This window comes from Empedobacter sp. UBA7620, from assembly GCF_002484185.1.
Classification (GTDB): Bacteria; Bacteroidota; Bacteroidia; order Flavobacteriales; family Weeksellaceae; genus Empedobacter; species Empedobacter falsenii_C.
This window is the reverse complement of the sequence record NZ_DLJI01000049.1, coordinates 57,672-115,208: the sequence shown is the minus strand read 5'-3', so window position 1 is coordinate 115,208 and position 57,537 is coordinate 57,672. Positions and strand designations below refer to the sequence as shown.

The 57,537-nt window shown below is 32.7% G+C and carries 53 protein-coding genes and 3 tRNA genes (1 of these 56 cut by a window edge); 26 read left to right on the top strand and 30 right to left on the bottom strand.

What is annotated here, in order from left to right; all coding sequences use genetic code 11:
- The coding region (locus tag B2217_RS12620; protein WP_291122737.1) for a DUF5686 family protein at nucleotides 1–1,617 on the top strand (1,617 nt) is incomplete at its 5' end.
- A 79-nt stretch (nucleotides 1,618–1,696) separates the two neighbouring features.
- Nucleotides 1,697–2,689 carry an LLM class flavin-dependent oxidoreductase gene (locus tag B2217_RS12615; protein ID WP_291122735.1) on the top strand — a complete coding sequence of 331 codons (993 nt, stop codon included), beginning with the start codon at nucleotides 1,697–1,699 and terminating at the stop codon, nucleotides 2,687–2,689.
- On the opposite strand, the gene B2217_RS12610 is transcribed toward B2217_RS12615, so the two are convergent.
- The 5 genes from B2217_RS12610 to rplU all read right to left on the bottom strand — a co-directional run bounded on the left by B2217_RS12610 (nucleotide 2,684) and on the right by rplU (nucleotide 5,868).
- A complete protein-coding gene (locus B2217_RS12610) occupies nucleotides 2,684–3,247 on the bottom strand; it encodes a threonine/serine exporter family protein (RefSeq protein ID WP_291122734.1) in 564 nt (187 codons plus the stop codon). The two genes, B2217_RS12615 and B2217_RS12610, sit on opposite strands and share 6 nt — an antisense overlap.
- Nucleotides 3,231–4,007, bottom strand: a complete 777-nt coding sequence (locus B2217_RS12605) for a threonine/serine ThrE exporter family protein (protein ID WP_291122731.1) — start codon at nucleotides 4,005–4,007, stop codon at nucleotides 3,231–3,233. Before B2217_RS12605 ends, B2217_RS12610 begins: the two co-directional genes overlap by 17 nt.
- A 108-nt stretch (nucleotides 4,008–4,115) precedes the next feature.
- Nucleotides 4,116–4,913, bottom strand: a complete 798-nt coding sequence (locus tag B2217_RS12600; RefSeq protein WP_291122729.1) for a T9SS-dependent choice-of-anchor J family protein — start codon at nucleotides 4,911–4,913, stop codon at nucleotides 4,116–4,118.
- A gap of 85 nt (nucleotides 4,914–4,998) precedes the next feature.
- Nucleotides 4,999–5,256, bottom strand: a complete 258-nt coding sequence (gene rpmA / locus B2217_RS12595) for a 50S ribosomal protein L27 (protein WP_291122727.1) — start codon at nucleotides 5,254–5,256, stop codon at nucleotides 4,999–5,001.
- Between the two features lie 18 nt (nucleotides 5,257–5,274).
- Nucleotides 5,275–5,868, bottom strand: a complete 594-nt coding sequence (gene rplU / locus B2217_RS12590) for a 50S ribosomal protein L21 (RefSeq protein ID WP_291122725.1) — start codon at nucleotides 5,866–5,868, stop codon at nucleotides 5,275–5,277.
- Between the two features lie 176 nt (nucleotides 5,869–6,044).
- On the opposite strand from rplU, the gene B2217_RS12585 reads away from it, so the two are divergent.
- The 4 genes from B2217_RS12585 to meaB all read left to right on the top strand — a co-directional run bounded on the left by B2217_RS12585 (nucleotide 6,045) and on the right by meaB (nucleotide 10,436).
- Nucleotides 6,045–6,284 carry a FeoA family protein gene (locus B2217_RS12585; RefSeq protein ID WP_038334874.1) on the top strand — a complete coding sequence of 80 codons (240 nt, stop codon included), beginning with the start codon at nucleotides 6,045–6,047 and terminating at the stop codon, nucleotides 6,282–6,284.
- Nucleotides 6,284–8,383, top strand: coding sequence for a ferrous iron transport protein B (gene feoB, locus B2217_RS12580; RefSeq protein ID WP_180905672.1), 2,100 nt, complete (start codon nucleotides 6,284–6,286; stop codon nucleotides 8,381–8,383). The genes B2217_RS12585 and feoB overlap by 1 nt, the downstream gene beginning before the upstream one ends.
- 300 nt (nucleotides 8,384–8,683) lie before the next feature.
- Nucleotides 8,684–9,298 carry a helix-turn-helix domain-containing protein gene (locus B2217_RS12575; RefSeq protein WP_180905670.1) on the top strand — a complete coding sequence of 205 codons (615 nt, stop codon included), beginning with the start codon at nucleotides 8,684–8,686 and terminating at the stop codon, nucleotides 9,296–9,298.
- Between the two features lie 169 nt (nucleotides 9,299–9,467).
- A complete protein-coding gene (gene meaB / locus B2217_RS12570) occupies nucleotides 9,468–10,436 on the top strand; it encodes a methylmalonyl Co-A mutase-associated GTPase MeaB (RefSeq protein ID WP_291122723.1) in 969 nt (322 codons plus the stop codon).
- A 31-nt stretch (nucleotides 10,437–10,467) separates the two neighbouring features.
- Here the strand turns inward: meaB and B2217_RS12565 are convergent.
- The 6 genes from B2217_RS12565 to mutY all read right to left on the bottom strand — a co-directional run bounded on the left by B2217_RS12565 (nucleotide 10,468) and on the right by mutY (nucleotide 14,259).
- A tRNA-Asn gene (locus tag B2217_RS12565) sits at nucleotides 10,468–10,541 on the bottom strand.
- Nucleotides 10,542–10,599: 58 nt separating this feature from the next.
- A tRNA-Asn gene (locus tag B2217_RS12560) sits at nucleotides 10,600–10,673 on the bottom strand.
- Between the two features lie 65 nt (nucleotides 10,674–10,738).
- Nucleotides 10,739–12,049, bottom strand: coding sequence for an RIP metalloprotease RseP (rseP, locus tag B2217_RS12555; RefSeq protein WP_280045411.1), 1,311 nt, complete (start codon nucleotides 12,047–12,049; stop codon nucleotides 10,739–10,741).
- A 75-nt stretch (nucleotides 12,050–12,124) separates the two neighbouring features.
- Nucleotides 12,125–12,733 carry a gliding motility lipoprotein GldD gene (locus tag B2217_RS12550; protein ID WP_244957998.1) on the bottom strand — a complete coding sequence of 203 codons (609 nt, stop codon included), beginning with the start codon at nucleotides 12,731–12,733 and terminating at the stop codon, nucleotides 12,125–12,127.
- Between the two features lie 15 nt (nucleotides 12,734–12,748).
- Nucleotides 12,749–13,201: a single-stranded DNA-binding protein gene (locus tag B2217_RS12545; RefSeq protein ID WP_038334855.1), complete on the bottom strand. Its 453-nt coding sequence runs from the start codon at nucleotides 13,199–13,201 to the stop codon at nucleotides 12,749–12,751.
- A 38-nt stretch (nucleotides 13,202–13,239) separates the two neighbouring features.
- The gene (mutY, locus tag B2217_RS12540) at nucleotides 13,240–14,259 is read right to left on the bottom strand and encodes an A/G-specific adenine glycosylase (protein ID WP_291093588.1); all 1,020 of its coding nucleotides are present in this window, start codon (nucleotides 14,257–14,259) and stop codon (nucleotides 13,240–13,242) included.
- Between the two features lie 104 nt (nucleotides 14,260–14,363).
- Between mutY and B2217_RS12535 the strand changes: the two genes are divergently transcribed.
- The 5 genes from B2217_RS12535 (at nucleotide 14,364) to B2217_RS12515 (ending at nucleotide 17,982) form a co-directional block, all read left to right on the top strand.
- Nucleotides 14,364–14,660, top strand: coding sequence for an HU family DNA-binding protein (locus tag B2217_RS12535; RefSeq protein WP_019975652.1), 297 nt, complete (start codon nucleotides 14,364–14,366; stop codon nucleotides 14,658–14,660).
- A gap of 213 nt (nucleotides 14,661–14,873) precedes the next feature.
- On the top strand, nucleotides 14,874–16,445 hold the full coding sequence (locus B2217_RS12530; protein WP_038334846.1) for an Rne/Rng family ribonuclease: 1,572 nt from the start codon (nucleotides 14,874–14,876) through the stop codon (nucleotides 16,443–16,445).
- A gap of 57 nt (nucleotides 16,446–16,502) precedes the next feature.
- Nucleotides 16,503–17,177: a TIGR02117 family protein gene (locus B2217_RS12525; protein ID WP_180905667.1), complete on the top strand. Its 675-nt coding sequence runs from the start codon at nucleotides 16,503–16,505 to the stop codon at nucleotides 17,175–17,177.
- Between the two features lie 135 nt (nucleotides 17,178–17,312).
- Nucleotides 17,313–17,386, top strand: a tRNA-Asn gene (locus B2217_RS12520).
- 125 nt (nucleotides 17,387–17,511) lie between these two features.
- Nucleotides 17,512–17,982, top strand: a complete 471-nt coding sequence (locus B2217_RS12515; protein WP_180905666.1) for an ecotin family protein — start codon at nucleotides 17,512–17,514, stop codon at nucleotides 17,980–17,982.
- A 52-nt stretch (nucleotides 17,983–18,034) separates the two neighbouring features.
- Here B2217_RS12515 and B2217_RS12510 read toward each other — a convergent pair whose 3' ends face one another.
- The 3 genes from B2217_RS12510 to era all read right to left on the bottom strand — a co-directional run bounded on the left by B2217_RS12510 (nucleotide 18,035) and on the right by era (nucleotide 21,150).
- Nucleotides 18,035–19,279, bottom strand: a complete 1,245-nt coding sequence (locus B2217_RS12510; protein ID WP_291093593.1) for a DUF445 domain-containing protein — start codon at nucleotides 19,277–19,279, stop codon at nucleotides 18,035–18,037.
- Nucleotides 19,280–19,363: 84 nt separating this feature from the next.
- A complete protein-coding gene (locus B2217_RS12505; protein ID WP_038334827.1) occupies nucleotides 19,364–20,152 on the bottom strand; it encodes a universal stress protein in 789 nt (262 codons plus the stop codon).
- Nucleotides 20,153–20,262: 110 nt separating this feature from the next.
- Nucleotides 20,263–21,150 carry a GTPase Era gene (gene era / locus B2217_RS12500; protein ID WP_291062348.1) on the bottom strand — a complete coding sequence of 296 codons (888 nt, stop codon included), beginning with the start codon at nucleotides 21,148–21,150 and terminating at the stop codon, nucleotides 20,263–20,265.
- Nucleotides 21,151–21,372: 222 nt separating this feature from the next.
- Here era and B2217_RS12495 point away from each other — a divergent pair, with 222 nt between their 5' ends.
- The gene (locus B2217_RS12495; protein ID WP_291062346.1) at nucleotides 21,373–21,642 is read left to right on the top strand and encodes a hypothetical protein; all 270 of its coding nucleotides are present in this window, start codon (nucleotides 21,373–21,375) and stop codon (nucleotides 21,640–21,642) included.
- A gap of 58 nt (nucleotides 21,643–21,700) precedes the next feature.
- Here the strand turns inward: B2217_RS12495 and B2217_RS12490 are convergent, their stop codons facing one another.
- Complete coding sequence (locus B2217_RS12490; protein ID WP_291093596.1) at nucleotides 21,701–22,744, bottom strand: hypothetical protein; 1,044 nt, start codon at nucleotides 22,742–22,744, stop codon at nucleotides 21,701–21,703.
- Nucleotides 22,745–22,918: 174 nt separating this feature from the next.
- Here B2217_RS12490 and scpA point away from each other — a divergent pair, with 174 nt between their 5' ends.
- The 3 genes from scpA (at nucleotide 22,919) to B2217_RS12475 (ending at nucleotide 28,447) form a co-directional block, all read left to right on the top strand.
- Nucleotides 22,919–25,051 (top strand): methylmalonyl-CoA mutase, encoded by a 2,133-nt coding sequence (scpA, locus tag B2217_RS12485; protein ID WP_291122721.1) that lies wholly within the window; start codon nucleotides 22,919–22,921, stop codon nucleotides 25,049–25,051.
- Between the two features lie 76 nt (nucleotides 25,052–25,127).
- Complete coding sequence (locus tag B2217_RS12480) at nucleotides 25,128–25,637, top strand: hypothetical protein (RefSeq protein WP_291067200.1); 510 nt, start codon at nucleotides 25,128–25,130, stop codon at nucleotides 25,635–25,637.
- A gap of 38 nt (nucleotides 25,638–25,675) precedes the next feature.
- Complete coding sequence (locus tag B2217_RS12475; RefSeq protein ID WP_291122719.1) at nucleotides 25,676–28,447, top strand: TonB-dependent receptor; 2,772 nt, start codon at nucleotides 25,676–25,678, stop codon at nucleotides 28,445–28,447.
- A gap of 113 nt (nucleotides 28,448–28,560) precedes the next feature.
- Here the strand turns inward: B2217_RS12475 and B2217_RS12470 are convergent, their stop codons facing one another.
- A complete protein-coding gene (locus tag B2217_RS12470; RefSeq protein WP_038334795.1) occupies nucleotides 28,561–29,403 on the bottom strand; it encodes a siderophore-interacting protein in 843 nt (280 codons plus the stop codon).
- A gap of 177 nt (nucleotides 29,404–29,580) precedes the next feature.
- On the opposite strand from B2217_RS12470, the gene B2217_RS12465 reads away from it, so the two are divergent.
- Nucleotides 29,581–30,336 carry a tyrosine-protein phosphatase gene (locus tag B2217_RS12465; RefSeq protein ID WP_114998358.1) on the top strand — a complete coding sequence of 252 codons (756 nt, stop codon included), beginning with the start codon at nucleotides 29,581–29,583 and terminating at the stop codon, nucleotides 30,334–30,336.
- A gap of 28 nt (nucleotides 30,337–30,364) precedes the next feature.
- Here B2217_RS12465 and B2217_RS12460 read toward each other — a convergent pair whose 3' ends face one another.
- The 3 genes from B2217_RS12460 to B2217_RS12450 all read right to left on the bottom strand — a co-directional run bounded on the left by B2217_RS12460 (nucleotide 30,365) and on the right by B2217_RS12450 (nucleotide 35,655).
- Nucleotides 30,365–32,299, bottom strand: coding sequence for a heavy metal translocating P-type ATPase (locus B2217_RS12460; RefSeq protein WP_291122717.1), 1,935 nt, complete (start codon nucleotides 32,297–32,299; stop codon nucleotides 30,365–30,367).
- 58 nt (nucleotides 32,300–32,357) lie between these two features.
- Nucleotides 32,358–32,774, bottom strand: a complete 417-nt coding sequence (locus B2217_RS12455) for a Fur family transcriptional regulator (protein ID WP_291122715.1) — start codon at nucleotides 32,772–32,774, stop codon at nucleotides 32,358–32,360.
- Nucleotides 32,775–32,856: 82 nt separating this feature from the next.
- Nucleotides 32,857–35,655: a GH92 family glycosyl hydrolase gene (locus B2217_RS12450; RefSeq protein WP_291122713.1), complete on the bottom strand. Its 2,799-nt coding sequence runs from the start codon at nucleotides 35,653–35,655 to the stop codon at nucleotides 32,857–32,859.
- An 89-nt stretch (nucleotides 35,656–35,744) separates the two neighbouring features.
- Between B2217_RS12450 and B2217_RS12445 the strand changes: the two genes are divergently transcribed.
- From B2217_RS12445 to serS, 5 genes are all read left to right on the top strand, one after another.
- The gene (locus tag B2217_RS12445) at nucleotides 35,745–36,746 is read left to right on the top strand and encodes an isoaspartyl peptidase/L-asparaginase family protein (RefSeq protein ID WP_280045861.1); all 1,002 of its coding nucleotides are present in this window, start codon (nucleotides 35,745–35,747) and stop codon (nucleotides 36,744–36,746) included.
- The gene (locus B2217_RS12440; RefSeq protein ID WP_280045862.1) at nucleotides 36,743–37,420 is read left to right on the top strand and encodes a copper homeostasis protein CutC; all 678 of its coding nucleotides are present in this window, start codon (nucleotides 36,743–36,745) and stop codon (nucleotides 37,418–37,420) included. Before B2217_RS12445 ends, B2217_RS12440 begins: the two co-directional genes overlap by 4 nt.
- A gap of 18 nt (nucleotides 37,421–37,438) precedes the next feature.
- Nucleotides 37,439–38,563: an ATP-binding protein gene (locus B2217_RS12435; RefSeq protein WP_280045863.1), complete on the top strand. Its 1,125-nt coding sequence runs from the start codon at nucleotides 37,439–37,441 to the stop codon at nucleotides 38,561–38,563.
- Between the two features lie 22 nt (nucleotides 38,564–38,585).
- Nucleotides 38,586–38,888, top strand: coding sequence for a hypothetical protein (locus tag B2217_RS12430; protein ID WP_180905654.1), 303 nt, complete (start codon nucleotides 38,586–38,588; stop codon nucleotides 38,886–38,888).
- Between the two features lie 315 nt (nucleotides 38,889–39,203).
- Entirely contained in the window at nucleotides 39,204–40,472 is a 1,269-nt protein-coding gene (serS, locus tag B2217_RS12425) for a serine--tRNA ligase (protein WP_114998371.1), read from the top strand.
- Nucleotides 40,473–40,541: 69 nt separating this feature from the next.
- Here serS and rfbD read toward each other — a convergent pair whose 3' ends face one another.
- The 8 genes from rfbD to B2217_RS12385 all read right to left on the bottom strand — a co-directional run bounded on the left by rfbD (nucleotide 40,542) and on the right by B2217_RS12385 (nucleotide 48,371).
- Nucleotides 40,542–41,396 carry a dTDP-4-dehydrorhamnose reductase gene (gene rfbD / locus B2217_RS12420; protein WP_280045864.1) on the bottom strand — a complete coding sequence of 285 codons (855 nt, stop codon included), beginning with the start codon at nucleotides 41,394–41,396 and terminating at the stop codon, nucleotides 40,542–40,544.
- Between the two features lie 53 nt (nucleotides 41,397–41,449).
- On the bottom strand, nucleotides 41,450–41,965 hold the full coding sequence (locus B2217_RS12415) for an OmpH family outer membrane protein (protein ID WP_180905651.1): 516 nt from the start codon (nucleotides 41,963–41,965) through the stop codon (nucleotides 41,450–41,452).
- A gap of 26 nt (nucleotides 41,966–41,991) precedes the next feature.
- On the bottom strand, nucleotides 41,992–42,579 hold the full coding sequence (locus B2217_RS12410; RefSeq protein ID WP_180905650.1) for an OmpH family outer membrane protein: 588 nt from the start codon (nucleotides 42,577–42,579) through the stop codon (nucleotides 41,992–41,994).
- A gap of 61 nt (nucleotides 42,580–42,640) precedes the next feature.
- Entirely contained in the window at nucleotides 42,641–45,163 is a 2,523-nt protein-coding gene (bamA, locus tag B2217_RS12405; protein WP_291122710.1) for an outer membrane protein assembly factor BamA, read from the bottom strand.
- 20 nt (nucleotides 45,164–45,183) lie between these two features.
- Nucleotides 45,184–45,927 (bottom strand): isoprenyl transferase, encoded by a 744-nt coding sequence (locus tag B2217_RS12400; protein ID WP_280045951.1) that lies wholly within the window; start codon nucleotides 45,925–45,927, stop codon nucleotides 45,184–45,186.
- An 11-nt stretch (nucleotides 45,928–45,938) separates the two neighbouring features.
- On the bottom strand, nucleotides 45,939–46,712 hold the full coding sequence (locus B2217_RS12395) for a DUF6089 family protein (RefSeq protein WP_280045866.1): 774 nt from the start codon (nucleotides 46,710–46,712) through the stop codon (nucleotides 45,939–45,941).
- Between the two features lie 118 nt (nucleotides 46,713–46,830).
- A complete protein-coding gene (locus tag B2217_RS12390) occupies nucleotides 46,831–47,715 on the bottom strand; it encodes an NAD kinase (protein ID WP_180905648.1) in 885 nt (294 codons plus the stop codon).
- Nucleotides 47,715–48,371, bottom strand: a complete 657-nt coding sequence (locus B2217_RS12385; protein ID WP_180905647.1) for an HPP family protein — start codon at nucleotides 48,369–48,371, stop codon at nucleotides 47,715–47,717. The genes B2217_RS12390 and B2217_RS12385 overlap by 1 nt, the downstream gene beginning before the upstream one ends.
- Nucleotides 48,372–48,614: 243 nt before the next feature.
- Between B2217_RS12385 and B2217_RS12380 the strand changes: the two genes are divergently transcribed.
- Genes B2217_RS12380 through B2217_RS12370 form a run of 3 tightly spaced genes read left to right on the top strand, consistent with a single transcriptional unit; the run spans nucleotide 48,615 to nucleotide 51,437 of the window.
- On the top strand, nucleotides 48,615–49,532 hold the full coding sequence (locus B2217_RS12380) for a mevalonate kinase family protein (RefSeq protein WP_180905646.1): 918 nt from the start codon (nucleotides 48,615–48,617) through the stop codon (nucleotides 49,530–49,532).
- A gap of 26 nt (nucleotides 49,533–49,558) precedes the next feature.
- The gene (locus B2217_RS12375) at nucleotides 49,559–50,482 is read left to right on the top strand and encodes a UbiA family prenyltransferase (RefSeq protein ID WP_180905645.1); all 924 of its coding nucleotides are present in this window, start codon (nucleotides 49,559–49,561) and stop codon (nucleotides 50,480–50,482) included.
- A gap of 10 nt (nucleotides 50,483–50,492) precedes the next feature.
- Nucleotides 50,493–51,437, top strand: coding sequence for a pseudouridine synthase (locus tag B2217_RS12370; RefSeq protein ID WP_180905644.1), 945 nt, complete (start codon nucleotides 50,493–50,495; stop codon nucleotides 51,435–51,437).
- Nucleotides 51,438–51,492: 55 nt separating this feature from the next.
- Here the strand turns inward: B2217_RS12370 and B2217_RS12365 are convergent, their stop codons facing one another.
- From B2217_RS12365 to rluF, 3 genes are all read right to left on the bottom strand, one after another.
- Nucleotides 51,493–52,215, bottom strand: coding sequence for a GLPGLI family protein (locus B2217_RS12365; RefSeq protein WP_180905643.1), 723 nt, complete (start codon nucleotides 52,213–52,215; stop codon nucleotides 51,493–51,495).
- Between the two features lie 84 nt (nucleotides 52,216–52,299).
- Entirely contained in the window at nucleotides 52,300–54,744 is a 2,445-nt protein-coding gene (locus B2217_RS12360; RefSeq protein ID WP_180905642.1) for an alpha/beta hydrolase family protein, read from the bottom strand.
- A 114-nt stretch (nucleotides 54,745–54,858) separates the two neighbouring features.
- Nucleotides 54,859–55,773 (bottom strand): 23S rRNA pseudouridine(2604) synthase RluF, encoded by a 915-nt coding sequence (rluF, locus tag B2217_RS12355; protein ID WP_180905641.1) that lies wholly within the window; start codon nucleotides 55,771–55,773, stop codon nucleotides 54,859–54,861.
- Between the two features lie 110 nt (nucleotides 55,774–55,883).
- Between rluF and B2217_RS12350 the strand changes: the two genes are divergently transcribed.
- Both B2217_RS12350 and B2217_RS12345 read left to right on the top strand, forming a co-directional pair.
- On the top strand, nucleotides 55,884–56,231 hold the full coding sequence (locus B2217_RS12350) for an arsenate reductase family protein (RefSeq protein ID WP_180905640.1): 348 nt from the start codon (nucleotides 55,884–55,886) through the stop codon (nucleotides 56,229–56,231).
- A 9-nt stretch (nucleotides 56,232–56,240) separates the two neighbouring features.
- Nucleotides 56,241–57,537: the 5' portion of a S9 family peptidase gene (locus tag B2217_RS12345; RefSeq protein WP_180905639.1), read on the top strand. It continues 842 nt past the right edge of the window; the window shows 1,297 of its 2,139 coding nt (coding positions 1–1,297); its start codon is at nucleotides 56,241–56,243; its stop codon lies off the right edge, out of view.

The following is a 57,537-nucleotide window of genomic DNA, read 5'->3' as shown; positions in this document are numbered from 1 at the left end:
TTATACATTACGACAGACAATTATGCCGTTTTGGAAGCAACGCTGAAGTCCACCAAAAAAATGAGCGTGAATTATGTCAACAGCATTTCTACCGAGTTGGAATATGACAATCCTGATGAAGAAACATTCTTGCCTGCGAAAATTGAAACCGAGCTCAATCTTTCTATTTTCAGCAAAAGCAAAAAAGCAAAAGGGGTTTTAGCAAAACGAAGCGTCACTTATTCTAAATACGAGTTTGATCAGCCTCTTGCCGATGATATTTTTGAAAGAAAAGAAGAAGATACCGATCAATCTTTACTGGATAAAGACGATAATTACTGGATGGCTGCACGTACAGATTCTCTTTCAGCGAGCGAACAGGGAATTTATGAAATGCTTGACAAACTTGAAAATACACCAAAATTTAACCGGATTGTAAAAGTTACGGAAATCATTGGTTCCGGCTATTGGAATGTAGGAAATGCCATTGATATCGGAAACATCTATTCTATTTACGGATTTAATGAAATTGAAGGCAACAGAATCCGTCTTGGTGCAAGAACCTATTTTTCAAGAAATGACGATTGGAGAATACAAGGTTACGGAGCTTACGGATTTAAAGATCATCAGTTCAAATACGGAATTGAGGGGAAATATATGTTCAACAAAACGAATCGTTTTACTTTAGGCTATGGTTCGCGGAGAGACATTCTTCAATTAGGCGTCCAGCTTACTACAGACGACGGAATTATGTCACGAACATTTGCCTCTTCTTCTGTTTTATCAAGAGGTGAAAATGCTTCCTTAAGCTCTGTTACACAAAATAATATCTTTGCTTCCATTGATCCGTGGAATAACTTCCAGGTTCGCCTTGACGCTTCGCTTCAAAGCATAAAATCCGCAGATTCTGACATTTTTAATCTGAATTATTACAGAAACGGAGTGTTAAGAAAAACGGTCAACGATTCTCATTTCACACTTAGCTTAATTGCAAGGCCGGGCGCAAAATTCTCTCAAACAGGTGTTGACCGTATTGAATTTTCTTCTCTTGCATCCACAATTATTTTAAAATATACAAGAGGTGTGGAAGGTCTTTTCAACGCAGATTTCACTTATGACAAGCTGCAGTTTTTGTATTATAAGCCGTTTCTTCTAGGAAGCTGGGGAAGAACAATTGTTAATTTTGAAGCTGGTAAAAATTTTGACACCGTTCCATTAGCTTTACAAAATGTTATTCCCGGAAACCAATCTTACGGTTTAGGAGGCAATTCGTTTTCCCAGCTTAATTACTATGAATTTGTAGCTGATACATACACAACGTTTCATTTGGAGCATCATTTTAACGGTAAAATATTATCCTATATCCCTTTAATAAAAAAACTTAAGCTGCGTGAAGTAGCCTTTTTCCGGGCTGCTTATGGAAGTTTAAGCGACAACTCCAAAAACATCAATGTGGAAGGCTGGAAATATTCTGCGCCGAGCGAACAGGTTTATTACGAATATGGCTGTGGAATAGAAAATATCGGCTTTGGAAATCTAAGAATTTTTCGTGTAGATTTTAACTGGAGAGGAAATTACCTTGACCGTCCTGAAGTTTCGAAGTTCGGGGTAAAAGCAGGATTCCAGTTTTCCTTTTAAAATAATATGGTAAAATTGTCTCTCTATCAAATATTGGTTTAATATTTGAGACTTTTCCTGAATATAAAAAAAGTAAAAAATGTCATTAAAATATTCAATTCTTGATTTAGCTACCATTGTTAAAGGTGACAACATCACTACTACATTTCAGAAATCTGTAAAATCTGCCCAACATGCAGAAAAACTCGGATACACAAGATATTGGTTTTCAGAACACCATAACTTTCCCAATGTTGCAAGTGCTGCTACTTCAATCCTGATAGGGCATATTGCTTCACAGACAAACACACTGCGTATTGGTTCTGGCGGAATTATGCTTCCGAACCATACAACGCTTTCCGTTGCCGAACAATTCGGAACTTTAGAAGGCTTATTTCCTGGAAGAATTGATCTCGGATTAGGAAGAGCACCAGGCACAGATTCTCTTACCGCAACTGTTTTACGCCGTGGAGATGCAAATCCCCACTATGATTTTGAAGCGCACATCAAAGAATTGATGAAATATATGAGTGAAGAAAATGCTTCTTCTAATGTACGTGCAATTCCCGGAGAAGATGCAGAAGTGCCAATTTATATTTTAGGAAGCTCTACAGATTCCGCATATTTGGCAGCAAAATTAGGGCTTCCTTATGCATTTGCGGCGCATTTCGCTCCTACTCATTTGGAAGTTGCCCTTGAAATTTACAGGAGTAATTTTCAGCCGTCAGAATTCTTAGCAGAACCATATGTCATGGTCTGCGTAAATATTATTGCTGCAGACAGCATTGATGAAGCGCATTATATTGCAACTTCTCATTTTCAGGCTTTTGTAAATATTCTTACGGATCGCCGTCAGCCTTTGCTGCCGCCGGAAGATACAAGATTAGACATTCTTCCTGATGAAGTTTTGCAGCATCTGAACAGGATGAGTTCAAAAACTTTTGTAGGAGACAAAGCAAGTCTGACAGAAAATTTAAATGATTTTGTAAAATATTATCGCCCGGATGAAATCATCATTGCAGGAAATGTATATGACTTTGATTCTAAAATGAAATCTTACGAAATCATCGCAGATATTATGAAAGAATTATAATCTTCTTTTGGCCCTTTTGTAGCGGGCAATTTGCGGTTTCCGGATCAGCTCATTCTTCATTATTTTATTAAGGTCTTTATTCTTGACTGATTTTGTATTTAAAAACAAAATGGGGAAAATGATGCCTGAAGTCAGTGCAAGTAATATAAAGCCTGCGCTCAGACCTGCATTCATCACCTGAAGAAAAAATTGAAAATCTACATCCTGATTTTTTCCGGCAGTAACCAGTTTTAGAATCCCAATTACAAACTCATAGCCTAGCTTCCCGGGAATCATATTGATAACCGCAGGAATCGTGAAAATAATAGGCGGTGTATGAACTCTGTGCGCAAAATAAACGCCAAGAATTCCTACTAAAGAAGCTCCGGCTAATGATGCAAGAACCAACTGTCCTTCTATTACGGTGTGAATCAGCAAGGTTTTAAGCCCGAAACCTAATGCTCCTAAAAGTGCAGCAACCCAAAGTGCTCTTTTAGGTGTATTAAAAAGAAGTGCAAAACCTAGCACGACTACTACTGCCCAAAAAATCTTTATAACGATTTCAAATGTGATATCCATATCCGAACATAAATAATGATATATAAAAGCCTAAAGCAATCACGAATATTAAAATTCCTCCAAGAATCAGCTTGGCGCTTCCGGAGACAATATGACCTTCCAGGACATCAAGAAAACCATTAATAAGCGGAACGCCGGGAATCATCCATAGAACGCATGCAGATAATGCTGCCTGAAAATCCTGCATTCCGAAATATCTGAAGATATTAACAACCGATGCAGAAACAAAAGACGCAATCAGAAAGCTCACAAAAGTATTGAACTTTTTATCCAAAAAAACTTTTCTCGACATTATTCCTAAAACGCCTGCCAGAAAAGCAACAAAAAACTCAGCAATAGTGCCTTCGAACACTTCACAAAGTGCAGCGGTAGCAAAGCCGATTCCAACAATCTTCAGCCATTCCGGATAGCTTTTTTCTTTGCGGATCCGCAAAAATTCTTTTTCAAGTTGATCAACGTTCATTTTCTGCTGGTGAGCATCCCAGCTCAGAATGCTGATTTCTGAAATAATTGAAAAATTGACGCCGTGATGCGGAATTTTTTTGACTACTGTCCGCTTTTCATGTGTTTTCAGATTTTCTACCGTAATGATGATTCCTGAATAGGAAAAAAAACTTTCCAGTCCCAGATTGAAAGATTCAGCAATACGATTAAGATTCCGGGATGTACGTGTTGAATTCGCCCCGTTGGAAATCATTACTGCTCCTATTTCTGCCAGCAGCCCTGTTAATTTGTCGAGTCTCAGATTTTCTGAATTCATGCCTCCAAATTTAAGACTAAAACACAACATATGACATGTTAGATATCATTTTACTAAAAAAAGAAAACCTCAGCAATGCTGAGGTTTTCTTTTTGAATTTATGAAAATTTATTTTTTGATAAATTTATGAGAAGTACTTCCATTATCAGAATTTACTTTGAGAATATAGGCTCCTTTTGCAAGATTTCTTACGTCTACAACTCCATTGTTTAGAATAACAATATTTGCTTTTTTACCTGTAAGATCAAAAATTTCTACAGATTTAACATTTTCTAATGATTTAATATTTAATACATCAGAAGTAGGGTTAGGATATACAGAAACTTTTGTTTTAGAAGCTTCTGAAACTGCTAAGGTTGCTGCTTCTACTGATACATTATCAATCCCTATTCTGAATTGGTCTGACACATCATAATGTCTGAAAGCAATATAAATAGTCTGTCCAGCAAAAGCAGACAAATCAAGGGTTCTTTCTGTAAGTGTACTTGGCAAATCAAATTCTGTAAATAACTCACCAGCAGTAGTTAGAGCTTCAACTGAATTTTCAGTAGCAACATAAACACCATAATTTTCCAAATTATACTCAGGGTCTGATGCAAAAACAGACCATTTTAGTGTAATTGCTCCTGAAGCATTTGTTAAATCTACAGCAGGAGAAACAACCCAATTATCTGGAGTCAATGGAGCCCCATTCCAAGAAACAGATGTTAAAATAGGAGTTCCGCTTGGTGCGCCACCACTTGTCAATTGTGCTACATCCCAATCATTTCCATCTCCATCTTGATCATATAGAGTCCAGTCAGAAATATCTAAGTCATTAAAATTGTCTTGCCAAACTTGTACTTGTGCTTTAGAAAATATAAAAGCTGTAAAGAATGCAGAAGTAAAAAGTAATTTTCTAATCATAATATAAAAATTTAATATCGTAAAGTTAGCGAATTAAAAAAACCTCACCAAAAAAGTGAGGTTTAAATTTTATAAACGCTTATAATTATGCGTTGGGTTCTACAGATACAAAAGATCTGTCATTTGCTTTCTTTCTGAAAACTACTTTTCCGTCAACAAGTGCGAACAAAGTGTGGTCTTTACCAATTCCCACGTTTTCACCTGGGTGATGTTTTGTACCTCTTTGTCTTACGATGATGTTACCAGCAATCGCTTCTTGTCCTCCGAAAATCTTCACACCTAATCTTTTAGAGTGAGATTCTCTACCGTTTTTGGAACTACCGACTCCTTTCTTGTGTGCCATTTTATTTTACGGTTTTTATTATTTGTTAAGTGCTTTAAATTGATCTGCATTCTTCTCGATAAGCGCATCCACTTCTTCGTGAGTAAGAATGTTTTTAGCTAATTCTTCTTTCAGAGCTTTTCCTAAAGCTACAAGAGTTTCTCTGTTTTCTTTAGACTGGGAAAGATTGTTTTTCTTCAGGTGATAGTTCAATTCGTGATCTTCGCTGAAGTTTACGGTATCTCTATCTGCGTTAGAAGTTTTAGCTTCTGCTTTTTCAGCTCTAGGAGCAGCTTCTTTTTTTGCAGTTTTTTTAGTTCCGTCGAATCCTGAAATTCCCGTAATCTGGATCTGAGTTAAAGATTGTCTGTGACCATTCTTTACTTTATATCCTTTTCTTCTTTTCTTTTTGAAAACGATTACTTTATCAGCTTTTACGTGATCTAGGATTTCAGCATCTACAGTGATACCGCTTACAGCCGGGGCGCCAACAGTGATGGTACCGTTTACGGTAAGAAGAACTTTGTCAAAAGAAACTTTGTCTCCTTTTTCTCCTTTCAAACGGTTCACAAACAACTTTTGGTCTTGCTCAACTTTGTATTGAAGCCCTGCTATCTCTACAATTGCGTACATAAATTAATGTTTATAAATGAAAATTGAGTGCAAAGATAATCAAATTTTTGAATTTAGACACTTGAATTCATTGAAATTTAATTAGAAAGATAAAAAAACTATGACATATCTTCTATTTGGATTAATTAAAAATAAATATCTTTGCATATAGTAAAATCATAGATAGATTGGTAGAAATGGTTGAAAATTATTCTTTAAAAGATTTAAAAATTGGTGAACAAGCAGTTGTAACTGGATTTAGTACAGAAGACATACCTGCTAAGTTTTACGAAATGGGCTTTATTCCGGGAACAAGTTTATTGGTAAAAAATAAGGCTCCGTTTGGTGGTCCTATTTGCATTAGTATCATCTCTAACAAGTCTGTTTTAGCTTTAAGAAGAAACGAAGCCGATAAAATTTTGATAACAAAAAAATAATGAATCATTATAAAATTGCCTTAATTGGTAACCCAAATGTTGGTAAAACTTCGTTATTTAATAAATTAACAAATCTTCGTCAAAAAGTTGGGAATTACCCTGGTGTGACGGTAGAAAAACGCGAAGGTAAAATAGAACGAAATGGAAATAAATTCCAAATTACAGATTTTCCCGGAACGTATACAATTTATCCAAGCTCTTTGGATGAAGAAATTGTTTTCAAAACTTTAGGAGACAAAACCAATAACCATTACCCAAATTTGGCGGTTGTTGTTGGTGAACCATCTAATCTAAAACGATCGATTTTGTTGTATCAACAAGTTAGAGATTTAGAAGTTCCTGCGATTTTTGTCATCAATATGAAAGATGAAATCAAAAGCAAGGGACTAAATATTGATTTGAAAAAGTTAGAAGATTTTCTTCAAACAAAAATATACTTAACAAACGCGCGTACAAGCGAAGGAATTGATGAATTGGTAGAAGCTTTTACAAAAGAAGCAACTCCATATAATCGTCATTACGAAATTCCGAAAGAGCATCTTTCTATTCTAGAAAAAATCAAGAATGAATTTAATCTTAAATCTGATTATTTAGCTTGGCAATATCTTTCTCAGAAAGAAGTTCCGTTCGAATCGAAAGAAAATCTAAGTAAATTAGATACAATTAAGAAAGAAAATTCTATTGTTTCGAAACGATTACAAGTTAAAGAAGCATTAGATCGAAATAAAATTTTAGAGGATAAATTAAACGATATTATTTCGTATAATTTTGACGGAAATGAAACCTTAACCGATAAAATTGATAAAACATTAATTCATCCGATTTTTGGATACATCATCTTTTTAGGAATTTTATTATTAATCTTTCAAGCTGTTTATACGTGGTCTGCACCATTAATGACAATGGTCGAAGATTTATTTGGTTGGATCGACGAAAAAGCAATTAGCTTAATTCCCGAAGGACCTATCAACGAAATTATTGGAGGTGCAATAATTCCAGGTATAGAAGGGATTGCCGTTTTCGTTCCGCAAATTGCCATTTTGTTTTTATTCATTTCAATAATGGAAGAAACGGGCTACATGAGTCGCGTGGTTTATTTAATGGACAGATGGTTAAAACCATTCGGTTTAAGTGGAAAAAGTGTCGTTCCATTAATTTCTGGTGTTGCCTGTGCCGTTCCTGCAATCATGTCTGCGCGTAATATCGAAAATGATAAAGAACGTCTATTAACGATACTTGTAACGCCTTTTATGACGTGTTCGGCTCGTTTACCAATTTACATCGTTTTAATTGCTTTGGTTATTCCCGACGAACATATTTTCGGATTAAGTTACCAAGCTTTGGCGTTATTTGTGATGTACATTTTAGGTGTTTTAGGCGCACTAGGAAGTGCTATTTTATTAAATTTAATCATTAAAGCGAAACATAAAAGTTACCTAATTTTAGAAATGCCAACATACAAACTTCCTGATTGGAAAAATGTTGGAATTAATGTTTGGGAAAAAACATTAGGATTTTTAGTTGATGCGGGTAAAATCATATTTGCAATTTCGATTATTCTTTGGGTTTTAGGAACTTTCGGACCTGGAGAACAATTCAAAAATGCAGAAGAAATTGTAACTGCTCATCATCCGAAAATGAATGAAGAAGATTTGGCAAATGAAATTGCTTCTTACAAATTAGAACATTCATATTTAGGGAGATTAGGATCAGTTATAGAACCAGTTGTAGAGCCTTTAGGATACGATTGGAAGATGGGAATTGGTTTAATTTCATCATTCGCAGCGCGTGAAGTTTTTGTCGGAACGATGTCAACAGTTTATAGTTTAGGAGAGGTTGATGTTGAGGACAATGGTCAAAAAGATCGTTTACTTCTTCGTATGAAAAATGAGATTAATCAAAACACAGGAGAACCAGCATACAACCTTGCTACAGGAGTTTCGTTGTTGTTATTTTATGCATTCGCAATGCAATGTATGAGTACAATTGCGATCGTAAAACGAGAAACAAATTCTTGGAAATGGACATTGATTCAGACAGGGTTTATGACAGGTTTAGCATATGTAGTTGCATTCATTGCATATCATTTTTTAAAATAATAGTATGGACAATATTTGGATACAATATATCTTTATCGCTTTCCTTTTTGGATTTGCAGTTTGGTATGTTGTAAAATTAATTAGAAGCTCATTTAGCTCAAAAGGAGGCGGATGCTCAAAAGGCTGTGGTTGTTCTCCAAGCAAAGATGAATTTCAAAAAAAGGCTAACTCTTAAAAGTTAGCCTTTTTTATTTCAAAATTTCGGAGTATTTTTACAATAGTATAATCAGAAAAAAACAAGTATTTTAATGATTATCAATTGGTTTTATTTTATTAATTCGGAATATAAATTTTACAAAAATGGAAACTTGGTTAATCATTTCATTAATAGTTTTAGCTATAATTATCTTAGGATTAATTATTTACTTTGTTTCCAAAAAAACTAAACAATCAACTGAAATTTCTACTGAAGAAATTAATTCTGTAAAAGAAATTAAAGAAATTCCTTCTGAACCAATCAAACAAGAGGTTACAAATAAAATAATTCCTCCAACTCCGCCAACAGAGGTTATCATTGAGGAAAAACCAATGAATAATCTTAGCATTTCATCTAAAACCGAAAATGATTTACTTCGAAAATTAGAATTATTTGAGAAGAATAAAGGCTTTACTAAGAAAGATATTAATCTTGCTTCATTATCAAAACAATTTGAAACGAATACAAAATACCTTTCCGAAATCATTAAAACTCATCGTCAAAAACAATTTAATTCTTATTTGAATGAGTTGAGAGTAAATTACATTGTAAATCGACTTCAAAATGAGCCGAAATACATTAATACGAAAGTAAGCTATTTAGCAAGCGATTGCGGATTTGCTTCTCACAGTACTTTTACGACAACTTTTACTCAAATAATGAACGAATCTCCTTCTGCTTTTATAAAAAGAATTAAAGCGGAACAAAAAAATTCATAATCACGAATTAATAAAGTTTATACAACTGAATTTTAAATAGATATTCATTTATATTCATTTTATTTTTTACACCAATTAATACAAGAGCTATATAAAATAATTTCACAAATCTCGATTGTATTTTTTTATTCTTAATTAAGACTTTATCTTTAATCTAAGATTGTGTCTTATGCGAAAAATTGACCCCGAAATACTTGCTCAAAAAATAAAAGAAGGTGATCGTTTTGCCTTATCAAGAGCTATTACACTTGCCGAAAGCAATCGTTTAGACGATTTAAAATTAGCGCAACATATCATTAGTTTATTACCTGTTTCCATAACGTCAAAAAGAATTGCCATTACTGGAATTCCTGGTGTTGGTAAAAGTACTTTTATCGAATCTCTGGGGAAATATATTCTGAGTAAAGATGAAAAAGTAGCAATTTTAGCTATTGACCCTAGTAGTTCACTTTCCAAAGGAAGTATTTTAGGCGACAAAACACGCATGGAAGACTTATCTCGAGAAGAGAATGCTTATATACGTCCAAGCGCCTCTAACGGCTCTTTAGGCGGTGTTACGTCACGTACATATGAAGCAATTTTATTATGTGAAGCAGCAGGATTTGAAAATATTTTGATTGAAACTGTTGGTGTTGGACAATCTGAGACCTTAGTAAATGAAATTTCAGATCTCTTCCTATTTCTTCAACTTCCGGGTTCTGGAGATGATTTACAAGGAATAAAACGCGGAATTATGGAAATGGCTGATTTGATTTTCGTTAATAAATCAGATTCATTTCAAGAAAAATTAGTGAAAGATGCAAAATTAGACATTGTTCGTTCATTGCAATTTTTACCAACCAAATCTTCTCAATGGAAAAGAAAATCAATTATCGGTTCTGGATTAATCGGAAAAGGAATTCCTGAACTTTGGGAATTGGTCAATGATTATTTCAATTTTATTAATAAAAATAATTATTACGCTTCAAACCGAGAAAAACAACAGCTAAATCAAGCAGAACGCTACACAATTGATTTAGTCAATCAACAATTTTTAAAATTACTTAAGGAGAAACCACTAGAATTGAGCAAAAATTTATCTACATTCGAAATGGCAAAAGACTGGTTGAATAACCATACTGAAATTGATATAAAATAAAAAAAGACAATCAAATTGATTGTCTTTTTTGCTCCTCCTCTTGGGCTCGAACCAAGGACCCTCTGATTAACAGTCAGATGCTCTAACCAACTGAGCTAAGGAGGAAAATCCGATATTTTAAAATTTTATTTTTAAGTCTTTGTTTGACGTTTCACTAAAAAAGCTCCTCCTCTTGGGCTCGAACCAAGGACCCTCTGATTAACAGTCAGATGCTCTAACCAACTGAGCTAAGGAGGAATGTTGCTTAATTGTGGGTGCAAATATAGAAGTATTTTTTACACCCACAAAAAATATTTTAAAATTTATTTAAAAATCATATTCACAATATCGTTCCCAAATATGAATACCATTAATCCTAAGATAATTACAACTCCAACCATTTGTGCTTTTTCTAAAACTTTTTCACTTGGTTTTTTACCTGTCACCATTTCATAGATAGCAAAAACAGCATGTCCACCATCCAAACCTGGGATTGGTAATAAGTTAATGAATGCTAACCAAGCAGAAATCATAGCCGTAAATGACCAGAAAAATAACCAGTTCCATTCTTTTGGCATTTGTTTTACCATTCCAATTGGCCCAGCAACTTGCTTACGACCGTCTTTTACTTGGAATAATGTTCCAATTCCACGAACTTGCGTTGCAATCGCTTCAAATGGCTCTACAATTCCTTTTGCGATTCCTTCACCAATTGTATAATCTTCCTTAGAAATCAATGAATCTAAATACGCTGTTGATCTTAGGAATCCAATGCTTCCATCTTTACCTACATTAACCATCAACTCTACAGGCTCACCTTTTCTTTCAACACTCAAAGAAACAGTTTTCCCTTTGTATTCTTTTAATTTATTTGTTAAATCTGAAAATAGAGGTGTTGTGAAACCATCAATAGCAATTACTTTATCATCTTTTAATAAACCTGCTTTTTGTGCTGCACTATTCTCAACAACCGAATCTACAACAGTTGGCATTTGAGGAATAAAGAAAGCGCCTTTAGCGTTTAAAATTTCAGTTCTGAAATCTTCTGTAATTGGTAAAGAAACTTCTTTTCCTTGACGTTTTACATCTAAAGTTTCACCACCTAATAAAGCTTCTTTTCCTATTTCGTTTAATGCTTGATATTTAACACCATTTACGCCTACAGGAATATCACCTTTTTGCAGGCCAAATTTAGTTTGCGTTGCATTCGCTTCGATTCCATATTGCATTTTGTTTACATCAACAAAGCTTTTTCCTTGAGAAATGAATAAAATAGTATAAATAATCATCGCTAAAATGATATTCACAATAATACCACCTAACATAATGATTAATCGTTGCCAAGCTGGTTTCACACGGAATTCCCATGGTTTTGGCTCTTGTTTCATTTGTTCCAAATCCATGCTTTCGTCAATCATTCCCGAAAGTTTTACGTATCCTCCAAGAGGCAACCAACCGATACCATAAACAGTATCTCCAATTTTCTTTTTCCAAATGGCAAATTTCACATCGAAAAAACAAAAGAAACGTTCGACACGAACGCCAAACCATCGCGCTGTAACATAATGTCCTAGCTCGTGCAACATTACTAAAAGCATCAAACTAAGCATTAAGGTAGCTATCTGTATTAACATATTGTTTTAAATTTATTTATGTTCTAATTTTATTAAACGATTACAAAATTAATAGAATTTATTTATCAAAGCTGTTTATTTTTTCCATTCTAAGGTTTCTAACAATTTTTTTACATCCTTTTTGATATAATCAACTGCTGGAGCTAAAGAATCAGGTTTTGGTTGAGTTTTGAAATAAACCGAACCTGCTAAAAAATTCTTTACACTATCCGTCGCATGAAATTGAATATTAATCGCTGATTCTCCTCCTAATTCATACATAGTACCAAAAACCTTTTTTTCTGGAAAAGAAAATTCTTGTGGCGAGATAAAACTGGCTTTAACCGTCTGTTCTTGTACAAAACTTTCACTTTCTTTTATTTGAACGATTAAATCTTGTGGTGACTGAACTGGAAAATACGTCAGGTAAATTGTTGCTTTCATTCGTGGATAAACAATATTGAAAGAGTTTGGTTTTTTCCCTGCAATCACCTTCCCAAAGTTTGAATACTGAAAAGTATAAGGCACATTTTCTTTGAATGATAGATAAGTTTGTTGCGGATATTCGAGACGAACTTGCCCTAAAGGTTTGGCAACTTCCTCGTTTTTATTGCACGACACAAAAAAAATAGCACTACTACATAATGCTATTATAGTTTTAAAATTCATTGTATAACGTAAAACGTTAAGTTTTGTAAAATTCATTTAATTTTTTAATTTCTAAAAAGGTAAATCGTCTTCTCCTTCATCTATAAAAGGCGGCTCGACAACTGTTGTGTTTTGTTGACTTTGCTGAACTTTGTTCTGATCATTTTGCATGGCTTGACGTTGTTCATTGTCAATTTTGGGTGTCAAAAACTCGATTGAATTTGCTACGATTTCTGTTGTATAACGCGTTTGTCCGTTATCGTCCCATTTGCGCGTTTTGATACGTCCTTCAACAAAAACTTTATCTCCTTTTTTTAGATAACGATCACATAATTCTGCCAATTTATTGCGTGTCACAATATTGTGCCATTCTGTTTCTGTAATTCGCTCTCCCGTTCTAGAGATATATGATTCTGTCGTTGCAATAGGAAATCGTCCAATACAATTTTGTTCGTCAAAATGATGCAATTTTACATCATCGCCCAAATTTCCGATCAAAAGTACTTTATTCGTTGTTCCATTCATAGTTGTAATAGGTTTTTAGTGGCTTGTTACTTACAAAGTTAATCCAAATAATGTTTATTTATAAATTTTTCTATTGGTTTTGGAAGCGGATAATGTTCGAGATCGTTTAAAGCAATCATTTCAAAATCATTTTCGGCTTGCAAATTTGTTATATCTTTTAAAGATACATTTAATTTCCAATATTTTATAAATAAATTTTGATGTGACAAAATGTGTTTCTCTTCTTCGATAAAAGTTAAATTATTTTCAAGATTTTTATCTAAAATCCAACCTTTATCCAACAAATCAGTTTCAGTTTCGATTTTTGGAAAAGTGAATAAATTTTTCCAAACATCATTTCCAATTCGTTTAGACAACGCAATTTTATCTTCATTTTCGATGAAAATAAAATGTAAAAAACGATTTGATACTTTTGTCTTTTTCAATTTGATAGGCAATTCGTTTACTTTATTTAATCGAAGCGCTTCACAAGACTCATTAAGTGGACAAATTTCACATTTTGGTTGTTTTGGTGTACAAATCGTTGCACCCAAATCCATCACCGCCTGATTAAAATCACCTGGACGTTTTTTATCAATGATTTCTAAGCCCAAATCCCAGAAAATCTTCTTTGTTTTTGGCGAACTTATATCATCTGTAATATTAAAATATCGCGCAAAAACTCGAAACATATTTCCGTCTACAGCAGGCACAGATTCATCATATACAATAGATGCAATTGCAGCAGCAGTGTAATCTCCTACGCCTTTTAGCTTTTTTAAATCTTTGAAATTATTCGGAAATTGTCCATTTAATTCATCAGCAATCGTCTTTGCCGTGAAGTGCAAATTTCTGGCACGGGAATAATAACCCAGTCCTTGCCAGAATTTTAGGACTTTTTGTTCGTCGGCATTTGCCAAATCGAAAATAGTCTCAAATTCTTGTATGAAATTATTGTAAAATTTCATACCTTGGTCAACCCTTGTTTGTTGGAGAATAATTTCCGACAACCAAATGTGAAATGGGTCTTTTGTATGACGCCAAGGTAAATCTCGTTTATTTTTGTCAAAATATGACAAAATCAGATAGTTGAAGTTCATAAAAACTGAAAAAATCTTTTTTTGTTGGGATACTATCGTTATATTTGCACCCGCTTTCAAATTTAAGAATAATAAGAGGAATTATGACAAAGGCAGAAATAGTAAATAACATTTCAGGTAAATTAGGACTTGAAAAGAGCGATACTCAAAGAGTGGTAGAATCGTTTATGGAGGAGGTGATTAAATCATTAGTAGAAGGAGAAAATGTATACTTAAGAGGATTTGGTTCTTTTACTATTAAAACTAGAGCTGAAAAAACAGGTAGAAACATTACAAAAGGTACTTCTATCATTATCCCAGCACACAACGTTCCTACATTTAAACCAGCGAAGACTTTCATCGAAGATGTAAAGACTAGCGAAGCAAACGTAATCAAATAACAATAAAATAATTGTATCATGCCAAGCGGAAAAAAACGTAAAAGACATAAGGTAGCGACGCACAAACGCAAAAAACGTCGTCGTCTTAACAGACACAAAAAGAAAAAATAATTAGTAGCTAAGCTATTAATAATTTAGTCTTTTTACAAGATAGCACTTTTCAATGGAAATTTTGGAAAGTGCTTTTATCATTTTTAAAAACATAATTTTTTGATGAGTAAAGAATTAGTGATTTCAGCCTTAGCTGATCAAGTACGCATCGCAGTTTTAGATGAAGGTCGCTTGATGGAATTTCATCAAGATACTGCAAATGATGGCTTTGCAGTTGGCGACATTTACTTGGGTAAAATCAAAAAATTAGCTCCCAGTTTAAATGCAACCTTTGTTGACATTGGTTATTCGAAAGATGCATTTTTACATTACCATGACTTAGGTCCACAAATACGCTCGTCAAATGCTTACAACAAAATTGTAGCAAATGGCACGTACAAAACCGAAAAATTGAAGAACTTCCGTATGGAAGAGCCGATTGACAAAGATGGACAAATTACAGAAATCTTTGCTCCAGGTGATTCCGTTTTGGTTCAAATTACAAAAGAACCAATCCATACGAAAGGACCAAGAATTACTTCTGAAATTTCAATTGCTGGTCGATATTTAGTTTTAGTTCCATTTTCGGAACGTGTTTCGATTTCGCAAAAAATCAAACAAAAACCAGAACGCGATCGTTTAATCAAAATTTTAGAAGGTTTAACACCAGAAGGCTTCGGAGTTATTATCAGAACAGTTGCCGAAGAGAAGAACGCAGAAGAATTGCAAGCAGATTTGGCATATTTGTTAAACAAATGGACTCAAATCTTCAAAAATCTTCAAAAAAAGAAAGCGCCAGCTAAAATTCTCAGCGAAATGGACAGAGCTTCTTCTATTTTGAGAGATAATTTTAATGATGATTTTATTAAAATTTCTGTTGATGATGACGAATTAGCTGACGAGATGCGCGAATATTTGGAAGTTATTGCACCAGATAAAATTAATTTGGTAAAAGAATACGACGATCCATTTGTTCCAATTTTTGAGAAGTTTAATGTCGAAAGACAAATTAAACAAGCTTTTGGTAAAACGGTAACTATTCCACAATCTAAAGGTGCATATCTTGTGATTGAACATACAGAAGCGTTACATGTAATTGATGTGAATTCAGGAAATATTTCTCGTAATTCTAAAAATCAAGAAGATTCAGCTTTTGCCGTAAACAAAATTGCTGCTTCTGAAATTGCACGTCAGTTGCGATTACGTGATATGGGAGGAATTGTTGTGGTCGATTTTATTGACATGACGGATGTAGAACATAAGAAAGAATTGTTCGAACATCTGAGAGCTGAAATGGCGAAAGATAAAGCAAAACATAAGATTTTGCCACCAAGTAAATTTGGATTGATTCAGATTACAAGACAACGTGTTCGCCCAGAAGTGAATTTCGTGACAACTGAAGAAAATCCTAACCAAGAATCGAATGAAGTTGAAGCACCTATCGTTACAATTGATAAAATTGAACAAGTGCTCTTGAATATCCTTGATAGAAAAGATAAGGATTTACGAAAAATGTCGTTGCACGTGCATCCTTTCGTAGCTGCTTATTTACAACATGGATTGCCAAGCATTCAGATGAAATGGTTTTTTAAGCATAAAAAGTGGATTAAGATTGTACCAAGAGATGCGTACAAATACTTACAATTTAATTTCTTGGACAAAGATCATAATACACTTTACAACGAATCAAATTAAGAAAAGCCTCGCAATTGCGAGGTTTTTTGTTTTATATTCGTTACACAACAAAATACTATGAAAAAAATCTTCCGAATTCTACTCAAAACTTTAGGAGCTTTAGTTTTACTAATTGTGGTGTATTTACTTGCAGTAGTTTTGCTGCCATTAATTCCAGTAAATAAGCAAAAAGAAAAGCCTAATGATCAAATTACAGCTTATATTTTGACAAATGGCGTACATACAGATATTGTGGTTCCAGTAAAATCTGAAGCGATTGATTGGTCGACTTTTGTGCCTTTTTCGGATACGAAATCGAAAAAAGAATACAAATATATTGCCTTTGGTTGGGGTGATAAAGGTTTCTATTTGGATACACCAGAATGGAAAGATTTGAAATTTTCTACTGCTTTCAACGCTGCATTTTGGTTGGGAGATTCGGCGATGCATACTACTTTTTATGATAAAATGACGTTGGGAGAAGATTGTAAAAAAGTAAACATGAGCTTAGAGGAATATCAAAAATTAATTGTTTACATCAAGCAATCATTTGATTTAGATAAAAATAACAAAGTCGAATTAATAAAAACGGATGCTGTTTATGGAGATAGTGATTCGTTTTACGAAGCAAAAGGAAGTTATAGCTTATTTTTTACGTGTAATACGTGGGCAGCAAGCGCGCTAAAAGCAGCAAATAAAGAAGCACCATTGTGGACGGCAACACAACAAGGAATTTTTCGTCATTATGAATAATTTTTTTGAATTATTTCTGATTCATTTTCAAAGAGTTGCCTATTAATGCGACTTGTAGAACGAAAAAAAATACTTTTAAGATTTGGAAGTAATAAAATTTGCTCTATATTTGCAACACAATATCGATAACGATACTCCTCCTTAGCTCAGTTGGTTAGAGCATCTGACTGTTAATCAGAGGGTCCTTGGTTCGAGCCCAAGAGGAGGAGCAAAAAAGACAATCAATTTGATTGTCTTTTTTTATTTCACAAAAATTTAACATTCCCTCACACAACCATTCACCTAACTTTTGCATCTTACTAATAGAAAACAAATAAAATAAAATCAAATTAGTATGAAACTTAGAAAAGTATTTAGCGTTTTAGCATTATTAATGGTTATGGTAACATTCGCGCAAAAAAATATGAAAATAGATTATTCAATGTATCCAAAAGCAAAAGATGGATATGAACAAAAAATTATCACGTTGAAAACTTTACCTAACGAAGATAATTATAGTGTAGAAATTTTCGCAGGTAAAAAAACATTGGTTGATTCTTGTAATCATTTTTTCTTAGCAGGAGCCTTCGAACAAAAAACTGTTGATGGTTGGGGTTATGATTATTTCAATTTCGAATCAAACGGTAACGTTGGAGGAACTTTAATGGGATGTTTTGACAATAAATCTGTCGAAAAAATTGTACACGCACAATCTATTCAAACGCGTTACAATAGCAAATTACCAATCGTAGTTTACGTACCAAAAGGCTATACTTTAGAATATAGAATTTGGAAAGCAGATGAAAAACTTAATTTAGTTAAGTAATATTTATAGTTGTTAATTGAAAAAGCTCGAGAGATTCTCGAGCTTTTATATTTTAATGAAATACCAATTGCGTAATCGTGTAAATAACTAAACCAACAAGTCCTCCAACCAACGTTCCGTTAATCCGAATAAATTGCAAGTCTTTCCCAACTTCCAATTCTAGCTTTTCGCTCAACTCTTTTCCTTCCCATTTATCAACGGTATTACTAATCAAACTTTCTACTTCTTTGACATTTCGTAAAATCATACGGTAAATAAAATGACGCACCCAACCATTAATCTTATCAATCATTTCTTGGTTATCGTTCAAATTCTCGGTCAATTTTATTATATTTTTTTTAATGTAAACTTGCATTGCAGAATTATCATCATCAAAACTTTCAGTCAAATTTTGTTTAATCGCCAACCACAAATCCAAAGCATAATCATTCAATCGTTCTTTTGTGATAAAATCATCTCGAAGCGATTCTAACCTAAATTTCCAATCGGGAGATTCTTTTATATTCTGAATATTTTCTCGGATAATTCGTTCGATATTATGACGAATTGGATGCTCTTTGTCCGCTTCAACCTCATCCAAAAAACTAACCACGCCTTCCACTACTCCTTTCGATATTTTTTTACCAGCAAAAAATGAAATGACAGGATGTTTTTCATTTAATTTATCTTTAATAATCAAATCACTTTCTAAAATATACTCTTTCGCTTTTGGAATGATTGCTTCTAAAATTTCGTCGTGTTTTTCCTTTTCTAAAATATACTCTAAACTTGATGATACTAATTCAGGTAAATCAAATTGTTTCAAAATTTCATCACCTTTCAAGGTTATAAAATCAACGACATCTTTATCATCTAAATCTTTGACAATTTTCTTGGAGAAATTAATCAATTCTTCTTGCAACATTTCTTGATTCGTAGGTTTATTCAACCAATCTGCTGCGTATTTTACAACTTCTAATTTCTCGATATATGGACGAATTGTAGATGGTGTCAAAAAATTCTCAGTTACAAACTGTCCCAAATTATCTCCAATCGAATTTTTACTATTTTCGATCAAATTTGTATGCGGAATTTTAAGTCCAAGCGGATATTTGAACAAAGCCGTAACCGCAAACCAATCGGCAAGTGCACCAACCATTGCTGCTTCGGCAAATGCTTCCACATATCCAATCCATTTCGCAGGTGAATGTTGACTTAGATAAACCATCAAAAAGTAAATAAAAGCCATCAAAATGAATAATCCTGTTGCAATTGCTTTATGTTTTTTGAGGTTTTGTATTTTCTGAAGTTCCGTCATAAAAGTGTTTTGAGAAATTTGTTGCAAAAATTTAGCCAATCAAAAAAGCGGAGAATTCTCCGCTCTAAGTTTTATGTTTTTAATTTATTTACTTTCCTGAAAAACCAATAACGCTACATTTGCACTCGACAATAATCGTTGGCTATGATTAATTGTAAATAATCTTTCAAAAGATGATAATTCACGGTGAACAACGCCTAATACATCGATATTGTTTTTCATACAATAATTGATTAAACCACCTTCTACATCTTTACTCGGTTCAATTGTAATCATCGCTTCAGGATATTCTTCTTCCCATTCTTTTTTTACGCTTAACATTTGCGGAGTAATCGATTTGTCATCAACATGTACAATGTTCAACAATTTATCGTAACGTTTTGTCACTTCTTCCATTTGCGCCAAAGCTTTTGTCTCTTTTTGATTAAACAATGTAGCATAAGCAAAATTTCTTTCTTCTTTAAATTTCACATTATTTGGAACAACCAACACAGGCGCAGGCGAATTATTAATGACATTTACAGTATTAGAGCCAAAAAACTTTTTGCCTAAACTATTTTGTCCATTCGTTCCCATCACCACATATTGTATATCATCTTTGTTGATAATATCCAAAATCATCAACAACAAATCGCCAACAACCAAAGAACTCTCTATTTTTACATGTTCAAGGTTATTTTCTTTTGCAATATTTTTAAGTTTATTGATATAATTTTCGAAGTTTTCTTCTGTAACTTCAAGATAATTTTTAAGATTTGATTGTACCGAAACTAACTTAATATCTGTTTTAAGAACTTTTGCAAGGTTTAACGCATACAAAAAAGCATTGTTCGCTGTTTCCGAAAAATCGGTTGGAAATAATATTTTAGCCATAATAATTAAATTCTAGAATAGATTTTGTTCTATAAATTTACAACTAAAATTTAGGTAAAGCCACAAAAAAAGTCTTGATTTCTCAAGACTTATCTATTTTTTAATCGTTTTTAATAACCAAAACGACGCAAATCATTCTCTTTGCTTCTCCAATCTTTTCGCACTTTCACGAAAAGTTTCAAGAATACTTTTTTATCAAAGAATTTTTCTAATTCTTCTCTTGCTTCTTTTCCTACTTTCGATAAAGACTCTCCTTTATGTCCAATAATAATTCCTTTCTGAGAATCGCGTTCTACAAAAATTTCAGCTTCGATAGAAATTAAATTCAAATCTTCTTTGAAGCGTTCTGTTACTACCTCAACAGAATAAGGAATCTCTTTTTGATAGTTTAATAAAATCTTTTCGCGAATTACTTCGTTTACAATAAAACGCTCCGAACGGTCTGTTAATTGATCTTCTGGATAATATTGTGGTCCTTCTGGAATAATTTCTTTGATCTTATTAATCAACAAATCTACATTAACGTTTTCTTTAGCCGAAATAGGTAAAATCTCTGCTTTTGGTAATAATTCGTGCCAATATTCTACCGCTTCATTCAATCGATCTGGCGTAGCTGTATCAATTTTATTCAACAATAAAATAATTGGTGTAGATGTTTTTTGCAGACGTTCGAAAACTTGTTCATTTTTCAATCGTTTTTCTCCAATTTCTACAACATAAAGAATCACATCGGCATCCACCAACGATTCATTTACTGCATCCATCATTTTTGTTTGCAGTTCATAAGCAGGATCCAAAACACCAGGAGTATCCGAAAATACAATCTGATAATCTTCTCCTGTCAAAATACCTTTGATACGATGACGAGTCGTTTGCGCTTTATGTGTTGCGATAACCAAACGCTCTTTCATCAACATATTCATCAAAGTAGATTTTCCAACATTTGGATTTCCTATGATGTTTACAAAACCGGATTTAAATTTCTTTTCGTCTGACATTCTGCAAATTTAGTGATTTCTATAATATTATTTCAGATTAATATGTTGAAGAAAAGATTAATATTCTAATGAAATTTTAATTTCATAAAATTGATTTTGGTCTGTATTTTGAATAATTCTAATTAAGTTCAAAAAAATATGACGAAAGTTATGGTTTATTGAAAAATATGATTAATTTCATACATGTGTTATGGAAGATTAAATTAACCAAAATTTAAAAAAATGATGAAAGCAGAACTTATCGAAAAAGAAGAAGTAAGAAACTATAAATTTTTAGACGCGCCAAAAGACGAAGTAACGGTAGAGGCAAACAAATTGAATGGTGCAGTAAGATTAGGAAACGAATTCAAATCGAAAGCATATATTACATTTCAAACAGATCAAGGTCCTAAGAAAATTGAGACGACTGTTTGGTCTGTTACGGATAATTTTTTACAAATTAAGAATGGAGTTTTGATTCCGTTAAAATCTTTAATTGATATTCAATACTAAAAATTGTTTATTGCTTAAATTCAAAAAGGGATACGACGATGTCGTATCCCTTTTTGAATTAATTATTTTCGTTAGATTCTTTCAACAATCTAATTAATTCTGCTCTAATAGCTGCTTTATCATTACTTTTTGGGAAATCTCCGATAAAAAATGTTTGTTGCGGAACTTCATAAGATTCTAATTCACTTTTTGGAATATCAACATGTTCTGCAAATCGACTTTCTATTACCAAAGAAATTACATCTTCTGTAGATCCTTTTTTCGGAAAAGCAATCACAATAAAATTATAATCGATATATGGTTTTAATTTCTCTTCGATCAATTCTAAATTCACCACATCTTTCCCATTCAACTTACACTCATTTCCAAAAATCCATCTAAACTTTTTCTGATCATCCGAAACAACAGCCTGTCTATTTAAATTTAGTGATTCTTTTTCGTAAGGCGAATTCAAGACTAAATTACCTTTTTCATCTTCCGAAAGTTCTATTTTATCTAAAACTGTATAATCTGTTTCATCTATTTTCTTTACTGCAATCGGAAACCCATTCGCGGTAAAAACTTGATAAAAAGTTGTTTTCGTTTGATCATTCAATTTACTTTTCAAATCATCTGACAAATCATCACTTTCGACAGCAATTTTTTCGATTCTTGCTAAATCTTCAAAAGAGTTTTCAATCTGTTTCTTTGTCAAATAAGCATAATTTAATGCGTATCCTATCTCGTCTTGACTTTCGTCTGTTAATGGAATCTTCACTTTATCCGAATTTTCATGACAATACAAATCAAAACCTCCTTCTATGGCTTGAACCAATGAAATTTCTCCTTCATTTTCTAAAACCGATGAACTTAAAAGTGTAGAATCACCTTTTTTCAATCCTAAAAAATTATTTAACGAATGAAATGTATCATTCACAAATTGAGGATCAAAATTTGATATATAAACATTATCTTCTCTCGAATAATGGAAATTAACTTTTTCTTCTTTTGAATCGATCTTTTTCATCAAATCAAAAATATCATTTTGCCATTGAAAGGTATTTTTATCCTGAAATTCACTCAAAATCTCTGGAATCTTTTTGTTACTAAAATCTAGCTTCATAATAATTATTTTTTGTGCGGTTTTAATTTATTGATAATCAAATTCAATCAATAATTTTACCAAAAAACTCGATTAAAATGTTTTTTCAACTTTTGTTGACAAAAAGTTGAAAAAAGCAGTTTCAAAAATTGGTAATTTTATAAAATCTAATAGATAATTATTTATCTTAGCAAGATGAATCACAAAACAGATTTTTCGAATTTAAGATTTAAACGAAATCTAAATTCTAATCCATCACATATAGAGTCATTTGAATTAGATAGTTTACAAGTCAAAAGTGATTACAATTACGATGATGTAAAAGATCTGAAACAGATTAACTTTCTACCCGGAGTTGCACCATATTTACGTGGTCCTTATACGACTATGTATGTTCGTCAACCTTGGACAATTCGCCAATATGCAGGTTTTTCTACTGCCGAAGAATCGAATGCTTTTTACAAAAGAAATTTAGCTGCTGGTCAAAAAGGACTTTCAGTTGCTTTTGATTTGGCTACTCACCGAGGATACGACTCAGATCACGAGCGCGTTGTAGGAGATGTAGGTAAAGCTGGCGTTGCAATAGATTCTGTAGAAGATATGAAGATTTTGTTCAATGAAATTCCATTGGATAAAATTTCGGTTTCGATGACAATGAACGGAGCTGTTCTTCCTATTTTAGCATTCTACATTGTAGCTGCAGAAGAACAAGGTGTTTCACAAGATCAACTTTCTGGTACCATTCAGAATGATATTTTGAAAGAGTTTATGGTGCGTAATACATACATTTATCCGCCAACTCCTTCGATGAAAATTATTGCAGATATTTTCGAATATACTTCTCAAAAAATTCCTCGTTTCAATTCGATTTCTATTTCAGGTTATCACATGCAAGAAGCTGGAGCTACGCCTGTTTTGGAAATGGCTTATACGCTTGCAGATGGTTACGAATATGTAAAAACTGGTTTGGAAGCAGGATTGAAAGTTGATGACTTCGCTCCTCGTTTATCATTTTTCTGGGCGATTGGAATGAATTTCCCTCAAGAAATTGCAAAAATGAGAGCTGCTCGTATGTTATGGGCAAAATTGATGCAAGAATTTGAGCCTCAAAATAAAAAATCATTAATGTTGAGAACGCACTGTCAGACTTCTGGTTGGAGTTTAACAGAGCAAGAACCTTATAACAATATTGGTCGTACAGCAATCGAAGCCTTAGCTGCTGCATTAGGTGGAACACAATCTTTGCATACCAATGCATTGGACGAAGCAATTGCTTTACCAACAGATTTCTCGGCGCGTATTGCACGTAATACACAAATCATTTTACAAGAAGAAACTCAAATTTGTAGAACAGCTGATCCTTTTGGAGGAAGTTTTATGATTGAATCTTTGACAAATGAAATGGCAAATCAAGCGTGGGAATATATTCAAGAAGTTCGTGAATTAGGTGGAATGACGCAAGCCATAGAAGCTGGAATTCCAAAAATGCGTATTGAAGAAGCTGCTGCAAAAAAACAAGCCAAAATTGATTCTGGTGAAGTTGCAATTGTAGGTGTAAATGCTTATCGCTCGAAATTAGAACAACAAGAGTTCGAAATTTTAGAAGTTGACAACACAGCTGTTCGTCAAAAACAAATTGATCGATTAAATCAAATTAAAGCGGAGCGTAATAGCGAAGCTGTACAAGATATTTTAGCGCAATTAACAAAAGCTGCTGAAACAGGCGAAGGAAATTTATTAGAATTATCTATCGAAGCGGCTCGTCGTCGTGTTACTTTAGGTGAAATTTCTGATGCATTAGAAACTGTTTTTGGACGTCATAAAGCGATTACAAGAGGAATTCAAGGAGTTTATGCTATGGAAGCAGGTAAAATGAATAAATTTGAGGAAGCTCGTAATTTAGCTGACGAGTTTGCAGAAGAAGACGGACGTCGCCCTCGTATTATGGTGGCAAAAATGGGACAAGACGGTCACGATCGTGGCGCGAAAGTCGTTGCAACCTCTTTTGCGGATATGGGATTTGATGTGGATATTTCTCCATTGTTCCAAACGCCAGCAGAAGTTGCGAAGCAAGCTGTAGAGAATGATGTTCATATTTTAGGAATTTCTTCTTTGGCTGCAGGTCACAAAACATTGGTTCCGGAAGTTGTAAAGCAATTGAAAGAATTAGGTAGAGATGATGTTTATATCGTAGTCGGAGGTGTTATTCCGCGTCAAGATTATGATTATCTTTATCAAAATGGTGCAGATGCAATCTTTGGTCCAGGGACAAACTTGGCTGAATGTGCCTGCGAAATTTTAGAGAATTTATTGAAATCTTATAAATAAATCTATTTTAGTATGAGTATTCCTGTCTATTGACAGGAATATTTTTATATTTATACCACACAAACCTTAAAGCGAAATGAATAAAACTCTTCGAAATATTATCTTAATCATCTGTACAATTTTTATTATATGGTTTATTGGATACTTTCTGATTGGAGATTTTATCAGTTTAGAATTCGCGAATCATGACTTTGCGAAACTATTTCCAAAGCTTTTAACATTTGCTGCCGCAGTTAGTATTTATGTGCTTTTTCTACTTTCAATCAAAAAGAAAGACGGATGGAATTTTATGAATGTGATGAAATTTATCTTTGGAATTATCTTCGGATTTCTTCCTCTTTTAATTTTCGAATATTATAGTATCGGAAGTTGTACAAATTGGAAAATTGATAAAAAAATTCAAAAAACGCTTTATAAATCCAATTCTTCTGATTCAGAAAAAATTGTTTTAATCGAAACTTTTTGTCCAGAATCTAACCTAAAAACAACTCAGGTAAAGCGAATTGTAGAAATTACACCTCTTTTTATCACAACTTCTGAAATTGATCTAAATAAAATTTCGGATAAAAGTTGGAAAAAACTTTAATCAAAATTAAACTTTGCCCAAAATTTGATGTCTAACAGATGAAGAAACCAATTCATCTCATGACAAAATATATTCTATCATTTCTTTTTAGTTTGATTACGATTTTTTCTTTTGGACAAGAAAAGATTACCATCACTGGAAAAGTAACGGATGTACTTAATTTTCCTTTAATTGATTCTGAAGTTATTTTAGGAAACAAAGCCGATTCTACTAAAATTTCTACGACATCTACAAATGATGATGGTACGTTCAAAATTGAAATTAATCTTCAAAATAAACCTGTTTATTTAATTATTGATGATCCTTTAGAGGGTGTTTTCAAACAAAGTTTCGAATCCATCAAAAACAATATTGATCTTGGTACAATTATCATTAATCCGATGATTTATGATTTAGATGAGGTTGTGGTAACAAATGTGGAACCTACTGTTGTAAAACAAGATACAATCGAGTATAATGCTGATTCTTACAAAGTAAAACCGAATGCAAATTTGGAAGCTTTATTGAGAGAATTACCAGGTTTTGAAATGGATGATAGCGGAAATATTACGGTAAATGGAAAAGATGTTAATGAGATTTTGATTGATGGTGAACCATTTTTTGGAACAGATGGAAAAGTTGCGTTAGAAAATTTACCTGCGGATATTATCAAAAAAATTCAGGTTTCGGATTATAAAACAAAGAACGAAAAATTCTCTGGAGAACGTTCGAAATCGGATAAATCTTCGCTAAACATTACCTTGAAAGAAGATAAAAAGAAAGGTTATATGCTCAAAGCCACGGCGGGTTACGGAACGGATAATCATTACGAAGGCAATTTGATGGCAAATTATTTTAAAGGTAAAAAGAAAATTAGTTTAATTGGTTCTTCAACGGATATTGCGGCTTCTGGAATGACAAGCGGTGAAGGTTCGCGTGGTCGTGGCGGAATGGGACGAAGAGGTTCTGATGGAGTAATAACAAATACATCGATTGGATTGAATTATAGCGATCAATTAAATGATAATTTGAAAATTGGAGCTGATTACCGTTTAAATCATTCGTTTTCAAAAAATGATCAATACAAACATATCGAAAATTTTGCGCCTAAAAATATTTATACTTCTGATGCAAATTCTAAAACAAAAAGCGAATCGTATGGACATAATTTTGGAACAAATTTAGAATGGACGAAAAACAACACAAAAGTTTATTTTTATCCATCGTTTAGTAATTCATCATCTACAAATTCATCGATTTCGGATAGTAAAACATATTCTGATTTGGGTGATTTGAGAAATCAAATGAATCAAACTTCGAATGGAAAATCAAATTCGAATACATTTAATACATTATTATCACTTAATCAGAAATTCAAAAATAAATCTTATTTAGACTTTAATTCAAGTATTTCGATTGGTAAAACAGATCGAAATTCGTTCATCAATTCAACAACTTTATATACAAATGATTCGATAGCGGATATTTATCGAAACATCAATGAAAAAAATATTTCGAAGAATAATCAATACAATTTTGATATAAAATATACGTATCCAATTACAGATTCTTTGAAAATTGCTGTTGGTTCTGCTTATAATTTAACTGATTCTGAAACCAATAATAGAACATGGAATTATAATGATGTAACGGGAGAATATGATAATTTGAACAATGATTTGACGCGTTTTTATTCAACTCAATTGAATGAATTTAATCCATATGCTCAATTATTACTGAACAAAAATAAAATTTCGGCAACTGTACGTTTTGGTGCAAATATCTATAATCAACAAAATTTTGGAACGTTTAAAGCAGATGATTACAGCTCAACTCAAAACAAAACTTTGCCAGATATTTCGGGAAATATTCGTTATCAAAGCGGAAACAACTCGCTTTCTTTAATGTATAATTATCAGACAAGTTTGGCTTCGACATCACAAGTTTTACCGATTTTAGATGAAACTGATCCGTTAGATGTTTTCAAAGGTAACCCGGATCTTGATCCAAATAAAGCGCATCAAATCAATTTGATGTTTAGCAATTTTGATCGTAAAACACGTCAAGGGTTTAACGCTAACTTAGGTTATACGTACAATGAATCGAATATTGTGAATTATACAGAAATGGATTATTCGATTTATAAACGAACTACAACGTATGAAAATGTAAAAGGGAATTATCGTCTGAATGGTAACTTTTTCTTTAATAAGCAATACCAGAAAGGGATCAATAAATTTAGAGTAAATATAGGAATGTCGGCAAGTTATGCTTTAACGCAAGGTTTTAGAGATGCGGTGAAATATGAGCAATACAATACAACTCTATCGCCTACATTGAGATTAAATTGGGATTATGGTGATTATTTAACGATTTCACCTTCTTATCGTTTGAACTTTACAAATTCGAGATATGTAAACTATTCTATTGATAATCAAAATAATATTACGCACAATTTCGGAATTAAAACGATTTCTACTTTTCCTAAAAATTTGACTTGGACAAATGATTTCAGTTACAATTATAACTCGAGAATGGCAGCAGGTTTCAAGCGTGATTTCTTTTTGTGGAATACAAGTTTGATGTATCGTTTCTTCGATGATAAATTGGAGGCTGGTGTTAAAGTTTACGATTTATTGAATCAAAATAACAGTTATACGCGTACAATTACAGCAGAATCAACAATCGATCAACGCAATAATATTCTGACTCGTTTTGTAATGTTCTCGTTAACATTCAACTTAAATCAGTTTGGTGGAAAATCAACAAAAAATGGAAACGGAAACCGACCAAGAGAAGGTGGTGGAATGCGAAGAATGGAAATGCAATAGTAAAATAACAACAAAAAAACGGCTCAAAATTGAGCCGTTTTTTCAATTCTTATATAATCAAAAAAAGCTTCACCATTTCTGATGAAGCTTTTGATTAAATATCCCTCTTGTTTTTAGAAAACTCTTACCAACAATTCTTGTTCTATTTTATCGTGACAATTTTCTAATGCATTTCTCTCTGCTTTTCCAGCTTTCCAATGCGATGTACAATAAAATTCGTCTTTTTTCCATTCTAAATCATCTTTAAAAAATGATTTTATTTCCTTTACAGATTTAGATTCTCCCGCAACATAAGCAAAACGTTTTCCATCTTTGCGTTTCGGAAATTGCTGATTTTTCGTCAAACTATATAAAGCTGTTCCACTTCCTACATTTTGATTCACAATCCATTTAAATTCTAAATTTGCTTTTGTTTCAATTTGGTGAATATCATCTTCTGTTGGCACTTCCACACAAACAATTCCGTTTGTTTTAGCAGGAAGAGACTCTATAATTGCCGAAATTACAGGCAAACCTGTTAAATCTGCAGCTAAGAAAATGAAATCTGTTTTTGGAGCCAAGTCTTTCTTTTTCGACTTCATCGAAACCCCAATCATATCTCCAACTTTCGCCTCATTTGCCCAACGCGATCCTGGACCGTTCAATCCATGATTTGCAATATCAATCACAATCACATTGTTTTTTGCATCAATATCACGCAACGTATAGGTACGAGAAACTGGTTTAAATTTTTCTGATGGCGAAATCCATTTTTGATTTTCTTCATCATACTCAGCGTAGTGAATATCACGGATTCCAAGCGGTGGAAAAAGTAATTTACATGTTCCGCCCAACGTTGTATCCTTAAAAAAAGAAACATCATCATTCTCCAAATGAACGCGAATAAGATGTGGTGTCACAAATTCTTTCTTTTTTAAGATGAACTTCTCCTTCGCAATTTTCACTTTATCTCCCATCAGATTATTTAGATTTATTCTAATTCTATGCGAATATAAAATAAATTTAGATTGAATAAAAATAATAAAATGTTAAAGTAAAAAGTTATACTTTTTTTAATATCATTTTAATATGATAACTAAATAATTAGCCTTAACTTTTACATATCAAAAAATAACCTAAAAAACGAACAGAAAATGGAAAATACTTTTTGCGAAATCTCGCTCGAACAAAGAACTCTTCCACTTGAAGGCGGATTTAATTGCAGAGATTTAGGTGGAATAATTAACACAAAAAATGAAGTCATTAGAAAAGGATTGTTAATTCGATCTGATGATTTAGCAAATTTGACAGATGATGACTTGGAGATTTTAAACGATTTTCCAATTCGAACAATTATTGATTTACGCACGACTTACGAACGTTTAAAAAATCAAGATCACATTCCAAATAGTTGTAATCACGAAGTTCATTTGGATATTTCTTCTGGACATTTCGAAAATTTAGTGAAACAATTCAAAGCTGGAATTTCAAATCCGAAAGAATTTATGTGCAAAATTTACGAGGATTTTGTTTTAGATAAGACGTGTCAAACGCAATACAAAAGCTTTTTTGATATTATTCAACACAAAAATAGAACGCCAATTTTATTTCATTGTACAGCTGGAAAAGATCGAACTGGATTTGCAACAGCAATGATTTTATCTGCTTTGAAAGTCGATTTAGATACAATTATGGATGATTATTTGGCTTCTAATATCTTTTTGGAACAAAAATATGCTCACATCTTAAAAATCGATCCAAATTATAAATATCTAATTGATGTTTTACCTGAATATTTAGAAAGTTCTTATGAAGCGATTAATAAGAATTTTGGTTCAGTCGAAAATTATTTAACTGATATTTTAAAGGTTGATTTAGATTTGATGAAAGATTTATACATAAAAAAATAAGCGATCAATTGATCGCTTTATTTTTTATCTAAAATTTCATTCGTTGAATTCGTACCGCATTCAAAATTGCTAATAAAGCAACCCCAACATCAGCAAAAACAGCTTCCCACATATTGGCGATTCCTTCTGCACCAAGGAAAAGCACGATTATTTTAACGCCCATTGCTAAAATGATATTCTGTATCACAATCTTTTTTGTTTCACGACCAATTTTTATCGCCGTTGCTATTTTAGAAGGTTGATCGGTTTGGATTACAACATCTGCAGTTTCTATCGCAGCATCACTACCAAGTCCACCCATCGCAATTCCAACATCAGAAAGAGCTAAAACAGGTGCATCATTGATTCCATCTCCAACAAAAGCCACCACTTGATTTTGATCTTTTTTCAATGCTTCAACTTTCTCTACTTTTCCTTCTGGTAACAATCCACCAAAAGCTTCATCAACACCAACTTCTTTCGCAACTTTCTGCGTAATGGTATTTTTATCACCACTCAACATAATCGTTTTCGAAACACCCAAAGCCTTCATTTTCTGAATTGCTTGTTGCGCATCTTCCTTAATTTTATCGGCAATCGTAATATATCCAGCATATTTATTATCAACCGCGACTACCACAATGCTTTCTACAATATCATGAATTTCTTGTGGATACTGAATCGAGAAATGATCTAATAATTTAGTATTTCCAGCTAAAACTATTTTTCCATCAACTTTTCCTTTCAAACCTTTTCCAGAAATTTCTTCCACTTCTATCGCTTTCAATTCTGATGGATGACTTGCCACAATCGCTTTCGCAATTGGATGCGTAGATTGTTTTTCTAAAGCCGAAACAAGATTTAAAAAATCGTTTTCAGGAAGATTAGTTTCAATTTTTTGAACTTCGAAAACCCCTTCCGTCATTGTTCCTGTTTTATCCATCACAACTGTGTTTACTTTCGCCATTAAATCTAAAAAGTTAGAACCTTTTACTAAAATTCCGTTGCGTGAAGCTGCCCCAATTCCTCCGAAATAACCCAATGGAACCGAAATTACTAATGCACAAGGACAAGAAACAACCAAGAAAACTAAACCTCTGTATAACCAATCATTAAAATCGTAATTATCAACAAAGAAATAAGGAATAATCACCAAAGCAGCCGCTAAAAAGAAAACAATTGGCGTATATATTTTTGCAAATTTTCGGATAAATAATTCAGTTGGAGCTTTGCGAGAAGCTGCATCTTGAACCATTTGTAAAATTTTTGTAATCGAACTATCTTCAAATTTTTTAGTCGTTTGAATTTCGATTACATTTTCAAGATTTAACATTCCTGCCAAAGCAGTTTCTCCAGTTTTATACGTTGAAGGTTTACTTTCTCCTGTCAAAGCCGCAGTATTAAAACTTCCTTTATCTGAAATCATAATTCCATCTAACGGAACTTTTTCCCCAACTTTTACCTGAATTGTTTCTCCAATTGCCACATCTTGTGGTTTTATTGTTTCGAAATTACCATTTCGTAAAACATGCGCTGTATCTGGACGAACATCTAATAAGGCTTTAATATTTCCTTTTGCCTTATTAACCGCCGCTTCCTGAAACATTTCGCCAATTGTATAAAACAACATTACCGCTACACCTTCTGGATATTCGCCAATAATGAAAGCACCTAAAGTCGCAATTCCCATCAACGAAAATTCATTGAAGAAATCTATTTTTTTTGCTAATTTAAACGCTTCTCCCCAAACAGGAAATGCTACTAAAATATAAGAAATGCCAAACCATATCAAACGAATAGTTTGATTATCAACAAACCAAGTTGGTTTTAAAACATATTGAACAAAAATTCCGGCAAAGAAAATAGCTAAACTGGCACCTAATAAAATTTTACTATTATTGTGTTCGTGGTCATGACCTTCGTGATTATGATCATGAGTATCTTTATGTTTGTCATTTGACGTACTACAACAAGCTTTAGACATAATTCAAAAATTTATATTTCAAAATTATAAAGTTATTGCTGCAATCTGGTTGCAAAGTTTAGGATTTACATTGATCGCAAATTCCTATCAGAATAAATGAAGATTGTTCCGCCTTGAAATTTTTGGGTAGATTGATTTCTGGCACATGAATATTTCGCAAACAAAACGTTTGATTACAATTATTACAATGAAAATGAGCATGTGTAAATTCGGGCGTACATTTGCAACTCGACTCGCAAAGCGCATATTTTTTAGAGCCCGTTCCGTCCTCGATTGAATGAATTAATTTATTTTCTTCGAAAGTTTTTAAGGTTCTATAAATTGTTACTCGATCTGCCTGATCCATTTCAATTTCTAAATCAGCCAAGCTCAGCGCAACTTCTGCATTCATCAATTTATCCAAGACCAACAATCTCATCGCAGTCGGATTGATAGAACGATTTTGTAATGTTTTGTTTAAAATTTCTGTTTGCATTTTCTTCAATTTCGAATATAAAGTTACGAAAAAAGAGGCAAATCGTATTGATTTACCTCTTTTTATAAATTTGAATATTATCTTATTTGATTGTTATTTCATCAACGAAAATATAGGATTTCCCTTGAAAAGGTTCTGCTAAATGACCTTTTGGAAATGCACCATAATTTGTTGCTTTTACTTTGATATAACGTGCTTTTTCTGTTTTGAACTGAACTTTCCATGAATCAGAAAAAACGTTATTATCAAATGTATCAACTTGTTTTTCTAACATTCCAACTAATTTAAAATTCTGATTATCCTTAGATGTATAGACTTCTAATTTTGTCGGTAAGACAATCCAAGAACGAGAATCTTGTAAGAAATTCATAGCGATTGAAGAAACTGATTTCACTTTTTTCATGTCAACAATTGCTTCAAAATTTTGATCATAATATCCTTGCCAATCCCCTTTTTTCCAATTACTATCACCAACAATTCCGTCCAATAAACCTTGTGGTCCACCTGCATGATATTGCGGTGTGTAGGTAGAATTAAGCTGAATTGTATAATCATTTGGTTTCTTAGTAAACGTTCCAGAAATCGTTTTACTTTTCTTTTCATTCACTTCCACAAAAGAAGAAATTGTAGTTGTTTCTTTGATTGAAATTGGCTTTTTATAGATTTCAGCTTTTTTACCATTCACCGAAACATAAATTTTTGCATCAGGTTCAGAAGATTTTACTTCGACATTCATTTTATTTTGAAATGATCTATCTTCAGCAACCAAAACTGGAACCGTTATAATTTTTTCACTTTCAGAAATAGGTTTAATCTCTCTATCTTTCAAGAATTCAAATCCTAAAAATTGATTTTCTTTATAATTATTTTTCGTGATTACACGCTTCGTTCCATCTTCTAAATTAATCTTGATTTCATCAAAATACGGCTCAACCGTCGTCCACATTCCAGAACCTGGCGTAACACTGTAAATTCCCATCGAAGCCAAAACATACCACGCACTCATCTGTCCGCAATCTTCATTACCAATTAATCCATCTGGCGAATTTTTATAATGTTCGTCCAAAATTTTATGGACTAATTCTTTCGTTTTTTCAGGTTTATCAATGTAATTGTACAAAAAAGCTACGTGATGACTCGGCTCATTTCCTTGCGCATATTGCCCAATAAGTCCCGTAACATCCACTTGTTCACGACCTGTAGTTTCTGATGGCGCATTAAATAATTCATCCAATTTTGCCTCAAAACCATCTTTTCCTCCATAAATATCAATCATTCCATTGATATCTTGCGGAGCGAAAAATGTGTATTGCCAACCATTTGCTTCTGTGTAATTGTTATTAACTTCACGCGGATCAAAAGGCTTTAGCCAACCTCCATTTTTCTTTGGCTGAATAAATTTTGTCTCATGATTAAATAAATTTTTCCAATATTGAGAACGCTCAATGAAGTAATTATAATCGTCTTGTTTATTTAAAATCAATGCCATTTGTGCAATACACCAATCATCGTATGCATATTCTAACGTTTTTGAAACTGACTCGTGTTCATCATCAATCGAAATAAATCCATTCTGTTTGTAGGCTTTCAATCCCAAATGATCTAACATTGCCGAATGTTTTGCTGCTTCATAAGCTTTCTCATATTCAAAGCCTTTGAAACCTTTTACCATCGCATCTGCAATCACAGAAACCGAGTGATAACCAATCATACAATCGGTTTCATTGCTCGCTAATTCCCAAACTGGCAAACGTCCGCCTTGTTCGTAATGCTTGATAAATGTGTTAATAAAATCGATCGTTCTTCTATTCTCAATCAACGTATACAAAGGATGCGCAGCACGAAAAGTATCCCAAAGTGAAAAAACCGAATAATAATCGAAATTATTTGCCAGATGAATTTGATCGTCCATTCCACGATAATTTCCATTCAGATCTTGCGAAATATTTGGTTGCATCATCGTGTGATACATCGCGGTATAAAAAATTGTTAGCTTATTTTTGTCTGAAGATTTTACTTCAATCTTAGATAATTCTTTGTTCCAAGCTTTTTCAGCAGCAGCTTTCGTTTTTGTAAAATCAAATGTTGTTAACTCTTTACTATTAACATCCGTTCCATTATATCCAGTTGTAGACAAGGTAACTTTTACCAAAATCTTCTCACCTTTCTTTACTTTTTTCCCAAAAGCCAAGGCAATTTCATTTCCTTTGAATGTTTTAGATGTAATATTTCCGTCTTTTGAAGAAGTTAATTTCAACGGAACATTAAATTCTATTTTCGCAAAAATCTTTTGATTTTTCGCCCATTCTTCCGAATTTCTGTAGACATAAAGCGTTTTAGCGTCTACAATTTTCACTTCTCCGTCTACTAATTTATCACGATGATTAAGATCTAAAATGATATTTGCATCACCAGCTTTATTAAAAGTATATTCATGCAAACCAACGCGAGTTGTCGTAGTTAATCGAACATTGATATTGTATTTATCTAATAAAACTTGATAATATCCGGCTGTTGCTTTTTCATTTTTATTCGAAAATTTTGAGCCATAATCCGTTTGATTAAATCCTTTTTGATTAAGCGTTGGCATCAACATAATATCGCCATAATCAGAAACTCCTGTTCCGTTAAGATGCGTATGCGAAAAACCATAAATAAAATCATCTGAATAATGATATCCACTACAACCGTCCCAACTTCCATCAACACGCGTATCTGGCGAAAGCTGAACCATTCCATAAGGCAAAGTCGCGCCAGGAAAAGTATGCCCGTGACCGCCGGTTCCAATAAAAGGATTTACATATTGTGTATAATCATTTTTTTGAGCAAATGAAATACTTGAAATCATTATCCAAAAAACAGATAGTAAAATTGTTCTCATAAGTTTTTAGTGTTTTGAGTATCAGATAAACTGTTATACAATTATATGAATTATATTTGTTAGATTCATAATTTGAAATCGATTAACATATGAATAATAGAAGAAATTTTATAAAAAATTTAGGTGCATTAGGCTTGCTTTTAGGTACAACAAAACTTGATCTTAGTGCACAAACTAAATCTATAAAATCAGCTACTTCAACAAAAATCAATAAGCCAATTGTTCTTTCTACATGGCGTTTTGGACTTGAAGCTAATGCTGAAGCTTGGAAAATTTTAGGTAAAAATGGAACTGCTTTAGACGCAGTAGAACAAGGAGTAAAATTGGTGGAGGCAGATCCAAATGAACGAAGTGTTGGTTACGGTGGACGTCCTGATCGTGATGGAAAAGTAACGTTGGACGCCTGTATTATGGACGATCAAGCGAATATCGGTTCTGTTGCTGCTTTAGAATATATCAAACATCCGATTTCTGTCGCTAGAAAAGTGATGGAAGATACGCCACATGTCATGTTGGTTGGAAATGGTGCGCTTCAATTTGCGTTGGAAAAAGGTTTCAAAAAAGAGAATTTATTGACTGATGTTTCCGAACAAGAATGGAAAGAATGGTTGAAAAATACCAATTATCAGATGCCAATCAATATCGAAAATCATGATACAATCGGAATGATTGCTTTAGATGCGCACGGAAATCTTTCTGGAGCTTGTACTACGAGCGGAATGGCGTACAAAATGCACGGTCGTGTTGGTGATTCGCCAATTATCGGCGCTGGTTTATATGTCGATAATGAAATTGGCGCAGCGACCGCGACTGGACACGGCGAAGAAGTAATTCGTATTGCGGGAAGTCATTTGGTTGTAGAGTTGATGCGTCAAGGTTATTCGCCAGAAAATTCGTGCAAGGAGGCTGTTCATCGAATCATTAAGTTAACAAAATCGCGCAAAAAAGATTTATCGGCGATTCAAGTTGGTTTTATTGCGATTAATAAACAAGGTGAATATGGTTCGTATTGTATTCATCCAGGCTTTAACTTTGCGGTTTATGATGAAACTGGAAATCATTTAATTGACGGAAAATCTATTACAAAATGAAAAAATTAGAAATCGCTTGCTTTAATTTAGAATCAGCTTTAATTGCAACAAAATCAAATGCAGATAGAATAGAATTATGCGCCGATGCTTCAACAGGTGGAATTACACCAGATTTTGAAGATATCAAAACATTGCGAAAAGAAACAGACAAAGATATTATGGTGATGATTCGCCCTCGTGGTGGAGATTTTTGTTATTCTGATGAAGAATTTGAACAAATGAAATCTGAAATTATCATGATTAAAAATTTTAGAATTGATGGTTTTGTTTTTGGAATTTTGAATGAAGATAACGAAATTGATTTTGAACGAAATCAAGAATTAGTTGAACTTTCAAAACCTTTTCCATGTACTTTTCATCGTGCTTTTGACAGAACTTCTGATGCCGAAGATTCACTTCAAACAGTGATTGATTTAGGATTCAAAACAATCTTAACTTCTGGCTTGGATAGTGATGTTAATTACGGAAAACGTGAATTAAAAAATCTTGTCAAAAAAGCAGAAAATAAAATCACAATTATGCCTGGAGGTGGTTTGCGCTCTACAAATATTGAAGAAATTGATTCATTTACAAATGCAACTTATTTTCATTCGTCAGCGATGATTGACGATTCTGGAATTGCTAATTTAGATGAAATCAATCGATTAAAAAGTTTGATAAATTCTGAAAAATAAAAATAGTAACTTTGGACTATGCTTTGGGAAAATGTAATTGGACAACAGGAGATTAAAAACAAACTTCAACAATCTATAAAAGATGGTCGTATAAGTCATGCGCAGCTATTTTCTGGCCCAGAAGGTTCAGGAACTTTGGCTTTGGCTATTGCTTATGCACGTGAGGTTTTGTGTGGTTTGAATAACGAACAATGCAATCTAAAAGTTGATAAATTACAACATCCAGATTTACATTTTTCTTTTCCTTATTCAGCAACAGAAAGTGTAAAAAAGCCACTTGCTAAGTATTTATTAAACCATTGGAGATCTTTTGTAGACGAAAATGTCTATGGAAATCTAACCGATTGGATGTCTCATCTCGGAATTGAAAAAAAACAAGGCGTTATCCCTGTTGATGAAGCAGATGAAATTGTTAAAACATTAGCGCTAAACAGTTACGAAGGCGGTTTCAAAATCATGATTATTTGGCAAGCAGAAGAAATGACAACTGCTGCAGCCAATAAATTGTTGAAAATAATTGAAGAACCACCTCAAAAAACACTGTTTTTATTGGTAACAGAGCGCGAGGATTTAATTTTACAAACCATTACTTCTCGTTGTCAATTAGTCAAAATCCCACGTTTATCGCAATCGGATATTAAGAATTATCTAGTTGAAAAGAAAAATATTAATCCAGAAAAAGCGCAACATATTGCTTTTTTATCACAAGGAAATGTACGAGAAGCGTTGCATCAGTTGAATGATGATGAGTATTTATTTGATAAATATTTTGTGACTTGGGTTCGAAAAGCATTTATGGCAGCCAAAACTCCAACCGTTTTAAAGGATTTGATTGATTGGTCAAATCAAATTGCAAGTTGGTCGAGAAGTGAACAAAAAGATTTTTTGAACTATTGTTCAGAGATTTTTCGTCAAGCTTTGTTAAAAACGTATCAATCTGATGATCTAGTTTTCTTGCAAATCAATGCAGAAGGCTTTAAATGGCAAGGTTTTGCGCCTTTTATACATGGAGCAAATATCGAAGATATTTTAAATGAAATTAATGAAGCGTCGTATCATATCGAGCGAAATGGTAATTCTAAAATTATACTTTTAGATTTATCAATCAAGTTAACGCGCTATTTACATCGCAAAACAGCATAAAAAAAAACCACTTATCTAATAAGTGGTTTCTTTATATGATCTGAATGTTATTTCAAATTATTTTGCTGGAGCTTCAGTAGCTGGAGCTACTTCTTTAGCTGCACCTTCAACTTTAGTTGCTGCTGAATCAACTTTAGCTGCTGCTGAATCAACTACTGCTGCTGCTGAATCAACTACTGCTGCTGCTGAATCAACTGTTACTGCTGCTGAATCAACGTTAGCTGGTGCTTCTTCTGCTTTTTTCTCACCACAAGATACTGCTCCTAAAGATAAAGCTGCTACTGCAACTACTGCGAAAAATTTTTTCATTGTTTTATTGTTTTAATTATTAATAATTTTCGATTAATTTTCTTTGACAAATGTATTTCGAAATGCAAACAACAGCATGTAAAATCAATGTAATATAGTTGTATTAATAAATTCTCAATAAATAAAGTTTAATACATTAATTATTAATTAATTATAAAATATTTTACAATTTTTGAATATCATTTGTAAAAAACATTATATCAATTATTTATCTAATAAAGACAGTAAAATTTAAAAATAAATAGATTTTGATTAATTTTTGATACTAAATCATTTAATCTTTATTCTAAAAAATTAATTATTTATACATTTGTATAAATTTAATAAAAGTATGCTAGTAGTTTCTTACATTCAAGAAAACAAAGATCGTGTAATTGAAGGACTTAAAAAACGTAACTTCAAACAATTAGATCTTGTTGATGAAGTTTTAAATGTGGATGAACTTCGTCGTAAAACACAATTTGAATTAGATAATGTATTAGCTGAATCCAACAAATTAGCAAAAGAAATTGGTAATTTGTTTAAAGATGGAAGATCGGAAGAGGCTAATGAATTAAAAAACAAAACGGTTGATTTAAAAACTCAATCAAAAGAGTTACAAGATTTATTATCGTCTTACGAAACATCCGTTAAAGATATTTTGTATCAAATTCCGAATATTCCGAACGAAATCGTAAAGGCAGGAAAAGATGCTGATGATAATGAAATCGTTTTTGAACACGGTGATGCAACTGCAAAACCAAACAATTTGCCACACTGGGAAGTTGCTAAGAAATTTGACATCATTGATTTTGAATTAGGTGTTAAAATCACTGGAGCTGGTTTCCCTGTTTACAAAGGAAAAGGTGCTCGTTTGCAACGTGCTTTAACGCAATTTTTCTTAGATAAAAATTCTGATGCTGGTTATACAGAAATTGTTCCTCCTTTTGTTGTAAATGAGGCTTCTGGTTATGGAACTGGACAGTTACCAGACAAAGAAGGGCAAATGTATTATATTGGAGAAGATGATTTGTACTTGATCCCTACTGCGGAAGTTCCTGTAACAAATATTTACCGTGATACGATTGTAAAAGCAGAAGATTTACCAATTACGCTGACTGCATATTCGCCTTGTTTCCGTCGTGAAGCGGGTTCTTATGGAAAAGATGTAAGAGGTTTGAATCGTTTGCACCAATTTGAGAAAGTTGAGATTGTGCGTATTGAAAAACCAGAAAATTCTTATGCTGCTTTAGACGGAATGATTGAGCACGTAAAAGGAATTTTAGAAGATTTAGAATTACCATACCGTATTTTAAGACTTTGTGGTGGAGATACAGGTTTTACATCTGCAATTACATACGATTTCGAAGTTTTCTCTGAGGCGCAAGAAAAGTGGCTAGAAGTTTCTTCTGTTTCTAATTTTGAGACATTCCAAGCGAATCGTTTGAAATTACGTTACAAAGATGAAAACGGAACGCAATTAGCGCATAGTTTAAATGGTTCTGCTTTGGCTTTACCACGTATTTTAGCGTCAATTTTAGAGAATCACCAGCAAGCGGATGGAACAGTAAAAATTCCGAAAGCATTGCAACCTTATACTCGTTTTGAGATTTTAGATTAATTAATAATCTTTCAGATAAATAAAAAGCTCGAGAAATTCTCGAGCTTTTTTATATTATTAAAATTGAAACTAAATCAGATGTTTCAATTCTTCTTTCAAACTATCTTCCCAAGTCAGAATATCAAGTTGATACACTTCTTTTATTTTTGATTTATCCAATAAACTGTACGCAGGACGCTTCGCTTTTGTTGGATAATCTGAAGTTGGAACAGGATTAATTTCGATTGTTGAATTAGAAAATTCTTTAATTTTTTGAGCAAATTCAAACCAAGAACATTCTCCTTCATTCGAATAATTAAAAATTCCATACGTTAAATCATCTTTCGAAATAATCGTTAAGATTGCATCAGCTAAATCTATTGCATTTGTTGGTGAACCAATTTGATCTGCTACAACAAAGATAGAATCTTTGTCATTAAACAATCTAAGCATCGTTTTAACGAAGTTATTTCCAAATCGAGAATAAACCCAAGCTGTGCGCAAAATAATCGTTTTAGGATTGTTTTCTAACGCTAAATTCTCTCCATCTAATTTTGTTTGACCATACACACCAATTGGATTGGTTTGATCAGTTTCTAAACGAGGAATAGCTTCAGTTCCATCAAACACATAATCGGTCGAAACATGAATAAATGGAATTCCTTTCTCATTCGTAATTTTTGCTAAAAATTCTGTTGCTTTTGCGTTTACTAAATAAGCATTCTCTTGATCATCTTCTGCTTTATCAACTGCTGTATAAGCTGCACAATTAACAACAAAATCAAATGATTTATCTTCGAAATAATGATTTATTAATTCTTCGTTCGTAATATCTAATTCATTTCGAGTAACAAAAAAACATTCAATTTCCTTGTAGTTTTTTGATTGCTCTAAGATTGATTGACCTAACTGACCATTCGCTCCGGTAACTAAAATTCTTTTCATATATAAAAAAAGCCACTAAAATAGTGGCTTGAAGATATTAATAATTCTTAAAATTATAATCCTAATTCTTTTTTAACATCGTTTAATAAGTCGTATCCTCCAGCTTTGTAAACTAAAACACCTGCAGGTAAAACATATTTAACTCCTTTTTTAGCAGCAGCAGCATTAATTGCATCCATTACTCTTTTCTCGATTGGATCCATTAAAGCTTTCTCTTTTGCTTGCATTTCATCTTGAGCAGCTTTTGCATAATTTTCATATTTCTTTTGCATTTCTTGCTCTTTTTCTTGGTATTTGTTCGCTGCAATTAATTTTTGAGCTTCTTCTTGAGATTTACCAGCTAAATCTTTTTGTGCTTTTTCCATAAAAGCCTTATATTCTGCTTGTAAAGCTTCAATTTTAGTTTGGTGACCTTTTCCTAATGCTTCTAAGTCTGCTTCAGCTTTTTTGTATGCTGGCATTGATTCAATTACTGCTTGCGTATCAATATGTGCAATTTCTTGAGCGAAAGATAAAACGCTTCCGAAAACCATCATTGTAAATACTGCTATCAATCTAATTTGTTTCATTTCTAGTCTAATTTGTTTTTTAAAATTTATTTTCTTGTTTTATTGCTACTATTACTAGTTTTATTATTTCCAGAAGTTGATGTTTTTGAATTATTTGGTTTCAATTCTGGTCTTAAAGTCATTAATACTTCTCTACTTATGTCAAACTTTGGATCTGTATAAATCATGATTAAATCACTTCCTTTATCAAATACGAAACCATAACCTCTTTTATCTGCAACTTCTTTTGTCGCATTATAGATTTGATCTTGTAAAGGCTTTACCATTGATCTTCTCAGATTCACTAAATCACCATTTGGTCCATAACGTTTGTCTTGCAAAATTCTTACAGCCGCTACTTCATCAGCTAGCTTTTTCTCTTGCTCTTTCACCTGTTCTGCCGTTAACAAAATCTTTTCGGCTTCGAATTCGGCTTGTAATTTAGCTAAATTTTCTTGTTTTTGCTCAATTTCTTTTTGCCAAGATTCTGTTTGAGATTTTAATTTGCTTTGAGACGATGTATATTCTGGTAAATTTTCTAAAATATACTGACTGTCTACATAACAAAACCTTTGCGCGAAAGAGAAACTTGCTAATCCAAAGAACAACGCTATAAAGCTAATCCATTTTTTCATATTTGTGATGTGTTAATTCTAAAATTATGCCAAAACGTTCTAAGCAAATTTAATCAATTTATTAGAATTGTTGTCCAATAATAAAGTGAGTTTGCCATCCAGAGCGTTCTGTTTGGTTAAATCCTTTATCAAATCCGTATCCGAAATCAAATCCTAACAAACCAAATGCTGGCATATAAATACGAACACCTGCACCAGCAGAACGTTTTAATTCAAACGGTTTAAATTCACTTGTATTGTTCCAAACGTTACCTCCTTCTGCAAAAGTTAATGCATAAATCTTAGCTGTTTGGCTCATTGTGATTGGATAACGCAATTCTAACGAATATTTATTATAAATTGTTCCACCTCCTTCTGGCGTAATATCTCCTGTTTGTCCACCAGAGTTTGTTGCATCTTCGTAACCTCTTAATGAAATAATCTCACGTCCATCGAAACGGTTTTGTGTAAGACCTGTTCCTCCTAAGTAAAAACGTTCGAAAGGAATTGTTCCAATTTTACGGTTATATGTTCCTAAAACTCCAAATTCTCCACCAGCTTTTAAAACTAATTTACCAGTTAATTCTTTGTAGAAATATGCTTTAGCTTTGAATTTATAATACTCTAACCATTTGAATTTTTCTACATCAGACATGTTTGTATAGTCTTTATTATTAAAAGCTGAATAAGGAAATGTTGTCGTAAACGATAAACTAATTTCTGATCCTGATTGTGGGAAAATAGGATCTGGCCCAGCTGAATTACGTGTTAAACCTAATGTATAGTTCAAGTTGTTTGACGAACCATTCTCATAGTTCAAATTACCAACAGTCATCGCATAATTATCGAAGTTATATAACTGATAAGAAATTGAGTTTGATAAACGGAAATAATCATCTGGCCAAGTTAATAACTTTGTTAAACCAACTGATGCTCCTAAGATATCCAATTTCGATTTTATTCCATAATTATCGCGGTAATCGTATTGTGAATAATAAAAAGATGTTGATAAAGCTGTAGGGCGTTTTCCTCCAATCCAAGGTTCAACAAATGATAAACTATAATTTTTATATCCGTTACCAGCTTGTGCTCTTAATGATAATTGTTGTCCATCTCCCATTGGAATCGGTTTCCAAGCTTTTTTATTGAAAAAATTCTTCAATGAGAAATTCCCGAAAGTTAATCCTAATGTACCAATGAAAGTACCTGCACCATATCCTCCTTGTAATTCTACTTGAGAAGATGATTTTGGCGCAACTTTCCACTCTACATCAACTGTATTATTATCTTGATTTGGTTGAATGTCTGGAACAATTTGCGTTGGCTCTAAATATCCTAAAGAAGCTAACTCCATCATCGTACGTTTAATGTCCGATTTAGAGAATAAATCTCCTGGTTTAGTTCTTAACTCACGATATAAAATATGATCGTGTGCTTCTGTATTCCCATTAATCGTTACTTTGTTAAGTGTAGCTTGTGTACCTTCGAAAACTTTAATTTCAAGATCGATTGTATCATTTTTCACACTTTTTTCTACAGGAATAGCACGAGCAAACAAATACCCTCTATCCATATATAGTGTAGAAATATCATCGTCTTTTTCTGATCCAGAAATCTTTTTGTTGATACCTACTGCGTCATAACGATCTCCTGTTTTGTAACCAAAAATTCGTTGTAATTGTTCAGAGGTATAAATTGAGTTTCCAGAAAACGTTACATCTCCTAAGAAATATGGTTTTCCTTCGTTAACTTTAATCTTAACCAATAAGTTTTTATCATCAACTTTTTCGATATTGTATGACTCAACTTTAGCATCTCTAAAACCAACAGATTTGTACTCTTCAACCAATGTTTTTAAATCTTCCTGGAATTTTTCAGGAATCATTTTAGATGACTTGAAGATATTGATAGATTTCTGTTTGGTATTTTTCATCCCTTTTTTACGTAAACGAGCAGCAGTTAAGTTTTCATTTCCTTCGAAAATGATTTTCTTAATCTTCACACGCTCTCCACGATTCACATTTAATGTAATGTTTTCTTCATCTTCTTTACCAACAATTGGCTGACGTTCTACATTAATTGTTGTGTTAGGATAACCTTTTCCAGTATAATAATCTTTGATTTTATTATTTGTTGTATTGATTAAACTTTGCGTAATCTTAACACCTGGATTTAATTTATTTTGTTTGATTAAATCTTCGCGTTGCGATTTTTTCACGCCGTTAATCTTAATTTCTCCTAAACTAGGAACTGAAACCAAGGCAAGCTCTAATGTTACTTCGTTACCTTCTATTTTATCTACATACAAGTCGATGTCAGAGAAAATATTAGATCTCCATAATTTTTTTACAGCATTATTTACCTTCGTACCTGGTAATTCTATCTCCTCACCGATAGCAAAACCTGCATAACGGATAATTTGATTCTTAGAATATTTAGAATCTCCTGTTACAACGATATCTTTCAGTTTGAAAGTTCGTGCATTGGTATAATCTAAGACAAAATTATCTTGTTGTGTTGAATCAATGGTTTTCGTAGAGTCTACGACTTGCGCCTGTGCCATGTAAGCACCAAGCATACACATTGTCCAAAAAATTTTCTTCATAATCCTCTATTTCAGTTCGATTAGTTCGTTAGTTGCTCGCTTATCTTACCAAATCTACGTTCTCGATTTTGGTAATTTAAAATTGCTTTATAAAATTCTTCCTCGTTAAAATCAGGCCACAAAACCTCTGTAAAATATAATTCTGCGTAAGCAATTTGCCACAACAAGAAATTACTAATTCTGGTTTCGCCACTTGTTCTAATCATAAGATCTACCATAGGTAAATCGTGTGTATATAAGTTTTGATGAACTAATTCTTCATTAAAATCATTGTCGGATATTTCTCCGTCTTTATATTTTTGCGCAATAGACTTCATCGCTTGTAATAGTTCTTCTTTCGAACCATAACTTAATGCTAATGTCAAAACACAATCTGTGTTGTCTTTCGTTTTTTCCATTGCTTGAGTCAAATCTTTGAATGCTTTTTTTGGTAATTTTGATAAATCTCCAATCACATTCAAGCGAACTCCATTTTTGTGTAATTCATTTATTTCGTCCTTAATTGCAGAACTTAATAAAGTCATTAAAACATTGACTTCTAATTTTGGACGGTTCCAATTTTCAGTAGAAAATGCGTAAAGTGTAAGATGTTTTATACCTAATTTTCGACAAGTCTCGATTGAAGATCGTACAGCTCCCAAAGCACTTTTGTGTCCAAAAGTTCTTTCTTTACCGTTCTTCTTAGCCCATCTTCCGTTACCATCCATAATGATTGCAACGTGATTAGGTATATTGTTTTTATCTATTTGTTCTACTAAACTAATTTCCATTCTTTTTAATCACAATAACAAGCAGGTCGACCAAAACTGTACGTTAAGGTAATTCCTGATAATACGTACCAATCTTTGTTTGATGTGTTACCATATATTCGTTTATTATATTCCTCCGAGGGTATAACTCCATCAGCTACAGCATCAGTAAAATTTTGAGTAAATTTTCCTTTGTTGTAATCTATATAATCAACATTTGTATAACGAACACCTGTTTCAAAAGATAAAATCCAATTGTAATTGAATCTTACTTTATATCCAACTCCAAAAGGAATTGTTAAATCGGTATTATATTTTGTTTTTTCGATAATTACGTTGTTTGTTCCATCGTAATCATATTCTTTTCCTTTTGCCGAAAAAGCTCCAACTCCTACAAAAATATAAGGTGATTGCGCTTTTTCTTGATCATCATTGATATTAAAGAAATTATACTCAAACATCAATGATCCTTCTACAATATTATTTTTGAACGTTTTGTTACGTTGTATTTTATAATATTCTTTAGCTGTATGATCTCCAGCTCCGACTTTAGAGTAAGAAATATTTGCTCTAAAACCCATTTGTGGATTTATATTAAAACGATAAAGTCCTCCAATAGAAATAGGCAAATATAAACTTCCACCTTTCTCTACTCTTGTAGGAAACGGATTGATATAATTGGCTTTACCAATATCTCCAATCACATTTGCTCCACCAGCAAAAATTCCGAGTTCATGTCTTTGCGCAAAAGTTAATTGCGAAAAACATAGTATAAAAACAAACAAAAATAATCTCCTCATAAGTTGTGTTATTTTTTCGGCTTTTGCTTTTTATCTTCTTTTAAATTCGAACAAATATAAACAAAAGTCAATTCAACGTAACTGATTTAACAAAAATTAAGAAGTTTTATTGTAAATTTTAATTCCTTTTATCTGAACCCCAAAGCATTTTTTCTCTCAAAGTTGTGAAATAAGTCGCGTCAATAGCTTCAACGATTAAGATTTTGAAGTCAGCTTTTTGTATCGTCAATTCGACGTCAGTTGTTAAAGGAAAGTTACGAGAATCCAACGAAAGGAAGTATTCATTAGCTCTACTACGTATTTTTAAGTCAATTTTTTCGTTTTCTGACACAATTAAAGGACGCACATTTAGATTATGTGGCGCAACAGGTGTAATAACAAAATTTTGATTGGACGGATGAACAATTGGTCCACCACAACTCAACGAATATCCTGTAGAGCCTGTTGGCGTAGAAATAATCAATCCATCAGACCAAAAAGAATTTAGAAATTCATTGTTCAAATAAGCATCAACTGTAATCATACTAGTTGTTTCACGGCGAACTACAGTTACTTCGTTTATCGCAAAATTATTTTCAATTTCTACACCATCACTTCTTTTCACTGTTAATAAAGTTCGTGGAATAATGTTATAATCATCATTGAAAAAACTATCCATTTGCTCCAACAATACACTTTTATTGATTGTTGCTAAAAAGCCTAAACGTCCAGTATTTACTCCAATAATTGGAATATTAGAATCCCTAACAATTGTAGTTGCTGATAAGATTGTTCCGTCTCCACCAAAACTGAATAAAAACTTGACCGATTTGTCTAAATCATCATGAGAAGTATAGGTTTCTACATTATCAGTATCAAAATCAGTTGTTTCTTTTAAGATTTGAAGAAAATTTTGCTCAACACAAAAAGCAATTTCGTTCTGAACTAAATAATTAATAAATGGTGGAATAATATCCGTTAAAGACGTACTTGTTTTTTGTCCAAAAAGTGCAACTTTTATCATTAGGTATTCATGTATTTTAACAATTGTGCATAACGACTTTGCAGAAGTTCTTGTTTTTCGTCGTTATAAAATTTTTGAATCACTTGATATCCATAACGCTCAAATGTTTCACCAATTGTCAACAAGTTCGATGAACTAAATTTCAGCAAAACATAAACGCTATCCTCCTTATTCCCAACAATCATCATTCCCAAAATTTTTCCGTTATTCACTTCAATAATATTAGAAATCGCAGTCATCGACAAATCTTTTTCCGCAATCGAAACTAGCATCGAAACACCTAGCGCAGCGACAAAAGGAAAATTTGCAAATGTGTAGATAATATCCGTTTCCGTAATAAAACCAACATAGCGCGATTGTTCGTTAATAATTGGTAAGATATTCGCCTGATTCGTGTACATCATCTGAATTGCATCTAAAAGCGTACTCGATTCAGAAAGATAAAAACTCTCCAAATACGAAGTATAATCTACTTTTTTATCATCAATTGATAATTCAATCAAATCTTCTTCCGAGATATTTCCAACAAAATCCAACCCTTTAAACAAAGGTAAATGCGTCAATTTATTCTCTTGCACAACTTCTAAAAGCTGACTTGGAGAAGAATTAACTTTCCCTGGTTTTATCTCATTCGATAGATATTCGGTGATATACATGGCACAAATTTATATATTTTAATACATTAATTCTCTATTTTTAATGCTAATTCGGTTAAAATCATTGATTATTAATTGAAATTTAACCAATTTATTCTAAATTATTTAGTCAAAATATATTCCAAAATCTACTAATAATCAAAAAATAATGTGATTTACAATTTTTTAAAACAAAACTCTTCCTCAGATTCAAAAAAGAATGGCTTAAATTTTGTACATTTGCGGTACCAATTTTAGCATTGAATGAAGAACCCATTATTTTATGCCAAAATCTTACTTTTTGGCGAATATGGAATTATTGAGAACTCGAAAGGATTAACAATTCCTTATAATTTTTACCAAGGTGCATTAAAATTTGAGCCTTCTGAAATTGCAGAATCATCAAATGCTCACTTGAAAAATTATGCAAAATTTTTAGAAGAAAATTTTGCTGATACTTTTGACACAAAATCTTTTTCGGAAGATGTTGCAAACGGAATGTACTTCGATTCTAACATTCCTCAAGGATATGGTGTAGGTAGTTCAGGCGCTTTGGTTGCTGCTATTTATGACAAATATGCGTTGAATAAAATTGATATCAACCAAAATCTGAACAAAGAAAAAATCAGCGAATTAAAAGCTCTTTTCGGTAATTTAGAATCTCATTTTCATGGGAAAAGTTCTGGAATTGATCCTTTGATTTGTTATATGAATATTCCTTTGTTAATTCAATCAAAAGATGATATCTCGACAATTGGTTTACCTTCTGCAAATACTGACGGAAAAGGAGCTGTTTTCTTAATCAATTCTGGTACACCAGGAGAAACGGCACCAATGATTCATATTTTCTTTGAAAAAATGAAAAAAGAAGGTTTCCGTAAAACATTGAAAGAAGAGTTTATTAAATACAACAATGCATGTATCGAAAACTTTGTGAAAGGTGAATACAATCCACTTTTTGCAAATCTTCAGAAATTGTCAGCTTGGGGTTATGAACATTTCAGACCTATGATTCCTCAAAAATTGGTGAATGCATGGAAAACTGGAATTGATACAGATACGTATTACCTAAAACTTTGTGGTTCTGGCGGAGGCGGTTATGTTCTTGGTTTTACACAAGATTATGACAAGGCGAAAAGCTACCTAAAAGACTTTCAGACCGAAGTTATTTACAAATTCTAAAAAAATAATTTATAAAAATATAATCAATGAACGTTCAGAAAATAATCTTAAAGGTTTTTGCATTATTTTCTGTTGTTCGTGGCTATAATTTAATTGTGCTTATTTTAGCACAATATCTTGCTGCGCTTTTTATTTTTGCGCCAGAAGTTGGTCATCGTCAATTGTTGACAAATCCAAAGTTAGACGGGCTTATCCTTTGTTCGATACTTTGTGTGGCCGCAGGATATATCATCAATAATTTTTACGATTTAGAAAAAGACGAACTCAAACGTCCTTTACAAGTTTATCTTCAAAAACAAGTTTCACAAGGTTTCAAACTAACTGTTTACATTGTTCTAAATGCTTTAGCATTGATTATTGCGGCTTTAATTTCGTGGAAAGTTTTCGTTTTCTTTTTGGTTTATCAATTTTTAGTTTGGTTTTATAGTCACAAAATCAATCGATTTGCATTGATCAAAAACTTTTACTTGGTTGTCATTCGTGTGATGCCATTTTTCGCCTTATTGGTTTATTTTGATCATTTCACGTTCAATTTGGCTTTGCACGCTACTTTCTTGACCATTTTATTATTGATTACTGATATTGTAAAAGATTTGAGTTCTCAAAAAGCAGATTTGATTTATAATTATGATTCAATTCCAATTAAATATGGAATCGATTTTACAAAAGTTTTGATTTCATGTTTAATTATTACAGAATTAATCATTGGAATTATTATCATTATGAAAAATGATGTTGGCGCAATGAAATACTTTTTTATTGCTTCGAATATCGCTTTTACAGTGATTTTATTTATCATTTGGAGAATAAAATCGTCACAAGCATATAAGATTTTACACTATTTTTTTAAGGGAATGATTGTTGCTGGTGTATTTAGTATCGTATTAATCGAAATAAATCCCTTAACTTTGCAAACTATTGCGCAAAATTTTAATCAGCGCATAAATTAATCAAATTCAGATGAATAACAGACGAAATCAATCCAACGACAGAAATTCCCAAGGCGGGAACAATCGTGGAAAAGGTGGAGCAAGAGGAAATTCTTCTTCTAAACCATCTTCAGGGAAAGGAAAACCAACTTTTGGTGGAAAACCATCAGAAGAAGGAAAGAAAAGTTTTGGACCAAAGAAACCGTTTAACAAACCAGGTGAAAAACCATTTGTTAAAAGACTGAAAAAAGCTCCAGTTGATGACGGGACTATTCGTTTAAATAAATATGTAGCGAATGCAGGGATTGCATCCAGAAGAGAGGCCGACGAGTTGATCAAAACTGGAATCGTTACAGTGAATGGTCAAGTGATTACTGAAATGGGTTATAAAGTACAACCCGATGATGAAGTGCGTTTCGATGGTCGTAAAATCTCTTCAGAGAAAAATGTATATTTTGTGTTGAACAAACCAAAAGGGTTTATTTCAACATCAAATGACGAAAAAGGACGTAAAACTGTAATGGACTTAATGTCTACAGCAACTACAGCGAGAATTTTCCCAGTAGGTCGCTTGGACAGACAGACAACAGGAGTTTTATTGTTTACAAACGATGGTTATTTAACTAAGAAATTAACGCATCCAAGTCATGATATCAAAAAAATATATCATGTAACTTTAGATAAAAAATTAACAGCAAATGATTTGACTGACATCAAAAAAGGTGTTCGTTTAATTCCTGAAGGAATTGCAGTTGTTGACGAAATTTCTTTTATCGAAGGTAGACCGAAAAATGAAGTTGGTGTAGAATTACACATTGGTTGGAACCGCGTTGTACGTCGTATTTTCGAAACAAAAGGATACGAAGTAGAAGCGTTAGACCGCGTTTCTTTTGCAGGACTTACAAAGAAAACTTTACAAAGAGGTGATTTTAGAAGATTAACAGAATTAGAAGTTAACTTCTTGAAAATGTTATAATACCTCAGCTATAAAATTTAAAAACCACTTCTTTCGAAGTGGTTTTTTTTGTGTTTTAGTCTTTAGAAACCTTATTATTATAGGCTTCCATCATTTTTCTATTCGCTTCTTTTACAAAATAGTCTTTCTCAATTTGTGTCATTTTTTGACCTTTTGATGGAATTTTAATCACTTCGTTTTTAGATGCTTCTTTTATATTAATTGCTCTAAAAGTCGTTTCGTAACTTTCGTCTTTCATTGTTGTTACAGCTTTCAATTCTAAAATTAAACCTGGCAATCCATTGAAAAATATTGGTCCGCCTTTTGGTTGTAAAGTTGGCGCAAACCAAACTTCTATCTTAGAATCTTTGTATTCAGTTGTTGCTTTTTTAACTTTAATACCCAAAATTTCTTTTGATTCTCGACTAATTGTCCAAATGTATTTTGGCAAATTATCTATTATTAAAATATTTTTGTTTACATAATTTCCTTCAATCTTATATTGTAAAGTTTTATAATCGATGTAAATATTATCTTCAATTGTACTCATCGACATAGATGATTGATTTTGACTATTATCAATTTTTACAACTTCACTGAAAAACGACTGATTTTCATCAAAAAGTAATTGATAATATTTTGGTGTAGAATTGTTTTTATCTAATGCTGCTTTATAAACAGGATCTTTTTCATCAAAAAAGATTTTATCATAGGTTTCATATTCTACTTTCCACAAATTTTGAGCAAATAGAAATGGAGAAAAAATTGTTAGAAAGAATAGTAAAGCTTTTAATTTCATAGATGATTAATTATGAACTAAATATAATGATTATTTACAATAAAAAAGCGATTCAAAATTGAATCGCTTTTCTTATATTGAGAATTATTTCTTTTCAGAATTTTTTCCTTTGTTTTTCACATATTTCTCTAACCATTGATCTTGTTCCCATAACATGTGAAGAATATTTTCTCTGGCTGCATATCCGTGAGATTCTTGTGGTAATAAAACCAAACGAGTTGTCGCTCCTAAACCTTTCAATGCATTGAAATAACGCTCAGATTGCATCGGGAAAGTTCCTGTATTATTATCAGCTTCACCATGAATTAACAACAATGGTGTTTTCATTTTATCTGCATTTTGGAAAGGAGCCATTGTGTTGTAAACATCTGGAGCTTCCCAATAATTACGTTGTTCTGACTGGAATCCAAACGGCGTTAACGTACGGTTATAAGCCCCTGAACGCGCAATACCCGCCGCAAATAAATTAGAATGCGTTAATAAATTCGCTGTCATAAACGCACCATAAGAATGTCCACCAACCGCAACTCTTTCACGATCGATATAACCTAATTTATCCACCGCATCAATCGCAGCTTTTGCATTGGCAACCAATTGAGGAACGAACGTATCATTTGGCTCTTCTTTTCCTTCTCCAATAATTGGGAAAGCCGCATCATCTAGTACCGCATACCCTCTCAACGCCCAATAAATAGGACCTCCGTAAGAAGGAGAAGTAAATTTATTCTCAGAAGTTGTTACCTGACCAGCCGTAGATGCATCTTTGAACTCGCGAGGATAAGCCCACATTAACATTGGTAACTTTTCCTTTTTCGTTTTATCATAATTTGGTGGTAAATATAACGTTCCTGATAATTCCACACCATCAGCACGTTTGTACGTAATTAATTCTTTCGAAACTTTGTTCATTGCCTCGAAAGGATTTTTTGTAAAGGTTACTTGTTTTGGCTTTCCTCCTTTCTGAAAAATATTACGAAAATATAAATTTGGATAATCTGATTTCGATTGAATTTGTTCTAAAATGATTCCTTTCTTCGGATCAATAACACGAGCAATTGCTTCTAATTTATCTGATTTTTGCGCCCTCCATAAACGAGTGGTTTTCAGTGTTTTGATATCAAAATCATCAACAAAAGGTAAAATTCCTTCCGCAGAAACTCCTTCTCCAACTAACATCAATTTTCCTTTGTTAATCGCTAAAACATTGTAACCATAATCATTCATTTCAGTTACGAAATTTCCAGGATTATTGTAAGCATCTTGCGAATTTCTACTGAAAAAACGGATTGGTTCTTGAGTTGGATTTGACGGATTGAACAAATAACTACTTTCGTTACGCGTATTATACCAAGCATCTCTCACAATCGCAACCTCATCATTTCCCCAAGTCACTCCTCTATAGCGATCTTTTACTTTTACCAACAACTCTTTGTTCGCAGTAAAAGGCGCCACAACTTGATAAAGCGCATCGCGATATTCCGCAGGCTTATTTGCATCACCACCATCTAAAGCCTCAACCCAATATAAAGTATTTGGTTTATCTGCTCTCCAATACAAATTTCTTTTTCCCATAATCGTCGAAGAAAATCCTTTCGGAACAACTTCTTGTAACTCTTTATGATCAACTTCTTTTACTAATTTTCCATTGATATCATACACAATATCAGTTGATGGGAAACTATTGTAGGTTACTAAATATGAAAAAGGTTTTTTGATTTCGTTCACCAAAACATATTGTCCATCTGGAGAAGTCGAAATATCCGTGTACATCGCAGCATCTTTCCATTTCGATTTTGCTCCTGTTTCGATATTAACTTTTACTAATTCAGAAATTGCTAATTGTTCGAAGTTAAACTCATCATTTTTATTTTGCAATAAATCTTGATAGGTTCTGTTTTGCGCTTCTTTTCCATCAGCAACAGAAACTGTAGGTCCAGTCGCAATTGCGTCTTTTGTATCAATCAAAGCTTTTTTAGAAGCTGGAATTACATTCACAATTAATTCTGTATCTGAAATCCAATTGAAAGGACGACCTAAGTTTGCGTTTAATTTATCTTCATAAACTTTTGTTGCAACTTGCGTTTTTACGTCAACAATCCATAGTTCTACACCTTTATTTGTTGTATTTGTAACGGCAAATTTTGATTGAGAAGTGTTCCAAGACTGATTAGAAAAACGACCTTTTGCAGGTAAACCAGCAATTGTTTTTTCCTTTGAAGTTTTCAGATCAAAATAAGTGATTTTCTCACTGAATGTTTCACGTGAATTGATATTTGTAACTGGATTAATTCGTAATCCTGCTAAACGTAATTCTTTTTCTGACAATTCATTAATCGTTTTATAACGACTTCTATAAGACAAAAATGCATTTTCAGCCTTACGATCTGTACTAATTGAGGGTGGCATATCCGCGTCTGCCAATTGTAAAATTTCTTGCGGAGGCAATTGATAAGTAACATTTTCTTGTGCTTTTACCGACGCACCAAAAGTCATCGCTATAAAAAGCAACGAGTAAACAATTTTCTTCATGTGTTTTTAAGATTTTACTTTATAAAGATATTGAATCTTTGACAAAGTGATATGATAGAAGTTAGCTTTGACCAAAATGTATAAAAAAAGACGAAAAATATTCGTCTTTTGATTTTATCTTCTTTTACCAAATTTCCCTCCTTTGGTATTTGTTGGTGGTTTACTTTTCCCAGCTCTCGCTTGAGTTGTTGATTTTTTTACTGGCTTTTTGATTGATTTTCCTTTCGAATCTTTAAAATCTGGAGAAATTTCTTTTGTTTTTTTCGTTGATGATTTTTTTGATTTTGAAGCTGGTTTCTTTTCCTCGTGTTTTTCTGAATCTTTCGTTAATCGATTGATTTCTGCTAACTCTTCTGCTGTTAAATCTCGGTGTTGACCAATTCCGACATTCAACGTTAAGTTCATAATTCGAACACGTTCTAATTTTTTGACAGTATAACCAAAATATTCGCACATACGACGAATCTGTCTATTCAAACCTTGGATTAATGTAATTTTGAAAACATTTGTACTTATTTTTTCGATCTTACATTTCTTCGTAACTTGATTAAGAATCGGAACACCTTTCGACATTCGTTCACAAAATTCATCCGTAATTGGTTTATCAACGGTTACGATATATTCTTTTTCGTGATTATTTCCTGCACGTAAAATCTTATTCACAATATCGCCATCGCTTGTCAATAAAATCAATCCTTGCGAATCTTTATCTAAACGACCAATCGGAAAAATTCGTTCTCCAAACGAAAGAAAATCGACAATATTATCTGGATCCGTAGGATCTGTTGTACACGTAACGCCCACAGGTTTATTGAGCATAATATAAACCGCATGCTCCTTTTCGCGCGGTTCTATTTCGACACCTTTTACAGTCACCACATCATTTGGTCCTACAAATTGCCCAATTTTAGCAACTCGTCCATTAATTTGTACCAAACGATTTTCGATGTATTGATCTGCTTCGCGACGCGAACAAAAACCACTATCGCTAATATATTTGTTTAAACGCAAAAAATTAGTTTCTTCCATACTTGCAAAGATAGTTTTTTATCGATTTGAAATATATTTTGACAAAATTCTTTATCATTCTGCAAAACGATGAAACTTATTTATCTTTACAAAACCAAAGATTTTGAGAAATGAAAAAAGTATTTTTTTTGAAAACTTGCGATACGTGCAAACGTATTATGAAAGAGTTTGATTTTACAGGTTTTGATTTGCATGAAATAAAAACGACTGCGATAACGGCTGAAGAATTAGAAGAAATGAAGAATTTAGCTGGGAGTTACGAAACTTTATTTTCGAGACGTGCGCAGAATTACAAAAAATTAGGATTGAAAGATCAACAGCTTTCTGAAGATGATATCAAAAATTATATTTTATCAGATTATACTTTCCTAAAACGTCCTGTCGTGGTAGACGGAGACAAAATTTTTATTGGGAACGAAAAGAAAAACTTAGAAGCCCTTGGGCAATATTTGAAATAGAAATCACACATGAAAAAAACAATTTTATTGAGTACACTTTTAATGAGCGCTAGTTTATTAGCTCAGAAAAAGAATGTCACAATGGAAGATGCTGTACTTGGATTATCGACGAATTTACGTATCGAAAGTCTAAATCAAGTTCAATGGATTCCGAATCAAAATGCGTACACGCAAAATGTAAAAACGTCTTATGGAGAAGCTTTAATCAAGAAAGAAGTTCCTTCTCTTAAAACTGATACAATTTTCAGAAGTTCTCAATTTGAGAATAAAAGAATTCCTTCTTTGAATTGGATTAATGATAAGCAAGCCTATTATTCGACAAAAACGGGTTACAAAACAATTACAACTGCTGGTCAACAAAATGATTGGTTGAAATTACCTGATAATGCAGAAAATGTAGAATTTGATGCAACAAATAATCAAGTTGGATACGTTATTGACAATAATTTATTTTTTGTTGATAAAGCTGGAAAAACACATCAAATTACAAAAGACGGAAAATATGAAATTGTGAATGGAAAATCGGTTCATCAAAATGAATTCGGTATTCACAAAGGAATTTTCATTTCGCCAAAAGGGAATTTAGTTGCGTTTTATAGAATGGATCAAACAGCGGTTACAGATTATCCAATTATCGATTGGTCTGTGCAACCTGCAGTGAATAAAAACATCAAATATCCATTTGCTGGAACAAAAAATCATACCGTTACGTTAGGCGTTTATAATCCAACCACTCAAAAAACGATTTTCTTAGAAACTCATCCAGAAGTCGATCACTATTTAACTTCGGTTACGTGGTCGCCAGATGAAAAACATATTTATATTGCGTTACTTTCTCGTAATCAAAAACACATGGAATTGAATCAATATGATGCAACTTCAGGGAAATTGATTAAAACATTATTCAAAGAAGATGATGCAAAATATGTAGAACCTCAAAACGAATTACATTTTATTCCAGGAAAAAATAACGAGTTTGTTTGGTGGTCGCAACGTGATGGTTTTATGCATTTGTATCGCTTCAATACAGACGGAAAATTATTAAACCAAATCACAAAAGGAGATTGGATTGTAACGGATCTTGTTGGCGAAAATGCGAAGAAAAAAGAATTCTTAATTATAACAACAAAAGATTCTCCGAAAGATCGTCATTTATATACAGTGAATTGGGAGAATGGAAAATTGCGTAAAATAACAACAGATGCAGGAACGCACAATGTTTCGGTTTCAACGAATGGAGAATATGCAATTGATAATTGGAGCAATGATAACACGCCTCGTAAAATTGATGTGTTGGATGCAAATG

Excerpts from the sequence above, each read along its gene's own strand:
- B2217_RS12615 (WP_291122735.1), top strand. The coding sequence starts at position 1,697 with ATGTCATTAAAATATTCAATTCTTGATTTAGCTACCATTGTTAAAGGT.
- B2217_RS12610 (WP_291122734.1), bottom strand. The coding sequence starts at position 3,247 with ATGGATATCACATTTGAAATCGTTATAAAGATTTTTTGGGCAGTAGTA.
- B2217_RS12605 (WP_291122731.1), bottom strand. The coding sequence starts at position 4,007 with ATGAATTCAGAAAATCTGAGACTCGACAAATTAACAGGGCTGCTGGCA.
- B2217_RS12600 (WP_291122729.1), bottom strand. The coding sequence starts at position 4,913 with ATGATTAGAAAATTACTTTTTACTTCTGCATTCTTTACAGCTTTTATA.
- rpmA (WP_291122727.1), bottom strand. The coding sequence starts at position 5,256 with ATGGCACACAAGAAAGGAGTCGGTAGTTCCAAAAACGGTAGAGAATCT.
- rplU (WP_291122725.1), bottom strand. The coding sequence starts at position 5,868 with ATGTACGCAATTGTAGAGATAGCAGGGCTTCAATACAAAGTTGAGCAA.
- B2217_RS12585 (WP_038334874.1), top strand. The coding sequence starts at position 6,045 with ATGGTTGAAAATTATTCTTTAAAAGATTTAAAAATTGGTGAACAAGCA.
- feoB (WP_180905672.1), top strand. The coding sequence starts at position 6,284 with ATGAATCATTATAAAATTGCCTTAATTGGTAACCCAAATGTTGGTAAA.
- B2217_RS12575 (WP_180905670.1), top strand. The coding sequence starts at position 8,684 with ATGGAAACTTGGTTAATCATTTCATTAATAGTTTTAGCTATAATTATC.
- meaB (WP_291122723.1), top strand. The coding sequence starts at position 9,468 with ATGCGAAAAATTGACCCCGAAATACTTGCTCAAAAAATAAAAGAAGGT.
- rseP (WP_280045411.1), bottom strand. The coding sequence starts at position 12,049 with ATGTTAATACAGATAGCTACCTTAATGCTTAGTTTGATGCTTTTAGTA.
- B2217_RS12550 (WP_244957998.1), bottom strand. The coding sequence starts at position 12,733 with ATGAATTTTACAAAACTTAACGTTTTACGTTATACAATGAATTTTAAA.
- B2217_RS12545 (WP_038334855.1), bottom strand. The coding sequence starts at position 13,201 with ATGAATGGAACAACGAATAAAGTACTTTTGATCGGAAATTTGGGCGAT.
- B2217_RS12535 (WP_019975652.1), top strand. The coding sequence starts at position 14,364 with ATGACAAAGGCAGAAATAGTAAATAACATTTCAGGTAAATTAGGACTT.
- B2217_RS12530 (WP_038334846.1), top strand. The coding sequence starts at position 14,874 with ATGAGTAAAGAATTAGTGATTTCAGCCTTAGCTGATCAAGTACGCATC.
- B2217_RS12525 (WP_180905667.1), top strand. The coding sequence starts at position 16,503 with ATGAAAAAAATCTTCCGAATTCTACTCAAAACTTTAGGAGCTTTAGTT.
- B2217_RS12515 (WP_180905666.1), top strand. The coding sequence starts at position 17,512 with ATGAAACTTAGAAAAGTATTTAGCGTTTTAGCATTATTAATGGTTATG.
- B2217_RS12510 (WP_291093593.1), bottom strand. The coding sequence starts at position 19,279 with ATGACGGAACTTCAGAAAATACAAAACCTCAAAAAACATAAAGCAATT.
- B2217_RS12505 (WP_038334827.1), bottom strand. The coding sequence starts at position 20,152 with ATGGCTAAAATATTATTTCCAACCGATTTTTCGGAAACAGCGAACAAT.
- era (WP_291062348.1), bottom strand. The coding sequence starts at position 21,150 with ATGTCAGACGAAAAGAAATTTAAATCCGGTTTTGTAAACATCATAGGA.
- B2217_RS12495 (WP_291062346.1), top strand. The coding sequence starts at position 21,373 with ATGATGAAAGCAGAACTTATCGAAAAAGAAGAAGTAAGAAACTATAAA.
- B2217_RS12490 (WP_291093596.1), bottom strand. The coding sequence starts at position 22,744 with ATGAAGCTAGATTTTAGTAACAAAAAGATTCCAGAGATTTTGAGTGAA.
- scpA (WP_291122721.1), top strand. The coding sequence starts at position 22,919 with ATGAATCACAAAACAGATTTTTCGAATTTAAGATTTAAACGAAATCTA.
- B2217_RS12480 (WP_291067200.1), top strand. The coding sequence starts at position 25,128 with ATGAATAAAACTCTTCGAAATATTATCTTAATCATCTGTACAATTTTT.
- B2217_RS12475 (WP_291122719.1), top strand. The coding sequence starts at position 25,676 with ATGAAGAAACCAATTCATCTCATGACAAAATATATTCTATCATTTCTT.
- B2217_RS12470 (WP_038334795.1), bottom strand. The coding sequence starts at position 29,403 with ATGGGAGATAAAGTGAAAATTGCGAAGGAGAAGTTCATCTTAAAAAAG.
- B2217_RS12465 (WP_114998358.1), top strand. The coding sequence starts at position 29,581 with ATGGAAAATACTTTTTGCGAAATCTCGCTCGAACAAAGAACTCTTCCA.
- B2217_RS12460 (WP_291122717.1), bottom strand. The coding sequence starts at position 32,299 with ATGTCTAAAGCTTGTTGTAGTACGTCAAATGACAAACATAAAGATACT.
- B2217_RS12455 (WP_291122715.1), bottom strand. The coding sequence starts at position 32,774 with ATGCAAACAGAAATTTTAAACAAAACATTACAAAATCGTTCTATCAAT.
- B2217_RS12450 (WP_291122713.1), bottom strand. The coding sequence starts at position 35,655 with ATGAGAACAATTTTACTATCTGTTTTTTGGATAATGATTTCAAGTATT.
- B2217_RS12445 (WP_280045861.1), top strand. The coding sequence starts at position 35,745 with ATGAATAATAGAAGAAATTTTATAAAAAATTTAGGTGCATTAGGCTTG.
- B2217_RS12440 (WP_280045862.1), top strand. The coding sequence starts at position 36,743 with ATGAAAAAATTAGAAATCGCTTGCTTTAATTTAGAATCAGCTTTAATT.
- B2217_RS12435 (WP_280045863.1), top strand. The coding sequence starts at position 37,439 with ATGCTTTGGGAAAATGTAATTGGACAACAGGAGATTAAAAACAAACTT.
- serS (WP_114998371.1), top strand. The coding sequence starts at position 39,204 with ATGCTAGTAGTTTCTTACATTCAAGAAAACAAAGATCGTGTAATTGAA.
- rfbD (WP_280045864.1), bottom strand. The coding sequence starts at position 41,396 with ATGAAAAGAATTTTAGTTACCGGAGCGAATGGTCAGTTAGGTCAATCA.
- B2217_RS12415 (WP_180905651.1), bottom strand. The coding sequence starts at position 41,965 with ATGAAACAAATTAGATTGATAGCAGTATTTACAATGATGGTTTTCGGA.
- B2217_RS12410 (WP_180905650.1), bottom strand. The coding sequence starts at position 42,579 with ATGAAAAAATGGATTAGCTTTATAGCGTTGTTCTTTGGATTAGCAAGT.
- bamA (WP_291122710.1), bottom strand. The coding sequence starts at position 45,163 with ATGAAGAAAATTTTTTGGACAATGTGTATGCTTGGTGCTTACATGGCA.
- B2217_RS12395 (WP_280045866.1), bottom strand. The coding sequence starts at position 46,712 with ATGAGGAGATTATTTTTGTTTGTTTTTATACTATGTTTTTCGCAATTA.
- B2217_RS12390 (WP_180905648.1), bottom strand. The coding sequence starts at position 47,715 with ATGATAAAAGTTGCACTTTTTGGACAAAAAACAAGTACGTCTTTAACG.
- B2217_RS12385 (WP_180905647.1), bottom strand. The coding sequence starts at position 48,371 with ATGTATATCACCGAATATCTATCGAATGAGATAAAACCAGGGAAAGTT.
- B2217_RS12380 (WP_180905646.1), top strand. The coding sequence starts at position 48,615 with ATGAAGAACCCATTATTTTATGCCAAAATCTTACTTTTTGGCGAATAT.
- B2217_RS12375 (WP_180905645.1), top strand. The coding sequence starts at position 49,559 with ATGAACGTTCAGAAAATAATCTTAAAGGTTTTTGCATTATTTTCTGTT.
- B2217_RS12370 (WP_180905644.1), top strand. The coding sequence starts at position 50,493 with ATGAATAACAGACGAAATCAATCCAACGACAGAAATTCCCAAGGCGGG.
- B2217_RS12365 (WP_180905643.1), bottom strand. The coding sequence starts at position 52,215 with ATGAAATTAAAAGCTTTACTATTCTTTCTAACAATTTTTTCTCCATTT.
- B2217_RS12360 (WP_180905642.1), bottom strand. The coding sequence starts at position 54,744 with ATGAAGAAAATTGTTTACTCGTTGCTTTTTATAGCGATGACTTTTGGT.
- rluF (WP_180905641.1), bottom strand. The coding sequence starts at position 55,773 with ATGGAAGAAACTAATTTTTTGCGTTTAAACAAATATATTAGCGATAGT.
- B2217_RS12350 (WP_180905640.1), top strand. The coding sequence starts at position 55,884 with ATGAAAAAAGTATTTTTTTTGAAAACTTGCGATACGTGCAAACGTATT.